The sequence below is a fragment of the Flavobacterium ginsengisoli genome (assembly GCF_029625315.1).
GTDB lineage: Bacteria > Bacteroidota > Bacteroidia > Flavobacteriales > Flavobacteriaceae > Flavobacterium > Flavobacterium ginsengisoli.
Genome location: NZ_CP121110.1, coordinates 57,672 through 115,342 on the forward strand (window position 1 = coordinate 57,672; position 57,671 = coordinate 115,342).

Consider the following 57,671-nt stretch of genomic DNA (forward strand, 5'->3'; position numbering starts at 1 on the left):
AAAGCTACTCTATATTTCTATAGAGTAGCTTTTTCCCAAAAATAAACTAACATAACCAATGTTCTCTTTATAGACTAAACTTTTTACAGTTTGCTTTGTAAATTTTAATAAGAAGAAAGCCTTTCCATTTCGTTTTTCAAATCTTCAATATGGCTTATTTTTCTTTGATGTAAAATTAGATCGAGAGCGTTTAAATTTTGTTATACTTTAAAAGGAAAAAGTTACATGATTTCAATATTCGTATTTAAATTGTATAAAAAAGAATCTTTATAATAAGGTTTTAATGACGCTCCATTCCTTTAATTTATCTTGAAAAGTCTTGCCGGCATTGGCGGGACTTGTTGATGGAAGTGTAAACGTTTTATATTCCTTTGTCAAGTGAACATATTTTTTAAAAAATGCTTGCGCCTTTTGTCCGTTAAAAAGAATACTGTCTATTTTAGAGTGAGTTGCTAAAAAATGTTCGAAATCATTTGCGATTTCGTTTTTTATGGCACTGTCCAAGCTTCCAATACGATCGCAAAATTGTAAGACATCCCATAATGCGATATCATTTTTAATTAATAAGCTTTTTCGTATTTCGTAATCATTAGAAAATTCTTCTCCCAAAATCTGAAACATTAATTTCCAAAAGTTATTCTGATTATGACCATAATATTGATTGAGTTCCAAAGATTTTGTTCCAGGCATAGTGCCTAAAATCAGAATTTTAGAATTTGGAGAACTAATAGGAGCAAAGGAAAAACTTTTCATGTTTTAATAAATAATGGCTTATGTTAAAATAAACATTTATAAGGAATTATAAAACAAAACTGAAAAATTATATAACATTTTTGGCCTGTCTTTAAGCGAACTTTGATTCTCAGATTTTTAGCAAATAATCTGTTTAAGGAATTATAGAATTTTAAAATCCGGCGAACCATGAAAATTGTTACTATAAATACAGAAAAAACTCAAAATATATTTGATGAACTTCAGACTAGTTTTGGCGGAAAGGTGACTTTTGATTTAGACGAATATGCACTTAAAGTAGAAAACGACTTTGCAGAAGGTTCTATTATTGGAGCTTCCTTTAATGATAATATCTCATACGTTCAGTTTGATATGACATTTTCTGGAGATGTCAGACTAGATTTTCTAAATGTAAAATCGTCACCTATTTATTTTGCATATTGTTCTAAAGGTAATCTTTCGCATAGTTTTGGGTTAAATGGAGAAGAGCGAAAATTGAAAACCTTTCAGACTGCAATAGTAACATCAAAAGAAAATCAAGATAATGTATTATTTTTTGAGAAAGGAAAAAAAACAAAACTCACCTTAATTATTGTCGGAACTGAGATTGATGATGCCAATAAAGCCCATTCTTTAAGTCAGCAAGTAAAAGATACTTTTTTTGAGAATAATCAAGTAACAGATTTCTTTTATATAGGATCGTATAATTTGCAGATTGCAGAAAAAATAGAACAGCTTAATTCTATTACACAAAAAGGAATTGTTAGAAATTTGTTGAAAGAAGGAATAATGAGAATTATTCTTGCAATGGAAATACAACAGCACTCTGATGATTTGTATGCTTTTGCAAATGAATCAAACGGATTGACTTTGCGAGAAATGGAAGAAATAAAAGAGCTTTCAGAATTCATAAAAACAAGTCCAGAAGAAGCCTTTTCAATCAAATCTTTGAGTAAAAAATCTGGATTATCGCCAAACAAACTTCAAGAAGGTTTTAAAATGATTCACAATCGTACTGTCAACGATTATATTACACACATGCGTGTTCTTAAAGCCGAAATCCTAATCAGAACATCCGATCTAAATATTTCAGAAATAGTGTATTGCATTGGTTTCACCAGCAGAAGTTATTTCTCTAAAATATTTAAACAAAAATTTAACTGCAGCCCAAAAGAGTATAAGTTTAATTTGAATTCTTTGGCTATTACGGCCTAGCGGCTGGAGTTGCTAAGATTCTGAGGTTCTAAGTTTTTTTGAGAGAACTTGATGGTTTATCATAAAAAAACTGTCGCTAGCTCAAAAGCATAATTATATTTTAAGTCGCTAAGATTCTAAGGTTTTTGGAAAAGCTCAGAATCTTAGCAACTTAGTATCTCAAAAAAAGTACTGTCGCTAGCTCTAAAGCACATTATATACACAATAAGGTTCTAAGATTCTATAGTTTTCAAAAAAAACTTAGAATCTTAGAACCTTAGTTTCTTAGTATCTAAAAAATTCATACATTTGTATAACTAGTTATATAATTAATTATTTGTTTATGGAATTTTTTGATAAAGTTGGAAAAGCGGCGTTAGGAAGCCGTTTACGTTTAATGACTGCTATTGTTACCGATGATGTTGCCAAAATATATGAATTGTATGGAGTTGATTTTGTGCCGAAGTGGTTTCCTGTATTTTATACATTGGCAGAAGAACGTGAAATAACCATTACTGAAATTGCCAATGAAATTGGTCATTCTCAGCCTTCTGTCAGCAAAATCATTCAGGAAATGATTGGTGCAGGATTAATTCAAGAAAGCGCAAAAACAGATGATAAACGTAAGAATAATGTAGCACTTACTGAAAAAGGAATTTTAATTTCGAAGAAAATCAAGCAAGCAGCTAGAAGATATTGATGTTGCAATTGAAGGGATAATTACTGAAAGCAAGCATAATTTGTGGGCAGCATTGGAAGAATGGGAGTTTTTACTAGAGCAAAAATCTTTAATAAAAAGAGTTAGCGAACAAAAGAAAAAAGAGAAAGCAAAGATGTAAAAATTGTAGAATATAAACCAGAATATCAGCAAGCTTTTAGAGAATTGAATGTAGAGTGGATCTCGAAATATTTTGAAATGGAAGAAGCCGATTATAAAGCGTTGGATAATCCTGAAGATTATATCTTGAAAAAAGGAGGAAAAATTCTTGTGGCTTTATATGAAAATGAACCTGTAGGAGTTTGTGCTTTGATTAAAATGAACAATTCCGAATATGATTTTGAAATGGCAAAAATGGCCGTTTCTCCAAAAGCACAAGGAAAAAGTATTGGTTGGCTTTTAGGAAAAGCAATTGCCGAAAAAGCAAAAGAACTAGGAGCAAAAAAAATATATTTAGAGAGTAATACAATCTTAAAACCTGCAATAAACCTATATTATAAATTAGGCTTCGAAAAAGTTTTCGGTCTTGAAACTCCGTACAAAAGATGTAATATTCAGATGGAATTAATAATTAAATAAAGAACAATGAAAAATGTTGTAAAAAAAGAAAATGCTGTTTCAAGACAATTTTTAGGAGTTGATTTTGTAGTACTTTCAATAGGGAAAGATTCTATGGTGACAAAAATGTTATATAAATCAACTGATTCCGTGCCATTCCATAAACATTCAAATGAACAAAGTGGTTATGTTATTTCAGGAGCCTACAAACTAAGATTTGAAGGAAAAGAATTTTTATTAAATGTGGGAGATACTTATTCAATTCCTGCAAATATTGAACATTCTATAGAAATTATAGAACCAGGAGAAGTTGTAGATGTATTTACACCTATAAGACAAGATTATTTGTAATTAAGTTGCTAAGGTTCTAAGATACTAAGACTCTAAGAAAAAAACTTAGAACCTTAGTATCTCAGTATCTTAGAATCTTTTCTATCTTCCAAATCGATAATAATCTAAATCTGTATTTTTTTTGTTATTGAGAGAATCCAGGATTGAATTCATTCCGATTACACTGAAAGTAATTCCGTTTCCTCCGAAGCCTAGAATATAATGTTCATTTTTTCTCGGATTAGGTTTTCCAAAGTAAGGAAGACCATCTTTGGTTTCTCCAAAAGTGCCTGCCCAAGAATAGTCAATTTTAAAATCTAAATCTGGAAACCTTTTAAAAAATTGCTTTAAAAGATACGCTTCTTTTTTAGGAAGCAATTTATCTCGTTTTGTTGTATCCTTAAAATCCTCATCGCCGCCGCCCATTATGATACGATTATCTTCTGTAGTTCGAATGTAATGATATGGAGAAGCGGTATCCCAAAAAATAGTGTTTTTAAAATGCTCTGGAAGATCAGACTGACTTTCAGAAGTGATAACATAAGTACTTTTTAAATCGACTACTTTTTCTTTTAAAGTTTCTGTGCTTTCATAACCGGTGCAATGTATGATGTGATCGGCAGTAATAGTATGTTTGGAATCTGTAGTGGCAAGAATTCTGCCTTTTTGATGCTGAATGGAAGCAATGTTAGTTCGGTCAAAAATTTGCATTCCCTTTTCATGGCAATGAAATAAAAGATCGGTTGCCAGTTTAAAAGGATCCATAACAGCGGCTGTTTTAGATTCTACCCCAGCAATTGCATTCAATCCCATTTTTTGCAATTCAGATCTGCTCAACCAGCTTATTTCAAAACCATGCTGTTTTCTGGCTTTGAATTCATTTTTTAAATAGGGAACATCTTTTTTTAAAGTAGTGAAATAAACACTTTTTTTAAACTCGAAACCACAATCGCAACCAACAGTATCAATTATGTTTCGAAGATCAAAAATGGCTTTTTTTCCGTTTTGATAACTATCTATAGCACATCTAGCACCACGAAGTTTTATTAGTTGATGCAACGGAACATCAATTTCGTACTGTAATAAGGCCGTACTGCCTGAAGTGCTTCCACCGCAGACATCGCGACGGTCTACAAGAACAATTTTTTTTCCTTCATTTAATAATTTATATGCTGTTAAAGCTCCTGTTATGCCACCACCGATGATTAAAATGTCGGTATGGATATCAGAATCTATTGAAGGGTAACTTTGTTTTATGGCATTTTTTAAAGGCCAATAGGTTTCAGTAGAGCTCAGTTTCATTTTTTGGTTATTTTTTTAGTGGTGCTTTTGGCAGGTTTTTTAGTATTATTTGGTTTATTATTTTTTTCTTTTTTACGGCTATGAACTTCTTCTGCTTCCGCAATAGAGTGAGATGTTCTTATAGTGATGTCTTTTTTTGCCAATTTGCTAAGGTGATGGTAATATTTCTGAATAATGATCATTTCTTCTTCAGTCATGTTTTCTATATCAACAAGACTATTGCTCGATAAATCGTTGGATGCCACTAATTCGTTTAGTTTTAATTGAATAGCAAGCGAATCTTTATTTTGCGCTTTTTGAATTAAGAAAACCATCAAAAAAGTAATGATTGTTGTACCTGTATTAATAACCAATTGCCAAGTTTCGGAATAATCGAAAATTGGTCCCGAAGCAGCCCATGCGATAACAAGAAAAAGAGCTCCAATAAAGGCTGGTGTGCTTCCGGCAGCTTTTGAAACTTTAGAAGCAAACTTTTCGAAAGCGCCGCTTTTATGTTGAGATATAGAATTCATTATTATTTTGTTTTGGGTTTGCTGACTTTTTCTTTTCGAATTACTTTATTGTTTTTTTCATCATAAACGGCAGGATTAATTTCCTGCCCAGTTTTACTGAATATTTTAATTTTGGGAGCTTCATGCGTTCCAGTAATTACAATTGGAAAACCTATGATTCCGAAAAGCGGAAGTCCTAAGCGCATTCTAAGATCCAAAAGTCCGTCAAAGCTTGTAGTTCCTTTAATGGTTGGCCTAAAGCTGGCTACATTAAAAGTAAATGGCTCAATTTTTATAAGGTTTTTGTCGATAGTCGATTTAATTTCAATTCCTTTCATATCGGGATTGTCCAAACCGCTTTGTCCTGTTTTAGAGCTAATTCCGTCAAAAAGTTTGAGACCTTTAATTTTTACATCACGCAAATTTATTGTTCCTCCGCCTTGCATCGATTCATAAATTGGTCCCATATTTCCGTTCAAATCTCCTTTTACACTGTAGTCAACAGAAACTATTCCGTGCGCTTTTTCAGCAGCAGTAACCATGTCATGAAACATCGGAATTTCTTTGTATGCTCTTTGAACATCAAAATCTTTTGCTGTAAAATGAGCATCAAAATGTGCCGAAGTTGGAGATTCGTCTTTGTATAATGCATTAATTCCTAAAACACAATCGATGATATTAAAGGTAATGTTTTCTAAGTAAAATCCTTCTTTTTTTATCCCTATTTTTCCGTTTAATTTGTTAAAAACCAATTTGTTATACTCTATTTTGTCTGCGCTGGCATCTAAATTTACATTTAGGTTTTTTGGAATAATGACAACACCGCTCATTTTTGGGTGATCTTCTTTGGCATATTCTACTTCTAGGTTTCGATCCTTGTTTTCGCCGTCTTCAAGCGCCATAAATTCATCAACATTAATTAGTTTTGATTTTAGGTTGAAGTTTCCGCTCAAAGTCCCTTTCGATTCTAAAAAGTAATTGATCGTATTTAAGAGATAACCATTAATATCAAAATCTGATTTTCCGTACGAAGCATTAAATTTCTCAAACCACATTTTCTCATTCTGAAAACGGAAATGTCCTTCTTTGATAAAGAAAGCTTTAGGAAACAATTCAGATGTTGCTTTTATATTTTTTAGCAATAAAGTCCCTTTGTTATCGAGTTTATCATATTGGCCAGTTGTGGCATAACTTTGTTTTCCTTTTAATGAAAGATCAGCTTTGGCGTAACCAGTCAAATCAAGACCTTTTTGAGAGAATACCTGATAGATTCTGCCCACATTCAGTTCGCCTTTAATTTTGGCATTATAAGCTAAATCGCTAAAATCAGACAATGTAGCATTTACATAAACAGGGTTTCCTTCAAAAACAAAAGAAGCAGGCGCTACGGCAACAATCAAATCCTGATAAGTTCCCGCTTTATTTAGCATATTGGCTATAAAAGTAATATTGGTAATAGGATTTGGATAATATTTCGTTTTCAGCCATCCGTTTCTTAAAGAAATACCGCCAATCGTTTTAGGAAATAATTTTTTTGAAGTGCTAAAAACTCCTCGAGCCTGAATATCGGTTTTTAAAATTCCTTTTAAATCAATATTTTCCAATCCTAATGCGGCGTCAACAACAGCAAGATCCAATGCACCTTTTATACTTGCATTAATCGACATTTCGCTTAAACCTTTACTGTGCAGATAAGCATTAAAATAATCTTTTTCGCCTACTTTAAATTTCAAGGTTCTCAAATTAACGAGCAATTGTTCGGTGTCCAAAGACGGAAGCATCGCATTCAAATCCATTTGAAAATCGGTTAAAGGAACCGGCGCATTTTTATAATTTACCGAACCTTCATTAATTTTTAAATTGAAAGCTAAGTTTGGTTTTTGTTTTTTCGAGACATTATAATCTCCTTTGAAAGTAAGCAGTAAATCGCTTCTTCCTGAAATTTCTGTTTTTTCTAACCAAGTCAAATATTCAGGAGGCATTACAGAAAGTAAATCTTTTACAGTGGTATTTTCTGAAGCTGCCTTGATATTGATTTTATAGCCATCTCTTAAAATGCTAAATATTCCCGTAAATTTTAAGGGCAATTTATTAATGTGAAGTTCGTTTTTCTGCAGAATAAAAGTAAGCGCATGCGTATTGATTCGGGTAATTAAATCGGCACTCACTTTTTTTCGTCTTAAATAACCAGTTCGGTCATAATAGAAATCAAGATTATCGATTTTAGCATCGGTTGCAAGATCAAAAATATCATCGCTCAAATTTCCTTTTCCAATATAATTAAAGCCTTTTGCATCGACCAGAATCTTTGCGGAACGATCATTATATTTTACATGACAGTTTTGTAAATCAATGCGTTCTAATCGAATTGCTGTTCCTTCTTCTGGAGCATTTGGATCTTCTTTCTCATTTTTTCTATCTTCTGGAGCAACATAAATATTATAATTAGCCTGACCTTTTTCGTTAACCATTACATTGATTAAAGCATCAGAAACATAAAGTTTATTGATTTTAACTTCATTATCAAAAAGCAGTCTTTTAATATCAATTCCAAAAGCAACTTGATCTGCTTTTAATAAAGTATCATTGCTGAATGGCTTAGATCCCGTTAAAGACAAATCGTCTAACGAAACGGTCAATGAAGGAAAATGTGTAAAAAACGAAAGTTTAGATTTAGTAAATTCCAATTTGGTATCCAGACGTTCATTGGCAATTTTCTTCACTTCCGAAGCAATTTTTCCAGGAAATAGCAACGGAATAATAAACAGCAAAAACAAAATTACCGCAATCGTAATTCCAGTAATTTTTAAAACTTTTAAGGCGGTATGTTTGAATGAACTAGGCATATACTTTTTTTAATTGTGAATTGTGAATTGTGAGTTGTGAGTTGTGAATTGTGATATGCTGGATTTTTAATTTGTCCTCCTGAGCGGAGTCGAAGGATCGCATGCTTAATCTATTCTGTGTGTTCTAAAGGGCGTGTCCTTCGATTTCGCTCAAATGACATAAAGTGAGAATTGGAATTTGGAATTTTAGATTTAACACATATTTACTTTTTCTCAGTTTCAGCTTTTTTAGCTTCTTCCTGTTTTTGCTGTTCCTCTTTCTTTTGTTCGTCTTGCTTCTCTTTTTTTGCCTCTTTCTTCTCTTCCTTTTCTTTTTTAGCTTCTTCTTGTTTCTCTTTTCTTTCTTCTTGCTTTTCCTTTTTCTCCTTTTCTTTTTTCTTGAAGTAGCCTCTAAATAGGAAATTGCTTTTTGCGGCTTCCATATTTTCGCTGAAACCTTTTGTTCCTGTTTCTAGATTAGAAAGTGTGTTGGAAACGCTGTTTGCCATTTTATCATCTTTAACCAGTCTTGCCAAAGCTCCGTTTCCGTTGTTCATGCTGTGGCTGAAAATGGCTATTTCGTCTGAAATCACGCCAATATTGTCTACGCTTTTCTTTACGCTTTTCATGATGTCCTGCATTTCAATTCCGTCAATAGAAGCGATCTGTCCGTTGTCTTCAATCATTTTTTGAGATTTGTTGCCAGGAGAAATAGTTAGCACTTTGTCGCCCATTAAACCATCAGAACCGATACTGGCTGTGGCATCTGTTTTAATAAATTTTCGAACCTCTTCTTTCATTACCAAAACTACCCTAACAATAGAGTCATTTTTTAACTGAATTTGCTCTACTGTGCCAACATTAATTCCAGAAAAACGAACATTGTTTCCGACTTCTAAACCGCTCACCGTTTTAAATTGAGAGCTAATGTGAAAAGTAGAGCCAAAAAGATTCTGCTGTTTTCCTATGAAATATACAGCCATTATAAAAAGCAGTAAACCTATCGTTACAAACATTCCTAGCTTCCAAGTATATCCAGATTCCTTTTTCATGATTTCTATTATTTATTTTGCTTATTCAAAAAATGAGCGTACCCATTCGTCTTCGTCTTTTTCTAATTCTTCGTATGTTCCTTCGGCATGAATAACTCCGTCTTTTAAAACTACAATTCGATCGGCAGTCATTTTTGCGCAGGCCATATCGTGAGTGATAATGATCGAAGAGGTTTTTTGTTTGTGTTTAATGTCCAATATCAATTCGCTAATTTCTCGAGAGGTTATGGTGTCTAGTCCAGTTGTAGGTTCGTCGTATAAAATGATTTCTGGTTTTAAGATTAAAGTTCTTGCCAGACCAATTCTTTTTTCATTCCGCCCGAAAGCTCAGAAGGCATTTTGTCAACTGCTTCGGCAAGACCTACATTTTCTAATGCTTCCATTACTTCGTTTTCAACTTCATCACTGCTTAGATCGCGTTTGTGTTTAGTCAATGTAAAAGCGAGATTTTCTCTAACGGACATCGAATCGTAAAGTGCTCCGCTTTGGAACAAAAATCCGATTCGGACTCTAATTTCATTCAGCTCGCTTTTTGAGATATTAAGAACGTTTTCATTAAAAACTTTGATTTCGCCTTTGTCTGGTTCAATTAATCCAACAATGCATTTTATCGTGACGGATTTCCCAGAGCCTGAACGTCCTAAAACCACCAAATCTTCACCTTTATTCAAAGTGAGATTTACGCCTTTTAAAACGGCATTATCTTTTCCAAAAGTTTTGTGCAGATCTTTAATCTCAATAATCGGAGTCAGATCTTTTTCTTTCGTTTTAGGTTCTTTATGTAATTTTTCCTTCATCATTTTAAAAGAATAAATCGGTTATTTGAACAGCAACCATATCAATTATAAAAATGCTTAATGATGCTGTAACTACTGCAGAATTTGTTGCTCGTCCTACACTTTCTGTTCCGTTAGAAGCATTAAAACCTTTAAAACAGCCAATAATTCCAATAATAAATCCAAAGAAGAAAGTCTTTATTGTTGCTGGAAAGAGATCTAGAAATTCTAAGGATTGAATGATCTGAGTTAGAAAACGGTAAAAATTGACATCTCCGTGAATGTTTATTCCAACATATCCGCCAATGATTCCAATCGCATCAGCAAAAAATACTAGGATAGGAACCATCAGAGTACAGGCTAAAACTCTAGTTACCACTAAATAGTTATATGGATTTACAGCTGAAACTTCCATAGCATCAATTTGTTCAGTTACTTTCATAGATCCTAATTCGGCACCAATTCCTGACGAAATTTTTCCTGCACAAATCAATGCTGTAATTACAGGAGCAATTTCTCTAATCAGCGAAAGCGCCACCATTCCCGGAAGCCAAGATTCTGCTCCAAATTTTACCAAAGTCGGACGAGATTGAAGCGTAAGCACCAAGCCCATAATAAAACCGGTGATAGCAACCAATGGCAGAGATTTGTATCCTATAACATAACATTGTTTTAGGAACTCTCGAGTTTCATAAGGCGGAATAAAAACCTCCTTAAAAAACCTTTTGGCGAATATTGTGGTTTCTCCAATTTCGGCGAATGTATTTTTAATAGCAAGGATCAAAATGTTCTGTTTTTAAGGTGAATGATGTGAATTGAAAATCAATTATTTAACATTTTTTTCAAATCATTAAATTATATAGGAAAGTTAGCTCAATACTTGTTAAAATATATTACACAACTTTTTAGCGACCTTATATAATTTTCATAAACTCACAATAATTAAAACAGTTTGACGTTACTGACCGCAAACAAAAAATCCCTTTCCAATAGAAAGGGATTTTTATAATCGTCAAGTATTAGACTATGACATTTATTCGGTAAACTTCTTAAATATTGAACTTGCTACATGTCCGCCAAAACCAAATGTATTGCTCATAGCGTAGTTAACTATTCTCGATTGTGCTTTTCCGAGAGTGAGATTAAATTTATCTGCAAAATTCTGTTCAACATTTTGAGTGTTTATGGTTGGCGGTACAATATTTTCTTGAACAGCTTTTATACAGACAATCGCTTCTATAGCTCCTGCACCGCCAAGTAAATGTCCTGTCATTGACTTTGTTGCGCTTATATTTGCATTCGGATTTATTCCAAATACTTTCTCTACAGCTTTAAGCTCGCTTAAATCGCCAGTTGGAGTAGAAGTAGCATGAGCATTAATGTAGTCAATTTTATCTGGAGTGATTCCAGCTTCTTCAAGAGCAAGTTCCATTCCTAAAACAGCTCCTTCTCCTTCAGGATGAGTTCCTGTTAAATGATAGGCATCTGCAGCTAATCCGCCTCCAACAATTTCGGCTAGAATTACTGCATTTCGTTTTATAGCATGTTCATAGCTTTCCAGAATAACAACACCAGCTCCTTCGCCTAAAACAAATCCGTCTCTTGTTGAATCAAAAGGACGTGAAGCCTTTGTACAATCATCATTTAATGTCGATAATGCTTTTGATGCATTAAAACCGCCAATTGAAGATTCTGAAACTGAAGCCTCAGAACCACCGCTGATAATCATATCTGCTTTGCCCCAGCGAATGTAATTGAATGCATCTATAATGGAAGTATTACTCGCAGAACAAGCAGCAGCTGTGGTATAGTTGACTCCTCGAAGTCCATATTTAATAGAAATAACTCCAGAAGCTATGTTGACAATTCTTTTTGGTATGAAAAACGGACTAAATCTTGGCGTGCCATTTCCTTTGATATATTCTCCGATTTGTTCTTCAAAAGTAGAAATACCGCCATCGCCGCATCCCCATATTACACCAATTCGATTTTTATTTAAGGTGTCAAAATCAATATTAGCATTTTTTACAGCTTCGTCTGCTGCATGTAAAGCGTATTGAGTAAAAAGATCGTATTTTCTAATTTCATTTTTTTCAAATAAATGCTGCGAATCAAAGTTTTTAACTTCGCAGGCAAATTTGGTTTTAAAATGTGTGGTGTCAAATCTTGTTATTGGAGCGGCACCGCTGATTCCGTTAATTAATGAATTCCAATATTCCTCAACGCTATTTCCAATAGGAGTTACTGCTCCTAATCCTGTTATTACAACTCTTTTCATTGTTATTTAGGTCTTAATTCTGTTAATATTGTTTCTTTTACCAACTCAAAATCGTCATCGTTTGTAAGTCTTGAAAGTTGGACTATTGCTACCATATTCGTAATTATCATTAATGCTTTTGTTCGTGCCGAAGTTTGAAAATCAAATATTTTCTGTTCTTTTCCTTCCGTTAGCACTTCAGTCAGCCAGTCAATTACCAATTTGGCAAATATCTTTAGTTCTTCTTTTATTGATTGGTCTAGTGTATTTAAGTCTGTTGCCAGTGAGCCAACAATGCATACTTTATTGTCATGCTTAATTTTTGTATGTATAGCAAGAAAGGATTCAAGTTGTATCAATGGTGATTCGTTAGCAACCTTTTCCTTTAAAGTTTCATATCGGGCAATATGTTCTTTAATAGTTGCTACCCCAAGATCTGATTTTGTAGGGAAATGATAGTGAATAGAAGCGGTCTTTATGCCTATATCATTTGAAATATCTTTAAAACTAAACGCATTATAGCCCTTGTCTCGAATAAGTTGATCTGCTTTATCAATAATATTTTCTTTTGTTGTCATAGCAGTAATTTTTTTGACAAAGATACTACCTATTAGTAGGTAGGCAAATTTATTTTGTTATTTTTTTTATAAACAAAAAATCCCTTTCATTAAGAAAGGGATTTTCAGGGTTTAAAAAAGTGAAGTATTTGGTTAGCTTCAATATCTTTTCTTATAAATTTATGGCGATACCGCTTCGAGATTTTAGTAACGGAATAACGCGTGATTGTGACATGGCTAGTTTTTCCATTAATAATCTTGCAGTCAGATAACAAACAGTAGATTCTGCACCTTGATTTAAGTTTACATTGTGTTTCTCAAGTCCGTCGTAACCGCCGCCGCTTACAGGATTATACATAATTTGGTTCAAATGATTTTTACCTAAGAACCAATTAAATGCGACTTTCATTTTCTTTTTATATTCTGGAGTTTTAAAGGCATTATAAAAAGCATTTAAACTCTGAATGGTGTATGTAACATCAATTGGCTGTTCTCCATATTCATGTGGCTCAGAACCTTTATGATGCCAGCTTTGGTTCGAAATGGCTTTGAAAGTTCCTTCTTTGAAAGTTTTAGAAATTAGGAAATCTAAAGAATCTAATGCTACTTTTTTGTAAACCGGTTTATTGGTAATTAAATAAGCGTAAAGCATAGATTCTGGCAGAATGCTGTTTCCGTAAGTCAGATAATTTTCAAACCATTGCCAGTCTTCTGTTGCGGTATCTTCGTAGTTGGCCAGCAATTTTGCATTTAGTTTATTGATAATCGCGGCAACGTACAAATTCGGAATGGTTGAATGGTATAAATACAAACCTTTTGTCGCAAAACCAATTGAACGTGGCGACTGAATATTTTCTGCCCATTTTAAAGAATTCAATAAACATCTTGTAGCTTTTTTGGTAATTGCTTCAGGCAGAATGTCTGACATTGAAACGACAGTTCCTAAAGCCCAAATAGCTCTGGCATTTGAATCTTCTAAATTTACTTCGGCATTTTGCTCAATATGCTCGCGGTTTTCCTGATCGACATAATTGATAAAATCTCCTTTTGGTTTTTGGCAACGTTGAATAAAATCTAAATAGATTAAAATATATGCTAGATCATCTTTGTCCTGAGTCAGTTTATAATGCATGCAAAACGCAATTAAAGCTCTTGCATTATCATCTAAAGTATATCCTGAATCTAGATCTGGAATAGAAATTTTACTGAACTGAATAATTCCTAATTCGGTAGTTAGTTTTTTGATATGTTTTAACTGGATAGGAGGATAGCTGTATTTAATTTCGGATGGATTTTTAATCAGTTTTTGATAAGTATTCATTTGAGTAATTCCAACATTTTCCCATGAAGAAGCTCTCATTTTTGTAAATGAACTAATACCCATTTCATGTCTTAAATTTTCATCTTCGATTAATTTAATGGCTGCTTCCGCAAATTGATCAGAATTTCCAATATCACACAAAATTCCAGAATCTGAAGTTAATACTTCTCTTGTATGCGGAATTTTAGAAGCCACAATTGGACACGCACAACTCATAGCATAAGCAAAAGTGCCGCTCACTGCCTGATTGGGATCTTTTGAGGTAAACATATAAATATCTGTCGCTTTTAAATATTCTAAAAGTTCATCGGTATCTAAATATTGATTGATAAATCGAACATTGTCCTGCAGGTTTAATTCTTTAACGATACCTTCTAATTTGTCACGATAAGCATCAACACCATCTTTGATTAAGTTTGGATGCGTTTTGCCAATGATTAGATATAAAGCATTTGGCGCCTTTTCGATAATTTTTGGTAAAGCCTGTAAGCCTGTTTCTATATTTTTACCTTCGCCCAAAAGTCCGAAAGTAGAAAGCACTAATCGATCTTCAATGTTTAATTTTTCTTTTGCCTGTTTTGGAGTTTCATATATTACAATGTGGGTTCCATGAGGTACGCAAGTAATTATTTCTTCATTGATGTCGTAGTCGTTGATTAGAATTTCTTTTGATTTATTGGTCATTACAAAAACCGAATTGCTGTAGCTTAACAGCAGTCTCACAAAGGTTCTCAATTCGTCATTCGGATTTGGAATTACGCTGTGAAAAGTAAAAGTGACAGGGGCTTTAATAACATTTAAAAAATCTAAAAGATGATCTCCATAATTTCCTGAAAACAAACCAAATTCATGCTGAATATGAACTAATTTCACAGTTTCATCGTTATTGATTTCTTCTGCTACTTTAGCATATTCTGCTCTATTTTTTGTGTTTAAGGTAAAAGCTTGCGTTGGTTCTTCAATAGGCTCTGTAACCAGTTCGCATATTTCGCATTTTATAGATTTACCATAAACATCTGTAATTCCTTTGATGGTATCTTGAGTATAAGTTGCTATGCCGCATTGCGTTGGCGGAAAAGTAGATAAAAAAACGATTTTTGATTTATTTGATATTGTCTTCATGAGGATTCTTTTTTAGCTCGGTTAATAACTCGCTCAGGTTCAAAGATGCCACCGCAATCTCATCATCGGCAGCGCCATAATAAATATATAGTTGGCCGTCAAAAATGGCAGTTCCTGTGGGGAAAACTACGTAATTGACATAACCATGTCTTTCATAATATTCGGATGGAGTAATAATGGGTTTTGGTAATCTTCCAATTACTTTTTTTGGATCTTCTAAATCCAGCAAAACTGCAGCTGCATGATAAACCAAACCTTTTACTCTTTTTTCGGCGACATGATAAATTAAAAGCCATCCGTCTGCCGTTTCGATCGGAGGAGCTCCTGGACCAATATGACTAGTTTCATGATCATATTTTGGTTCCATTACAATGTGATCTGGAAGATTCTTTAAATACTCTTTCCAAAAATCTTCTGTTAATTCTGATTTCTTTTCAAACGTAAGAATTTGAATAGATGGAAATAAGCGGTGTAGAGCAACAAATTTTCCATTTATCTTCTTCGGAAAAAGAACTACATTTTTATCCCAGACATACAAATGTTCTTTCATTGTTTCCGTTAACGGATAATTCCTCTCTGTATTAAACGCCAATATTCTTGCAATGCTGGGGTTTTGTAAATGCTTTCTAATAAGATTGGTAAATTCGTTTAGAATGAATCTTGGTGTAATAATTCCTTTCTTTTTAAATTTCACCAAATCCTTAGAAACAGCCAAAGCGCCACAGGCATTTAGACCATCATAAGTAACATAAGTCATATAATACAGATCATCTATTTTAGTAATTCTGGGATCTTCGACACCATGAATTTCATAAATATATTCTGGAAGAAAAATCGGATTTGAACGTCTTTCTACCAAAGTTGTCGGTCCTTCAAAACGACAGTAACCAATAGTAGAGAAGTTTCCTTTTTTGGCCGCTCTGTAAAACATGTGCACATTATTTCCGTCTTGATATATGGCAGGATTTAAAACGCCTAATTCCTCAAAAGTTCGATCTGTTTTTTGTAAAATGACGCCATGTTTTTTAGCTTCTTCCATTATGCGTATAAATTTTATTTAAAATTACTTTGAGTTAGAAGCGATGATTAATGCAATCCATTAAAAAATTAACTCAAAAGCATAAACATGGTAATTCTGTAAGGCTGGTAAATAATCGTGAAAGTGGCGTGTTGTCTAGCTTTGGTTTGGTTTTATTGGGATAATATTTAAGTGTATAGAGTTAACAGGATTTGTAGGAATAAAAGAACTTTGAAATAGACAAAAAAGGCTTATAAAACAGTCGTATTAAGAACTTAAAAAATCAATATTATGTTACGTTGGACAGTTATATTTATAATTCTTGCTATTATAGCTGGGATTTTTGGTTTTGGCGGAATTGCTGCGGAGCTGCAAGCATCGCAAAAATTTTATTCTTCATCTTTTTAGTCCTGTTTATTATTTCATTGATTACTGGCAGAAGAAAAGTTTAATTTTTAAGATTCAAAGGCTCAAAGTTTTTAACCTTTACAACTCTGAGCCTTTGTAACTTTGTACCTTATTTAATACCATTTTGCATAATATTTTCTTGTTATAAAAGCAATCGGAATTCCGACACAGCAAATTACAATGAGAATAGAAAGCAAAAGCGGAAAATCTAAATTCTTCTCTGGTAAAACCGGAAATACTATTGGAAGAACCAAGAGATTCATTACAACCCAAATAAAGAAACCATAAGAAATGCCAGATAATAAGGTATTTATTTTGAAAAAAGGGATGTATGGGAAAATCTTAAAATAAAACCAGGCAAAAATAAAAGCAATTAGAAAATGAAGTCCCAACCCAACGAGAGTCATTTCTGATCCTCCTGTATAAGCTTCTTTCTTAAAAATGCCACTTGCAATAGATTGTAAAATTTTTTCGGCTGTTGTTTTATGTAGTATTCCTGCATAAATCAAAATAGCGACAGTAATATCTAATGTGCCTGCAACTAAACCAGATGAAATAATGGTTCTAACTTTTGATCTCATAAAAGTAATTTTGAGTTAAATACTAATCTATTGTTTTTTAATATGCTCATAAATCGATTTTAACTGATGAGTGTGTCTCTTCGTATGCACAATTGCAAAATGAAGCCATTCATAAATCGTGAAAAAGTCAAATCCAGGCACTTTAGAATCTAAACAAGTCAATGTTAAATCGTAAGTTTCTGCTGCTTCAAATAAATCATTTTGTATTTTTTTGATGGAAGCCAGCAGTGTGCCTTTTTCATATTCAATATCAGGAGGCTTTATGTTTTCGGGCGATTGGTATTTGGTAGTGAAGTCTAAAAATATATTATCAAGAGTTTTTACGTTTTCATCGGGTTCTCTGGTTGTTTTTTCTGTTTTTCCTGCAAAAAGCATGGTCAAGCCAGAGCAGGCCAGAATAATGTGCTGAGTGGTTTGCCCAGCAGTCCAGCTCCCTTCAAACGGAACAATATTGATTTCTTCTTTTGAAAAGGAAGAAACTAAATCGTGCAATTTACTGTAGGTTTCAAGTATGGTATTTTGAATAGCGCTCTTCATTTTTTTTAATTTTAGAAATAGAAAATTCGACAGTTCGTGTTTACCGATTGGTTTGCTAAAAACCTCAGTGCATTATCTGTGAAATTAAATTTATAGAAATTAGGGGAAATGATACTCTTTCAAATATACAATAAAAAATATTAAAATATTGTAAATCAAGTATTTGATAAGTGTTAATTTTTTAAGGAAGTGCTTCGCAGAAGTAACCGTGCGAATTAACAATGTCTATAATTTTTGTATTAGAAAAGGTAGGTGCATGAATGCGCAGTATTTTGTCGCAATCTTCTAAATCGAAGTTGATCGAGCTGTTTGGATAATGTTCAAGAAGTTTCTCAATGATTATCGAGCATTGAGATTCTTCTTGAACATTTGTTTTAAAAACTTCAATCATAAAGTTTTGGTTTTTAGAGCGCTATGTTTTTATAACGGTGTATTCTATGATATGTTACATAAGATGCTATTAAAATTGCAAAAACGATTAGAGGAAAGAAACCTTGAAAACCTATTCCGTCAACAGCAAAGTGACTTATAGATGCAAAAATAAAGTCAAAAGCAAATCCTGCATAAGCCCATTCTTTTATGCGTCCTGGCACTTGCGGAATAATTAAAGCTAAAACTCCAAGAATTTTAAACACAACTAAAGCATTTCCAAAATATTCAGGATAACCTAAGTGTCTGATTCCTTCCTTAGCCATTTCTGATTGAGAAGTTAAAGCTGGCATCACGCCCTCAAATAAAAAAATAAGAATTGTAGTAGTCCAAAAAATAATTTTTGTTGTTTTCATTGGGTATTTGTTTAAAAGGTTATTAGTTAATGTATTACAAATCTAATAATGTTTTTCTTTTAAAGAAATACACATTTGCGACTATTTTAGGGGCATTTTGGACAGAATTAATTATGAGTTATGAGTTATGAGTTATGAATTATGAATTACTAACACTAAGTGCAGAAATACTTAATGGATTCAGCATGTGTCCTTCGACTTCGCTCAGGAAGACATAAATGAGAGTAAGGTAATCTGCGAAATCTTTGAGAAAAATTAAAAGAAAATAACCGTAAAGCAAGCAAATTGGAATTTTGATTTTTAAATATTGGGTTTTAAAAAGTAGTTCGTTATCAAAAACAAATCTTCGAAGCCTAATCTTGTATAAATGCCTTTTCCTAAAGGAGAAGCTTGTAAATGTGCATATTTAGTACCAGCGTCAATGGCTTCGTTGATGGCAAACTTCATTATTTCTTCGGCTAAACCTTTTTTGCGCATTTCTGGAATTACTCCAACACCATGAATTCCCATAACATTTCCTGTTTGAAAAAGAGTAAGCGTTCCTATTGGTCTCTCATCTACATGAACCAAATAGAATTGGACATTTTCATAATTATGAACCAGCGTTTCTTTACTAATTACATAACTAAAAGATAACGGATAAATATCTGACCATGTTTTAGCATCATTTTCATTTAAAACTCTCTTAAAAGTCAGATTCTTTTCAAGAGGAAATTTTTTTCCCAGTTTTAAAGCCATTGCCATTAGCTGAATTCGTATTTGAAATTGGTTTTTATCGAAAACTTCTTTTGAATTGCTTCCGAAAATATCCCAATACGGAATGATCAACCCTGGATTTTGGTCTATAATTTCAAGAATCTGTGGCAGATTTTCTTCTGTAATATCTTCTCTGAACCACAGTCGATTTGGCCAACCTGAGTTTTTTATCTGACTGAATTGAAACGGATCGTTTTTATGATAAGAAAGGAGAGGAGTAGCAACGGTTCTCCAAAGTGTTGTAAGATTGTCAATATTATCTTTTACAAGGTCTGTATTTTTCATTTTTTCGAATATCGAATTTAAATCTATAGCAAAGATAAAACTAGCTTTCTTGAAAAACCTTTACATATGTTGATTTAAATATCTTTTTCCAGACTTTTTCTGATTCGGCTTAACTGTGTTGGAGTAATTCCCAAATGCGAAGCAATATGCAATAAAGGAACACGATCAGCGATTGTTGGATGCGTCTCAAGAAGATTAAGATATCTTTCGGTTGCATTTTGCATTACTAGCGCCACTTCTCGTTGTTCTTTTTCGATAATCCAGTTTTTTTCCAAGTATGCAATGTAGAAGTTTTTAAGATCATCATTTTCGGTAATCAACTGAATGTATTTTTTGTAATTAAGTTGGATTAAAATACAGTCTTCTAAAGCTTCGATCGTAAAGTCTGAGGGAGTTTGCAGCATTGATGAAACTTTAGAGCATGCAAGCCTGTTTTCGAAAAAAAGGTTTTTGTTATAAAAATTTCCTTGCTCATCGGTAATAAAAGTTCGTAAAATTCCTTTAGCAATAAAATACATATTTTTGCAGATTTCCCCATTTTCTAGTAGGATTTCTCCTTTTTTGATTGTCTGAAAATCTGTCAAGCCTTCAATCAATTTCCATGACTGTTCAGAGATAGGAGCGTAACTTTCGAAATATAATTTTAGATTGTTGAGGTATGTTTCTTTGTTGAAAGTCATAGATTGGTTTGGTTTTGCCACAAAGGCGCTAAGGCACAAAGTTTTTTTTATTTTAAGGCACTAGATTTACTATTCAAAAATAAAGAAATAAGCGCAATTTTGTCATTTCGACGAAGGAGAAATCTTCGCGAGAAACTCTACAAAGATTGATTCTCGTTGCGGAGCTGCTTGTGGAGATTTCTCCTTCGTCGAAATGACAAAAATGAGAATAAATCTGCATAATCTGCGAGAGACTTAAAAATAGATCATTTCGAGCCTTAGCGACAAAAAATTTAAAACCGCTAAAAACTCAGAGCTTTTAGCGGTTTAATCAAAAGTTATTCAAATCATTTTAGAGCTTAATCTGCATAATGAAAAATGCTTCTTTTAACTGTATTGTTTATTTTTTCAAGTGTTACTTCTGTCACACCACCTTCGTAATTCATCGAAATAGCTACTTTGTCTTTAAAAATTTCATAATCAATAGAGATTAATCCTTCTTTGTTTACTTCAATAGATTTTTTTTCAGTTGGAAGAGTAGTTAAATAATACTCTGATTCATCTACTTCTTTGTTTTTAATGATGTTTTGATAAACCTCATTAATATCTGTATCTTTTAGAATGCATTCTCTTCCAGATCCCATTTCTACTTCTATGTCTTTACAATCTCCTTCTTCTGGATTCTCCTCTTTTATTTCTTCTTTGACTACGGTAACAGTATCAGCCGGAGTTTTAGCTGATTCTAATTCTTTCTCTGAATTGTTTTGTTTGCAATTTGTAAAAAGTAAAGCTAAAAGAGTGAAGCATGCTATTTTTTTCATTAGTTTAATTTTTTTAATTCGTTATTGTGGCGTAAAGGTTAGAAAACATAGGGTTTTGTTTGGCAAAAGTAAGAAAAATAAGTTTTGTTTTATTATTTAAACGAAAGAGAAATCGCACTAGAAATTCTACAAAGATTTGTCTTCCTGAGCGAAGTCGAGGGACACATGCTTAATCTATCTAGTGTGTCTAACTAAGCGCATCCTCCGACTTCGCTCAGGAAGACATAAAATGAGAAAAAATCCGAAAAATCTGCGAGAGACTTTAAAAAAATCTTCGTGTCTTAGTGCCTTCGTGGCAAATTTAAAAAAGCAAAAAACGCCATGAAACCCAAAGGTCTCACAGCGTTTTCATCTCAAAAAATAAATAATTAACGGGTAACGGGTATTATTTCCAGCCTCCGCCTAGAGCGCGGTACAAATCTGTATTGGCTGTGAGTTGCTGTCTTTTAAGATCAGCTAATTCTAATTCGCTTTGTAAAAGATTTGCTTGCGCAGTTAAAACTTCAAGATATTCTGCTAATCCGTTTTGGAATAACAAGTTTGAATTTTTAATTGCCTCGCTGCAACGTTTTTACTTTTTCTTTTAAGAACTTTTCTTGTTGCTGTAATTTTTCCACTTTTACCAAAGCATCCGAAACTTCGCTAACAGCTACCAAAACTGCTTGTCTAAAACTTAAGACTGCTTTTTCTCTTTCTGCTACAGCGATATTATATTGTGTTCTAACTCTTTTATTGTTTAGAATAGGTTGAGTTATGCCACCTGCAACAGTTCCGAATAGAGAAGCTGGAATATTGAACCAGCTGCTCGTTTCGAAAGAGTTCAAACCGCCTTGCGCCGTAATTCTAAGAGCTGGGTATAAATCCGCTTTTGTGATACCGACATTTGCGTTTGCAACTTTAAGGGCTAATTCAGCACTTTTTACGTCTGGTCTTCTGCTTACTAATGAAGACGGAATTCCAATTGCTGGATTGCTTTTAATTTCAATTGAATTTAAAAGAATGGTTCTTTGTTTTGAATTTGGGAATGAACCGGTTAAAACACTTAAAGCATTTTCTTGAATAGCAATATTTTGTTCCAATAACGGAATCAATTGTTCTGAGTTTAATTTCTGTGCTTCAGACTGTTGAATTGCTAAAGTGGTTACTTGACCAGCATCATATTTTAACTTAATAATATTGGTCGTACTGTCGTTTAATCTTAGGTTTTGTTGCGCAATTTTTAGTTGAGCATCTAGCATCAATAGATTGTAATAGCCTCTTGAAACATTAGCAACAATATTAGTCTGCAATGCTTTTTTTACTTCTGCAGATTGAAGATATCCTGCGTAAGCTCCTTTCTTTTGGTTTCTGATCTTTCCCCAAATATCAGTTTCCCAAGAAAGTGAAGCTCCAGCAGAATAATCATCAATATGTTTAGCGCCTAAAGCCTGATTCAAGTTCATTCCTGTAAAACTATTGTCAGAAGGATTGCTTGTATTGGCATTTACAAATAAATTGACTTGAGGAACATTTCCCCATTTAGATTGTGTAAATCTGTATTGCGCAATTTCGATGTTTTTCTCTGCAATAAGCAGGTCGTTATTTCTAGCAACCGCGCTGTCAATCAATTCAACAATATCTTTTTCTGCAAAGAAGTTTTTCCACTCAATATCGGCAATACTTGTTGTATCACTCGAAACCGATGCATTCCTGAAATTTTCAGGAAATGCATCTTTAGGAGTTTCAATATCCTTTGAGACTTTACAGGATATTATTGTCGTGATCAGAATGGCGAAGGTCACGATTTTGGTTATATAATTTTTCATTGTCTTTTTATTAGATTTCTGTACAAGTATCTTTTCTAGTTTCAAGATCTTTCGAGATTCTGTATGATATGTATCCGATGCCAAATATGATGGCAACAAGGATTGTCGTTATATAGTTTTCCATATTTTATTTTTCTTCGTTGTGAACTACAGCGATTGGTTTTCCGCTGAATTTTTCTTGTAAATGCTGGAACACAATGAATAATACTGGGATAATAAATAATCCTAGAATTACTCCAGAAAGCATTCCGCCCGCTGCTCCAATACTAATCGAATGATTTCCTTGAGCCGATGGGCCTTTTGCGCTCATCATTGGCACAAGACCTACCACAAAGGCAAGAGACGTCATAATAATTGGTCGCAGACGTAATTTTGTCGCACTAATTGAAGCCGCAATTAAACCTTGTCCAGATCTTCTTCTTTGTGCTCGCAAATTCCACAATCAAAATGGCATTTTTAGCGAGAAGTCCAATCAGCATGACAAGTGCAACTTGTACGTAAATGTTGTTTTCGATTCCTGTTAAACCGATAGCCACAAATACTCCAAAAATACCTGCAGGAATTGATAAAATAACTGCTAGAGGAAGGATATAACTCTCATACTGTGCAGCAAGTAAGAAATAAATGAATATCAAACACAGTAAGAAAATTGTAGCCGATTGACCTCCCGAAGAAATCTCTTCACGCGTTTGGCCCGAGAATTCAAACCCGTAACCTGCAGGCAATTGTTGTTTTGCTACCTCTTCAATTGCTTTAATGGCATCTCCAGAACTAAATCCAGGTTTTGGAATAGCATTAATAGAAATTGAGTTAAACAAATTATATCTAGAAGCGGTTTCAGAACCATAAATACGAGTCAGTTTTACTAAAGTATTTATTGGCACCATTTCGCCGGTTTTATTTTTTACGAATACACGATCAATTGCAGTTGGATCTGCTCTATCGGCAATATCAGCTTGAACGACCACACGGTAATATTTACCAAATCGGTTGAAATCTGATGCCTGCGCGCTACCGAAATAAGCTTGCATAGTCTGTAAAATGTCTTTTACGTTTACACCTAATTGATTCGCTTTTTCGTCGTTGATATCCAATTGTAATTGTGGATAATCAGCTTTAAAACTTGTAAAGGCAACCGCAATTTCAGGACGTTTCATTAATTCGCCGATGAAATTTTGAGAAATACCACTGAATTTATCCAGTTTTCCTCCAGTTTTATCTTGAAGAACCAAATCTAAAGCTTCAACGTTACTAAATCCTGGAACGGTTGGGAAACTGAATACGAAGAAACTTCCTCCAGAAATCTCACCCAATTTACCGCGAACCTGATTCATGATTTCGTCAATGTTTTTAAGAGAACCACGATCTTCATTTGGTTTTAGCAATACGAAAACTACAGCAGCAGATGGACTTGTTGAATTTGTTAATAAGTTGAAACCAGAAACCGCTGTTACAAATCGTGAAGATTCTAAACCTCTTAAAGTATTTTCAGCTTCAGTCATTACTTTTTGAGTTCCGTCAAGAGATGTTCCAGAAGGCGTATTTACTGAGATTGCGATAAATCCTTGGTCTTCTGTTGGAATAAATCCAGATGGAGTTGTTTTAACCATTAGCACAGTTGCTAATGTGATTAAAGCCAAACCTCCTAAACTCAACCATTTTCTTCTAATTAAGAATTTAAGTCCGCCAACATAACGATTCGTAAGCGAGTCAAAACTGCTATTGAAAGCGCTAAAGAACTTTTCTTTAAATCCTTTTTTCTCATACGGTGCATCGTGATCGTGAGATCCGTGATTGTCTTTTAAGAACAATGCCGCAAGAGCAGGACTCAATGTTAAGGCATTAACAGCCGAAATTACAATTGCAATTGCCATCGTAAAGGCAAACTGACGATAGAAAACTCCTGTAGAGCCTTCCATAAAACCAACCGGCAGGAATACAGCGACCATTACCAGCGTAATCGAGATAATAGCACCCGTTATTTCGTGCATTGCTTCATGGGTTGCGATTTTTGGAGACAAACGTTTATGCTCCATTTTCGCATGCACCGCTTCGACTACCACAATGGCATCATCGACCACAATACCAATCGCCAGAATTAATGCGAAAAGCGTTAAAAGGTTGATCGAAAATCCGAATAACTGCATGAAGAAGAACGTTCCTAAAATTGCTACAGGTACAGCAATAGCCGGAATTAATGTTGATCTAAAATCTTGCAGGAAGATAAATACCACGATGAAAACTAAGATGAAAGCTTCAACTAAGGTATGTTCAACCTGTTCGATTGATTGGTCTAGAGATACTTTTGTACTATAGAAAATATTGTGTTTAATGCCTGTTGGAAAATCTTTAGAAGCTTTTTCCATCATTTTATTAATGGCAATCTGAATATCATTAGAATTTGATCCAGCTAACTGAATAACCCCAATTACGATTCCTTTTTTACCATTTAAACGTGTTAAACTGGTGTAAGAGTAGGCACCTAACTCTACTCTGGCAACGTCTTTTAAACGAAGAACAGAACCATCAGGATTAGAACGAATGGCAATATTTTGGTAATCCTCAGGTTTGGTTAGTTTTCCTTTGTATTTAATTACGTATTCAAAAACTTCCGTACTTCTTTCTCCAAATTTTCCTGGTGCAGCTTCCAAACTTTTGTCCTGAATCGCAGACCATAACTTCGCTTGGCGTTACTTTGTAAGTAGACATCTGTGTTGGATTTAACCAGACACGCATAGAATAGTCTTTTACACCACCAAAAATACTTGCAGAACCTACACCCGGAATACGTTTCAACTCGGGAATAATATTAATCTGAGCGTAATTAGCAATAAAAGTTTGATCATATTTAGCTTCATCTTCGGTATACATACCAATTGCCATGATGAAACTGTTTTGCTGTTTAGCTGTAATAATACCCTGCTGAACAACCTCTGCAGGAAGCTGGCTTGTTGCCTGCGCGACACGGTTTTGTACGTTTACTGCGACTTGATCGGCGTTTGTTCCTAATTTAAAGAAAACAGTAATAGCCAAAGTACCATCGTTACTGGCAGTAGAACTCATATAAGTCATGTTTTCTACACCATTTATAGACTCTTCTAGAGAAGGTGCCACAGAACGTAAAACCGTTTCTGCGTTAGCTCCAGGATATACCGCCGTTACCAAAACTGATGGAGGCGCAATATCAGGAAACTGTTGTAAAGGCAGTTTAGTTAAACCAAGTACACCCAGAATCACCAATAAAATGGAGATAACAGTTGCAAGTACTGGTCTTTGTATAAATATTTTGAACATTTGATTTTATAATTATTTTTTGTTAGTTACTTCGGCAACTTTAGTTGATTTTTCAGGCTGAATCGCTTGTCCGTCCTGAAGTTTGTCAATACCGCTCAACACGATTTGGTCACCAGATTTTACACCGTCTTTAATTAAGTAATTTGCACCACTTTTCCCTACAACGGTAATTGGCATTTTGGTTACTTTGTTATCTTTTCCAACTGTGAAAACAAATACTTTGTCTTGCATTTCAACAGTAGCCGCTTGCGGAACCAAAATCGCATCATTGTGGTTCAATCCTAAACGGATTCTTCCTGTGTTTCCAGAACGTAAAATTCCGTTAGCATTTGGGAAAGTCGCTCTAATCGTGATGGCGCCTGTAGTTTTATCAAACTGACCGTCAACCATATCGATTTTTCCTGTTTTTGGATAAGCACTATTATCAGCCAAAATCAAAGTAACAGGAGGTAATTTTTTAATTTTATCACCTAATGAACTTCCAGCATATTGCTCTTTAAAGTTGATGAAGTCAGTTTCACCTAAAGAGAAATAAGCAAATACTTCATGAACATCAGATAAAGTAGTAAGGGCTTCAACATCAGTTGCAGAAACTAAACTTCCTTGTTTTTTAGGCAATCTTCCAATGTAACCACTAACAGGAGCTGTAACATTTGTGTATCCTAAATTAATTTTAGCAGAACCTACCATTGCTTTTGCTTGCTCGATATTAGCAGCGACAATTTTTTGAGAGGCTTTGGCTGTTTTTAACTGATAATCAGAAACTACTTTGTTCTGAACAAGTGGAGTCAATTTATCAACTTCTAAGTTGGCGTTGATTAAAGCCGCTTCAGCTGCATGAAGACTTGCCAAAGCGTTGTTTAACTGCTCACGAAACGGACGCTCATTGATTTTAAATAACGTTTGGCCTTTATTTACGTAAGCACCTTCATCAACAAAAATTCTGTCAAGGTTTCCGCTTACTTGTGGGCGTATTTCAACATCAACAGTTCCTTGTATAGAAGCAGGATATTCAGAGTCAGTGATTGTGTTTGCACTAGTTATAGCCAACACTGGTAAAACCGGCGGAGGTGGAGCAGTAGGAGCCTGATTTTTATCGGCACTAGTCGCTTAAAACTAATGCCAAAATAAAACTGGTTATAATTACATTTTTCATTTTCATTGTGGTTTTAATTGGTTGAACATTTTCTCGGGTAAAAAATTTTGGAATTCTGGAATTCTCGGGATTCATATTTAATTGAATTAAATTATCTAACATTGTTAAGTAAATGAGCGCAAATTTCCATACTTTAATGATTTTCAACTGTGTTCTTAAATCGGCATTAAATTATCTAACGTTGTTAAGTAAAAGTCTAAAAAAAGAGTTTTATTACCTTGATTAAATTTTCTAACAGTGTTAAGTGAAGGTTATAAAAAAAAGGATTTTATATTATCCGATTAAATCATTTTACACCGTTAAGTAAAAATTGAAAAAAATATTATTGTATTGATTTGATGATACCACCAATGGCATCTTTCAAAATTTGGGCATTAATTGTTTCTAAAATATCACTTTTGTTAATGATGTTAATGGCGATTAAGCCATGAATAACAGAAAAGAAAGTGAAGTACTTTTGTTTTATGATATCTTGACTCGGATTGCTGTCTTTCATTACTTCAGCAATCACTTGAGTAAATAATTTGTAAGGTCCTTCTTGAGCCGAACATCGCTGTGCACAGCACGTCATTTGAACACCAAACATTAACTGATACATTTCAGTATTAGTAAAAGCGAAGTCCCAGTAAGTCATCCACATGGCTTCTAATTGATCTTCGGGTTTTTCAAACTTATCTATTGCAACTTGCAATTCTTTAGTCAATTTGACAAAACCTTTGCCGGTTAGTTCTTCTAAAATTGCTTCTTTATTCGAGAAATATTCATAAATAATAGGAGCAGTATATTCGATTCTGTCGGCAATTTTACGCATACTCAAACCATTCCAGCCTTCTTCTTTTACGATATCATAAGCAGCGCCAAGGATATTGTTCCTTGTCTCTTCTTTTTGTCTTAAAATTCGATCTTTGCTAGCCATTGTATTCAAGTATTAAATCGTTTAACACTGTTAGGCAAATGTATGGCAGATTTTCGAATTTCAAAATATTTTTGTCATAATATTTTCTTATTGTTCCATAGATGGATTTGGAAGCCTTGAATTTATTGAGGTTTTCGCTTTTAGTATTTTTTAGAAGCAGGACATTTTTCGTTTTGAAGAACGTTTTGTCCCGCTCTACATTATATTTTTTGTGGTGAACCCCACCACAAAAAGATGCCATTTCGATCGGGGCTAGGAGAGAACATAAATTTTTTCATTAGAACTTTGTCAAAGTTTACCACAAAGTTTGTCATTTCGAGGAACGAGACCCGAGCGATAGCGAATAGGCGAAGCAAATCTTCACAAGAAACTCCACAATCTAAATCGATAATCTTTGTCGAGCTACTTGTGAAGATTTGCTTCGCCTATTCGCTATCGCTCGGGTCTCGTTCCTCGAAATGATAAGATTGTGAAAAATCGATAATAAAATCGATAATAAAATCGATGATTTATCGATTATTTCATTCCGCGAACGTTCATTTCTATCGTATAAACACTTTTACCAGCAGTAATAAATAATGTTTTAAATTTTTTTCCTCCAAAACAAACATTAGCTGTCCAAGATTCAGGAACATCAATATGAGCTATTTTTTCTCCTTTCGGATTGAATATGGTAACTCCTTTTCCGCATAAGTAAATATTTCCCGACTCGTCTATTGTCATTCCATCTGAACCTGATTCAGTAAACAGCGTTTTTTTATCTAAACTACCATTATTTTCGATTGTATAAGAGTATGTTTTATTACCTGCTATATCCGCAACGAATACGGTTTTTCCATCCGAAGTTCCAATAATGCCATTTGGCTTTACAAGATCATTCTCAACGTTGATAATTTTGGATTTATCTGGAGATAAATAGTAAACGCATTCTTTCTCTATTTCTTTGGAGGTATGTGTCCAGTAATCTCTTTGGTAAAAAGGGTCTGTAAAATAGATGCCGCCTTTTGGATCAACCCAAAGATCATTAGGACCATTCAGCCTTCTTCCTTCAAAGTTGTTTAGTAATACAGTATGATTTTTGTTTTTGTCTATTTTCCAAAGTTCATTTTTTTCATCGGCGCAAGCCAAAAGATTGCCTGCGTGATCAAAATACAAGCCGTTAGCTCTTCCAGCATTTTCCATAAAAACAGAAAGCTTGCCCTTAACCGACCATTTCATAATTCTATTATTAGGCTGATCTGTAAAATAAATATTTCCTTTTTTATCAGCTGCAGGTCCTTCTGTAAAACTGAATTGACTTGATAGTTTTGTGAGAACTGCACCTTTTGCTATTATGGATTGGCTTTTTTCTTTTGATGTCTGAGCGGATATGAAATTTGTAAAAGTTAAAGTAATAAGAAATAAAAAGTATGATTTTATTTTAAGTTGGAATAGGTTCATCATAAATAGGTATAAAAGTTGCTTTTGAAGCGTTTTTAAAAGTAATTTTTATTTTTGATATTAAATGCAATGAAATTAGAATTTTATTTTAATCTCAATTTATCAAAAGCATTTTTTCGTAACATTACAACAAAAAAAATGAAAACGCTAACTATCTTAAAAACTACAATTGCAGTTTTATTTTTCCAGCAAACCTTTTCTCAGGAAGCCAAAAAAGAAACAGCATCGCCACAATACACAATAGAAAATTGTGTCAATCACTTTGAGTTAGAAAAAGCTACCAAAACAAAAGTCGGATACCAATATTGGTTTGCCAATAAAGATTTCACTCAAGAAAACACTTTAAAAATGAGCATTGTCGAACCTGGAAAATCGACACACGCGCCACATCATCATCCTGAAGAAGAATTTTTCTATATTTTAGAAGGAACCGCCGAATTCTTCCTTGACGGAAAAACCGTTACAGCCGGTCCAAATACAAGTTTCTATTGTCCGCCAAATGCTGAGCACGGAATTAGTAATGCAGGGAAAACAGATTTGAAATATTTGGTCATTAAAAAGGATTTGAGGTAAAAATGTTTTGTAAGAGCTGTGTAAAGTCAGAGACATTTGTGTAGCTCTTACAAGAGACTGCCGAATATTTTATTTATTTCAATACAACAACTTCTTCAGGAATCATAAACAAAAGCGTACAGCCAGTTCTAGAAAATACAGAATGCGTGCTTCCTGGAGGCATGTATAAATAATCGCCTGCTTTTAGTTCGTCTTTTCCAGAGCGTACTTCGCCTTCCAGAACATAAATTTCTTCACCCGCTGGATGTACATGATTTGGGTACGACGCGCCGGGCTCAAATTTTAAAAGAAAAGTAGGTGGACGGTTAGTAGCAGCATCAAAGCGTAATACTTTAACATAAATTCCGTCTGTTTTTACACCTTCTTCTTGAAGAGGTTTCCACTCTAATTCATTGCTTTTTGTGATTTTAGTTTCCATATGTATTCCAATTTATATTAGTTAATTTTTCAAAAGATATTCATCCAAACTCCATCGGTATTTGTCGGCAGTTGCTAAGAGAAAAGCACCCATAGAAAAGACAAATACAGAATAATCAAGAGGATCTTTTATTCCGAAAGAATAAGTCATTGCCATCGCAAATAGAAAAGTTAAGATAGAAGCGCCGAGAGCAGCTTTTCTGGTCTGATATCCAATAAGTAATAAAGTAGCAAATAAAGTTTCCAGAAAAGTGCTTGCAATTGCAATTGACGGAATGAAACTTTGAGGTAAAAAAGAATTTACTTGTTCGGCGTAAGCCAGAAAATTTCCCCAGCCTGAAGATTGTTTCCCAAGCAAACCCAACCGACTCGAAACGGTAGATAAAAATCCAATTGCCATTGCGATTCGTAAAAGCAAAATGGCATAATTCTGATATCTTTTCATAAACTATTTTATTAGTAATTAATCAGATACAAAGATCAAGCAGTGGTGCTTTTTAAAGAATAGAGAATCTTGGAAAAAACATGTAATTATGCTTGAAGCTAAAAAATCTTTTGACTAATATAACGTACTATTTGTCATTTCGACGAAGATTTCTCCTTCGTCGAAATGGCATAAAATGAGAAAAAATTTTGCGACTTTGCGAGCAATTTTCTGCGTTCAACAAAATAATCGTTACAGCTGAACAACTTTCTCCTTATAAGATTTCGGAGAAATATTGGTGTGTTTTTTAAAGAAGTTTGAAAAATAGAAAGGATCATTAAAACCTAAAGCATAAGCGGTTTCTTTTACCGATAATTTCTCATAAGTAAACAAACGTTTTGCTTCAGAAATAACTAATCCAAAAATGATATTTTGAGCTGTTTTATTGCAATGTAGTTTAGAGAGTTCGTTTAATTTGGCTTCGGTGGTGCCGATTAAATTGGCAATTTCATTTACCGAAAGATTTTTATCAAAATTCCCTCGAATAGCTTCTAAAAAATGAAGAAACAAAGCGTCTGGTTTGTAGATTTCTTCTCCCAATTTTATTTTAGAACGATTGATTTCGATTAAAATCAATTGAATTCTAGAGTGAATAGAGATGAGGTATTGATACGGTTTTTGGGCAATTTCCTGTTGAATAAGCTGTAAAGCATCGACCACCAATTTGTCGTCATCTACTTTTATCACTTCATTCATTGCAAAATGACAGAACAAACTATTATGAAAAATGAGTTCGATATCATTATCATTTTTACAGAAAAAATCATAGGTAAATTCGAGAACAAATCCGGTTGCGTTGTTGCTGTTTTTTATAAAATGAATTTGACCAGACGTTATCGTTAAGACCGAATTTTTGGTGATTACATATTCGTTTTCATCTACCGAAAGCGTTATTTCGCCAGATGTACAAAAAAGAAGGACATATTTTAATACACGTCTAGGATGCTTTAAATCTTCTGCTTGTTCAAACGTCTTTATTTCAATCATTTGCTTTTGATTTTTAGCGCTAAGTTCGATAAGATTTTGCAAAGTTGTTATGTATTTAAAGAAATTGTTTTCTTACTGAATAGCATCAATCAGCATGTTTTGCAAAATAATTAGAAGCCATTTCCACAATTGCCTCTTTTGTTGCAAAGCTATATTGTACTCCATGATTGAGTGTATAGGAATCTCCAAGTTGAGGATAATACTGTTTTCCATCTATGTGAAAGGGATCTAGAACGGAGAGCCAGAGATTACGATGCAGATCTTTGAAATAAAACTGGTCACGATTTGAGACAACTAAGATTGTCCCATTGTCATTGTCAAGAATTGAAGTATTGTTGCTTTTTTCATAATCGCCCAAAATAGTAATATTGGTATTGAATTTTTTGGACAGTAATTCGATAATTTTTTTTGTTAGTGGCATAAGATGTGGTATTTGATTTGTCTTTGAAGCAGTAAATTTAAAATCGTGTGTTTTATTAATATTACCCCTAAAAGTTTTTTTTATATTAAAATAAGCTTTTTTCTAAGTACAAAAGCCTTGAATAAAAAAAAAGTTTTTTAAAAGCTAAATAAAAAAGGACAGCGACTAAAGAAGTGCTGTCTTAAAGTAAATTGTAATTCCGCATTTTAAAACCAAATCAAAATTTTTAAATGCGACATTCTAAGAATGTGTGTAGTGGCAACGATTAAACATAAAGTCAAACGAAAGTTATTTTGTTTTTAATCGCTTTCTTTGGTTTCTTTATCACAGTAGTTGATAAAAAAAAATTATATATCGTTATAAGGTATTTTTCCAATTTGATATATTAGAAAAAGCACCTTTATACTTATTGTTTAAAGGTGCTTTTCGTAAATTTATAAATAAGCAAGATTACGATTCTGTATTTGTATCTTTTTTACGATAAACCAGATAAAAAACTTGTGGTAAAACCGTTAAAGAAAGAATCATACAGGTTATTAATCCGCCCACAATCATAATGGCAAGAGGTTTTTGAACTTCAGACCCCATTCCTGTTGATAAAGCTGCTGGTAACAATCCTAGAGATCCCATTAAGGCAATCATGACAATTGGACGTATACGACTGTAAATTCCATGAGAAATGGCGTCTTTTAAATGCATTCCAGCGCGCATGTTTTCTCGAATCATTCCAATGAGGACAATACTGTCAATCGCGCTGACTCCAAATAAAATGATAAATCCAATTCCAGCCGAGATTCCAAAAACGGTTCCTGTTACCCAAAGGGATAAGAATCCGCCAATAAAAGCATAAGGCATCGCTGTTACGGCAATCATAGTGTCCTTGAAATTACCAAAGTTGAAATACAATAGACATAAAATCAAAACCAAAACAACAGGAACAATCATAGCCAATTGTTTAGAGGCTCTTTCTTTGCTTTCAAATTCTCCAGCCCATTTTATTACATTTTCTTTCGGCAGTTTTACTTCGGCGACTACTTTTTTCTGTGCTTCTTCAATGGTACTTCCTAGGTCACGTCCTTGTATATTAAATCCTACGGCAATGTAACGGCTATTTCCTTCACGATAAATAAAGGTTGGACCCGTTTTATATTCTACGGTTGCAATTTCTTTTAACGGCACTTTTTTGCCATTCATAGTAGGAATTAGAATGCCTTCAATTTTTTCTTTAGAGTCACGATATTCTTTCTCAAAACGTAGTGTAATGTCAAAGATTTTTTCGTCATCATAAAATTTGGTTGCGGCTTGACCTCCAATTGTCATTCGAATTACAGCTTGAGCATCGGCAGTTGTAACAGCATAACGCGCCATTTTTTCATCGTCTAACTGAATTCTTAATTCTGGTAAACCAATGTTTTTATACACATTAATATCATCAATTCCTTTTACGTCTTTGATGGAATTTGCAACTTTAGCGACCATTTCTTCCAATTCAAAAAGGTCATTACCAAAAATCTTTATCGCAAGCGGACTTTTTACACCAGCGACATATTCTTCGACATTATCCTGAATGGGCTGGCTAAAACCAAATGCAATTCCAGGATATACATCGAGTATTTTTTTAATTTCGGCAATTAATTCATCTTTACTGATATCGTGTTTCCATTCGTCCTTATGTTTTAATTCGATATGAAATTCAATATTGAAAAACCCAGTTGGATCTGTTCCGTCATTTGGTCTTCCAGTTTGCGAAAGGACAAATTTAACCTCTTCAAATTTCCTTATTTTGGCTTTCATTTCCTGAGTTAATCGAACCGATTCGTCAAGATTAATGCTATTTGGCAAAGTGGCTCTCACATAAATTGCACCTTCATTTAGCTTCGGAATAAATTCTGAACCATAAAATGCAAATCGTACTGCACAAATAGTTAATAAAGCTAAGAACGAATAAATAGTAACTTTACGATGTCTTGTACTCCATTTAAAGAGTTTGTAAAGATTCTCTCTAAAGAATCGCGAAATCATATTTTCTTTCTCTACAATATTTTTTGTCAGCATGACTTTACACATTGCAGGCACATAGGTTAGGGACAAAATTAGCGAACCTAACAGCGCATAACCTAGTGTAAAGGCTAGGGGAGAGAACATTTTTCCTTCTACTTTTGTAAAAGAGAAAATTGGCATTAGAGCAATAATTAAAATGATTAAAGCGAAGAAAATATAAGTAGCAACACTACCCACGCTTTTCTTGATTAGTCCCATTTTACTCATATTGTTAAAGCGTTCCATGCCTACTTGATGGGCTTTCTTTTCGAGCGAAACAAAAACTTGTTCTACAATAACGAGTGTTCCTTCGAGCAAAAGCCCGAAATCTAAAGCTCCCATCGAAATTAAATTGGCAGGCAATCCCTGAATTCGAAGCATTATAATAGCAAACAAGAACGAAAGCGGAATTACCGAGGCTACAATCAAAGAAGTTCTCCAGTTGTAAAGGAAAATAAACACAATTAAGGAAACTAATAATATCCCTTCGGTAAGGTTTTTTGTAACGGTTTTTACCGTAGTATTTACCAATTCAGTACGATCAATAAACGGAACTATTTTTACATTTTTAGGTAAAACTCTTTCATTAAGTTCGTCCAAACGTACTTTAAGTTTCTTGATTACTTCACCCGGATTTTCTCCACGTAACATTACCACAATTCCTTCTACAACATCATCATTGCCATCTAAACCTACTTGTCCTAATCTTGGTTTTGCTGAGACAGAAACTTCGGCTACGTTTTTTACCAATATTGGCGCTGAACCTTTAGTTTCAATTAAAATATTGCCTATATCTTCAATCTTATTGATTAAGCCAACGCCTCGTACAACGTAAGCCTGATCGCCTCGTTTGATTACATCTCCACCAACATTGATGTTGCTTTTTGAAACAGCTTCATAAACATCTAAAGCCGATAAATTGTAATTTTCTAATTGTGTTGGATTGATTTTGATTTCGAACATTTTTTCTTCTCCACCAAAACTTACCACATCGGCAACGCCAGGAACAGAGATTAATTCTCTTTCGATAATCCAATCTTGAATGGCTTTGATTTCCTTAATAGGCAAGTCACTTTTAATGACATATCTAAAAATCTCCCCTGTCGCTCCAGATGGCGGATCGATTTCGACATCGGCACCTTCTGGAAGATCTAATCCGTTAAGACGGTTTGAGGCATATTGTTGTGCGTAAAAATCTTCGACTCCATCATCAAATAAAACAGTTACCACTGATAATCCGAAAAGCGAAATAGAACGTACTTCCGATTTTTTTGGAATCGTGTTCATTTGTTTCGATATCGGAAGTGTGATGAATTTCTCTACTTCTTCGGCACTTCTTCCCGGCCATTGCGTAATGATTCTGGCTCTCGTATTGGTTACATCGGGAAATGCTTCTATGGGTGTGTGAATATAACTTACTATTCCGGCGGCTAATAATATGACTGTCAGAAAAAAAACTATAAGGGAGTTTTTTAATGAAAAAGCCACTAAACCTTGTACAAATTTTTTCATGTTTTGTAGGGTGTTTGTCCTTTTTTAGAAATACTTAGTTTTTTAATCTTTCATGAATTAAAAGCTGATTTTTGGTAATTACCATTTCGCCTTCTTTTACATCTTTGTCAAAATAAAGCCAATTGTTATTTTTAATAACTGGATTGATTTCTCTGGTTTCTATTGTACAATCGTTTTTGTAGATTAGGATGTAATCGCGATTGTTGTCAAAAATGGCCGCTTTTGCAGGAACGGCAACTAAGGCTTCTCCGCCTGTACTTTTATCGATAAGAATATCTGCTGTCATACCTGGTTTTAATTTTAGGTTTGCATTTTCAAGTACCACTCTGGCTTTTAAAACATGTTCATCTTCATCAAAAACTTTAGACATCATTTTTATTTTTCCTTTAAAAACTTCTCCAGGATAAGCCGTAGTTGTAACATCGACTGGCATGTTTTCAGTTACGTTTTTTAAATTACTGGTATATACATTTACCAAGACCCAGATTTCTTTTAAATCTGATATTGTAAAAAGCGAATTGCTGCCATCTGTTACTTGCATTCCTGGACTAATGTTTTTGTCTACAATATATCCTTCAGTTGGCGCTTTGATTTGAAAAACAGATCTTTCGCTGCTGGCACTAAACATGGCAAGGTTTGCTTTTACATTTTCTAAAGACGATTTTAAAACATCCAATTCGCTTTGTGCTTGCATCAAATCTTTTTGAGAAGAGATTCCGTCATCGTACATCGATTTAACCGATTGCAAATTGCGTTGCGCTACTGCGATCTGAGATTGCAACGATCGGCTTTCAGATTGCATGCTGTTTAGTTCTGTACTTTTTATCTCGGCTAAAACCTGTCCTTTTTTGACATAATCGCCCAATGAGAAATTGGTTTTAGTTATAATTCCTTCCACAAGACTGTTAAACTGAACCACATGATCGCCGTTATAAGTAATATTTCCGGTAAGATTAATAGATTCACTTACAGCACGTTTTTGAATTGGTTCTATAGTAATTTTTTCTTTTAATTCTTTATCAATACAAAATTTGTCTGCAGTTGTCTCTTTAACTTCTTCTTTTTTGCCGCATCCGTAAACGAGCAATAACCCAAGCATCGGGAGTAAAATATATTTCTTCATTATGTTATTATTTTTTAGATAATTCGGTTTAATTGATTTCTTCACCCGCGATATAGCGTAATTCTTCAAGATTGTTGTTGAGATCTTTTTTAGAGTTTAGTAAAATGGTTTTGTTGTCTAGATACGCATCAACAAAATCAAGATATTCGAGCATGCTGGTATTTTTTTGCATGAAATTTTTTCGATAAGCTTCTAATAGTTTGTCCAAATCACCTTCGTAACTGGCATCAACATTATCGTACAGTTTTTTAGTAACTAACAAATCCTGATAAGCTTGTAAAACTTCTGATTGTACGGTTAATGTCTTTTCTTCAGTAGCCAATTTGCCTTGCTCAACAGTCAGTTTTGCGACTTTTATGTTTCCTTTATTTCTATTAAAAAAAGGAAGATCAACAGAGAAGCCAAGACCAACAAAATCGTTCATTAAACTCGCACCACGGTCATAACTCACGCCAAGTGTAACATCGGGAGTTCGCATGGCTTTTTCATATTTATATTTAATGTCGTTATAGTCATTTCCGAGTTTAAGAACTTTCATATCGGGACGATTTTCTACTGCCGAGGTCATTAGATTTCCTATATTGATATCGTCTATATTTTTATTTGCAGGAACAAAACCTTCGTCAGTCAATTTGATGAAACTTGCAGGAGGAAGATTCATTAAAACTTTAAGTTCTTTTTGTAATGAATTGTTGTCTTTCTGTAAATCGCTTATTTCCTTTAGAAATTGAAGTTCAGATGCTTTTAACCTAATGTATTCGGCCTTGCCAATATTACCTTGTGCGACCTGATTGCCATATGCTTTAATCAAGGTTTGCATTGACGAAAGCTGTTTTTTATAAATAGCTTCCTGAGCTTGCGTGTATTGCAGTTCGGTAAGATTGCTTCTAAACTCGATTTTGAGATTTCGTAAAAAAGTTTTGAAATATTCTTTGGCAATATCTACACCCACTTTTTCCATGGCGATCATTTTTTTTCGTTTTCCCGCAGTCTGAACCAATTGCTCAAGTTCGGCATTGACTTGTCGCGTTTTTCCGTAGTTTCCCCATAGAACGGGCAATTGTTGAGCAGTAGCATTGCTCCAAAGATTAATTTCTCCAACGGTCAATGTCGGATTTGGCCACAATTTTGCCTGAATAACTTGCGCCTCAGCAATGTCGATATTCAGTTTTTCGGAAATAAGAGAAATGTTCTTTTCCAGAAATATGGCTTCGGCCTGATTTCTAGAAAGAACAATTGTATCGCTGATGGCTCCAATTTGTGCCATACTTTTGAGTGATACAATTAAAAACAAGGTTAAAAATATACGTTTCAAATTGAGTAGATTTAATAAGATGCAAAGCTATTTGCTACGTATTAAGCCCTAATTTGATGTCTGTTAGAAACCAGTAAGAGTTAGATTAGAAAACGATTAGAGTTTCGGGAAAATCAGTGTTACGGTGGTTCCAAACGTTTTTTTAGAAGTAATTGTAAACTCAATATTATTTTGTTTGAAGATTACATTGGCTAATGTCAAACCAATTCCGCTTCCTTTTATATCGCTTACATTTTTACCTCTGTAGAAGGTTTGTTTGATAAATTGAAGATCTTCTTCGCTAATGCCTTTTCCTTGATCTTCAATGATAATTTTTAGTCGCTGATTTTGTTCTAACAAACTGATTTTTATCGGATTTCCTTCGGAATATTTAACAGCATTTTCGATGATATTAAACAATGCAATTTTAATTTCGTTAGAATTTCCTTGTATAGAAAGCAGTTTATCATTCAATACTTCTAATGCAATTTGAATTTGCCCTTTTAAATGATAAGTGGCAGACAATTGATCGTTGATGTCCCAAACCAATTCGTCGACTCTGAAAATTTCGTTAAGTTCCATATTATCACGAAGACCCGAAAGCATCATCAAAGTATTCATTGTGTCTTCTATTTGATAGACGTTTTCTAATACTTTCTGAGACATTTCTTTGTATTCGGCACTGGTTCTGTCTTTTTGGGCAAAAACTTCAAGGTTTCCAGAAATGGCGGTTAAAGGCGTTTTGAATTCGTGTGAAACATAATTAATGAAGTTTTTCTGAATGATAAAAGTATCCGAAAGACGTTTCAGCAGATTGTTGTACGTTTCTATCAATTCCTGAATATCATCTTTGGTATTAGACGAAACAATTTGTTTGTCTAAAGAAGAAGCCTGAATCTCATTAACTTGATTGATAATGTTTTTGATTGGAGTATAAGCCAAATTAGAAAGCAATCGGCTGACCAAATAAATGCTGACTAATCCCGAAATTAAAACCAAAATCATAATGATTAATAATCTATCTGTCATGGTTTTGAAATCGGTATCGTTTTTTTTGACGAAAACTACAAAATCTCCTTGATTGTCATGATAGTAAGTTCCGAAGTAAAAATGATGTTTGGACTTAAAACTTAGTTTCCTGTTTTTTCTAATGTAATCTAATCGTTTTGAATTTATATTGTGATCCGAAGTTTTATCGCCGTATACAATTTGGTTTTTCTCGTTGTAAACGCGTGAAACTATTTCTAGTGAATTTTCTTTAAACTGCTGTCCAATAATTAAATGCTGATTTTTTGGAAGTTCGTCTTTCTCTAAATAGAAAATTCCTGTAAGAAGACAGGTTTTTTGCAATTCGTTATAAACTATTTTTTCAGAATAACTGTAAAAAGAAAAATAGGTGATCATCGAAGCAATGACAAACACAACGCTGAATGTCAAAGAAGAAATTAAAGTAAAGCGATTACGGATTTTCATAAATTATTCTTTTAGCATATAACCAATTCCTTTTATGGTGTGAATGAACTTATGATTGTGTTCTATTTTGTTTCTTAAATACGAAATATACACATCGACCACATTGGTATTATTGTCGTAATTAATTCCCCAAACCGCAGTTAGAATCTGAGTTCGCGACATGACTTTATTTCTGTTTTCTAATAAATACAAAAGCAGTTTATATTCTCTTGGCGAAAGATCGATCAATTCGTTATTTTCTGTGACTTTATGTTCGTCTGGATTGATGGTTAAAGTTCCGCAAGTGTATAAAGTTTCGGGTTCGTTGTAATTAAATTTTGTTCTTCGAGTAAGTGCATTCACTCTCGAAATCAGTTCTTTAAAATGAAAAGGTTTTACAAGATAATCATCGGCACCAGAATCTAGTGCGGTAACTTTATCATCGGTATTGCTCAATGCGCTGAGCATTAAAATAGGCGTATGAATCTTTTTAAAACGCATTAATTTTGTCAGCTGAATACCGTCAATTCCCGGAAGCATGATATCCATCAAAATAATATCCCAAGTATTTTCTTGTACGAGGTCGCGCGCCATTTCGCCTGTTTCGGCCAAATGCACAGTAAAATTGTTTTCTTCTAAACCTTTTATAATAAATTCGCTGATGCGTTTATCATCTTCAATGAGTAAAACATTCATAGATGCTATGTTAAGTGTTGCTGTTTGGGTAAAAGCCGAAATGCTTAAATCCAATAATCTGATAAAGTGCTTTTGAAAAGATTATCAAAAATAACATTTATTTTTTGAACCCTACAGTAACATGTAACTGATTGAAGATTTTTAAGGTATTTTTAAAGTAGTTTGTCATTTCGACCGAAGGGAGACCCGAGCGATAGCGAATAGGCAAAGCAAATCTCCACAAGTAGCTCGACAAAGATTGTCGATTTAGATTGTGGAGTTTCTCGCGAAGATTTCTCCCTTCGGTCGAAATGACAAGATTGTGTCAATCCGTACAGTTTGTCATTTCGACGTAAGGAGACCCGAGCGATAGCGAATAGGCGAAGCAAATCTCCGCAAGTAGCTCGACAAAGATTAGCGATTTAGATTACGGGGCTTCGACTTTGCTCAGCCTGACAAATGTTTACATGCAGTTTGTCATCCTGAGGAACGAAGGATCACACGCGTATTTCGACAAAGATTGTCGATTTAGATTGCGGGGCTTCGACTTCGCTCTGCCAGACAAATGTTTACATGCAGTTTGTCATCCTGAGGAACGAAGGATCGCACGCTAATAGCGACAAAGATTGACGATTTAGATTGTGCGGCTTCGACTTCGCTAAACCTGACAAATGTTTCGTTTTTTTTACGTTCTGTTTGTCATTTCGAGGAACGAGAAATCTCCACAAGTAGCTCGACAAAGATTGGTGATTTAGATTGTGGAGTTTCTCGCGAAGATTTCTCGTTCCTCGAAATGACAAAAATGCGGTTGAAATATAGATTTCTTATATTTGATTAAAGTAATATATTAATTGAAAGAAAAATCTTTCTTTTAAAATAGTTTTCTTACATTTGAAGTTCTTAAATCTTCACATTAAGACAACATAAAATTTGCCCTCGTGCTATGTAGTAAAGCTCCGAAAGGACTTTGACGCCGTGAAGAAGCGTAAGACTGCTAAGGTATGAGGGTTTTTTCTTAAATTCTTCACTTTATGAAAAACAACACCCTTTCCAAAGAAGCCGAAACAAGGCTGATTGATTTTTTTAACCATATTATAGATCCCGAAGATATGGCTAAAATCTTAAGACAAGTAAATTGCATTTTAGCTCTCGGCGTAATGCGACAACACGAAACCCTCCAAATAGGACTAACCAATTTTGAAGACAATTATTATTGGCTCAATGAATTGGCAGAGATTTTAAATCCTTATTTGAGTGAGGAGTAGAAGTTTATAAAATGTAGAAACCTCGATTTTTTTAAGATCGAGGTTTTTTCTTAAGATTGTTTTTGACTCTTTGCGTTCACCAGCGATACGCTTATACTAGCGAAAAGTTATTTTATTTTCGTTCCTTTCAAAATAAGACCATTATTATTTCTGCAGTCAGCACATTCGGTGTAAATTGCCCCAAAACTAATTGTTCCTGTACCATTAAAACAATTTTCACATAGTTTTTTAGAACAACTAGGGCAAGTTTTTAAAGTGTTTAAAACTATTGAATTGGTAAGAGAAGTATTTGTTTTGCATTTATCGCAAACTTTTGGTATTGTGTATGAAGGGTTTAGTCCTAAAGATGATAAATAAATTCCATTAGTAATCCCAGTAATAGTATCTGTGGGAGTTTTTAATAATTCAAGAGAAGAGGAATAAGGAGTTGTTGTGCCTGTAATTAAATAATTAGCATTATTTATTTCATGGCTTATAATTCTTGTACCAATATTTCCAAGTTCCTTCGTTAGATTTTTAACTTTTTCCTGTAATCCAATTGTTTGCTTATCTTTATTATTTTGTGCTTTTTCAAGATCTTCAGACGTTTTTGTTAGTTGAATTTGTAGTTTGTCTTTTTCTTTTTTAAGATCTGATATTAACTTTGTTTGAGTTTCTATTTCAACAATAAGCTCTTTTGTTGTACCAATTTTTTCTAAAGTTTCTTTTCTTTTGTTTTCTGGTAGATCATAAAGTATCGTAGAAAAAATTCTTATAACAGATTCTAGATGTTTATTCTTAAATAAGAATAATTCAGCTAGTTCGTTAAGCATTTTCTTCTGAATTTCTCGTTTGATTTCTGTAACGTTTTCAAATTGTTTAATCCAAGGAATAGGAGAAGAAGTTTTCACTTCCTGAATGAACTCTAATGTTTCAAAAGCAATATGCTTCGGCAATGATAAGGATAAATTTTCTTTCACTTTTTCTTTATCTCCTTTTAAATTTTTTAAAGTAGTCCGATAAATTTGATAATAAGTCATCAATTCCTTTCGAATAAAAACTAACATTCTCATTTTAGTTTTGTGAGCAAATAAGTACTCTGCATGAGTTGGCGAAACATTTCTTTCTCCAATTATTGAAGCAAAATTTTTCCATTCAAATTTTTCTCCGTATTTACCATCAATGACTAAAACCATTACGTATGTTGATTGAAGAACTTGAAGACAGGATTCCCAAGGTTCTAGTTCTGGAGAATTATCATGAAAACCATCAGATGAGCTTAAAATGGGTTTATAGCCTAGATCAGTAAGATATTGGGCTAATTCTGCTCTAAGGTCTATCAAATTGTAATCAGTCGAGCTTATAAAAATTGGAAAGCCATATTCACTAGAGGTTATTGTCATAATTTTTATTTTTAATTAAAAAGAAAGCTTTCTTTTGGCATTGTTTGATTTATTAGTATTGTTGAGATCTTTTTATCAAAAGTATCAATTTACTAATTCCTTTAACCAAGTACTTTTACCTAAAATTATTAGATCAAAAAAAGGACAGTCCCTCCAATAAAAGAAGAACTGCCCTTTTAGGCAAATTTTTAAATTTGCATTCCTAAGAATGCGTACAGTTTTTGGTAATCACTAAATTGAAGACTAAACGCAGGTTATTCGTTTATGACATCGCCTTCCTTAGTTTCTTCGCTGGCAATTTTTACCAGTTTATCGTTTGGAGTCAAATCGCCGAAAATTTCAATTTTATCTTCGATTTCTCTTCCTTTTTTAATGTCAACTCTTGTTGCTTTGTGGTTTACTACTTTTACCACATATATTCCTTCTGCAGAACTTACTACGGCAGATTTTGGTACTACAAATGTGCTGTCTTTCGCGTTAAGCGGTAATAAAACTTCGGCAACCATTCCAGGTAATAAATTTCCTTTGGTGTTATGAACGTCCATTTCGACTCTTTCAGAACGCAGTTTTAAATCTAAAGCGCCAGACATTCTGGTAATTTTTGCTGTAAAAGTATCTGGCGGCGATTTTACATTAAAACTCATTTCGTCGCCTGGGTGTAAATATCCTGTGTACAATTCTGGAACAGAAACCGCCAAACGTAATTTGCTTTGCTCTTGAATCGTCAATAAAGGCAGATCTGAACCTTTTCCTGCTGGGCCAACAAATGTTCCTAAATTGACATTTCTAGCCGCTACAACACCATCAAAAGGCGCACGGATTTCTAAGTAACCTCTCATGATCGAGATTTCTTTGTGAGTCGCAATTGCCGCTTGATATTGTGCGTAATCAGAATTCTTTTTACCGCTTGCCATTTCTAAATCGTTTTTAGAAATCGTTCCTTCTACTTTGCTTGTTTCATACAAACGGTTGTAAGTGCTTTTGCTCGTTGCGTAAATGGCTTCCATAGATTTTAATCTAGATTCGGCCGCTGCTACTTGCGAGCTTATTTCTGGCGCTTCTAAAACAATTAAAAGCTGTCCTTTTTTTACTTTCGTTCCAATATCAACTTTTAAAGTTTTTACGAAACTGCTCACTTTTGCATACAAATCAACTTGTTGAAAACCGGTTAATTCAGCTGGCAAACGCAATTCTGTTGTTAGTTTTTCTTTCGATAAAAGGAAAGTTTCAACTTTAGGTTCTATTTCTGCTTTAACTGTTTCTTCTTTTTTAGAATTACAGCTGTTCAGGAAAAATACTGCTGCTAGAAACAGCGGGCTATATTTTATAATTTTAGTGTTCATTTTTTGGTTTTAAAGATGAAATATAATGGATGCTTTCTTCGTCCTCAGGATCTAAAGAAACAGATTGTGTTGATGTTTTTTCTTGTGCCCATGCAAATATCTGCGGAAGGATTAATAATACGGCAAAAGTAGAAAATAATAATCCACCGATAACCGCTCTTCCTAACGGAGAAACTTGATCGCCTCCTTCGCCATGTCCAATTGCCATTGGCAACATACCCATAATCATCGCAACAGATGTCATGATAATTGGACGAAGACGCAACGCAGCAGCTTCACGAGCAGATTCTAAGGCATTGCCGTTTATTTTTCGAAGCTGTTCGGCATTCGTGACCAAAAGTACGGCGTTGGCAATAGAAACTCCAACCGACATGATGATTCCCATGTAAGATTGTAAGTTTAATGTTGAGCCAGTTAAAGTAAGCATTAATAACGATCCTAAAACTACCGCAGGAACCGTTGTTAAGATTACTAAAGAAACTTTGAACGATTGGAAATTAGCGGCCAACATTAAGAAGATTACGAATACGGCAACCAATAATCCTGTTTGTAAACTACTTAATGTTTCGGTCAATACAGTACTTAGTCCAATTGGCGTAACAAATAAACCACGAGGTAATTCGCCTAATGAACTGATTGTTTTGCTCACATCTTTAGAAGCCGTCCCCAAATCGGTTTTATAGATGTTTGCTGTAACGGTAATGTATGGCATAGCCCCTAAGTTATCATTTTCACCGCTTACAAAGCCTGGTGTAATTTTAGCAACGTCACTTAAAACAGGACGAAGCGAGTTTTTCAATACCGAATTTCTCCAATATCGGTTTTGCTTTTCATTTTATTTAAAGGAACCTGAACCTGAACAGAATATGATAATCCTGCTTTTTCGTCGACCCAGTTATTTTTTTCGGTATAACGAGAAGATGAGGTTGAAGCCACCAATGAACGCGAAATATCATTCATATCAACTCCTAATTCGGCAGCACGAGTTCTGTCAATATCAATATTCATTGCTGGATAATGAATTGGCTGTCCGATTTGTACGTCTCTGAAATACGAAATCGCTTTTAACTTGTCTACAATTTGAGTCGCGTATAATTCGTTTTTCTTTTTGTCTTTTCCGGCAACTCGAATCTCAATTGGAGTAGGAGAACCTTGGCTTAAAACTTTATCTGTCAATTCGATTGGCTCAAAAGAGAGTTTAGTATCCGGAAGCACTTTTTTAAGTCTTGCTCTAAACTCATCTTTAAAATCGTCCATGTCTTCATGATAGTCTTTCAAACTCACTTGGAAAACCGCTTCGTGAGAACCAGCCATGAATAAATAAATCGGGTTGATCGAGAATAGAGAAGGGTGCTGACCAACATATACAGATGTGATTCCGATATGATCTTTGCCGACCATTTTCTCCAATTCCTTTAAAACAATTCTGGCTTGTTCTTCGGTTCTTTCCAAACGCGTTCCGTCAATGGCACGCATTCTCAACTGAAACTGACTAGAATTGGTTCTCGGGAAAACATCTTTTCCGATGAAATTAATGAACAGAATTGCTAAAAGTGTTGCTCCAACCAAATAGGTGACAGTCGTTATTTTTTTGTGAACAAACAGACGGTCTAAAGTTCGCATGAAACGAATCTTGAAACGTTCGAAAGCACTAATTTTTCCGTTGTTATTAGTATCTGCTCTTTCTACATAATCCTTTTTCTGAGTGATTAGATTTTGCTCCGATTCTGGCGTTATACCGCTGTCATTAAATTCAGCTTCATCATCTGTAATTTCTGGTCCGTGTGCATGTTTTTCATGTCCTTTCATCATCCAGTTGGCCATTACAGGTACAAAAGTTTGAGATAATAAGAATGAAATAACCATTGAGAAACCAATCGCTAAAGCCAAAGGCAAGAACAACGCTCCCGGAATACCAACCATTGTAAATGCTGGTGCAAATACGGCTAGAATACAAAGTAAGATCAATAATTTAGGCAACGCAATTTCCTGACAGGCATCCCAAATGGCGAGTGCTTTTGGTTTTCCCATGTCGAGATGCTGGTGAATATTTTCGATGGTTACGGTACTTTCATCCACCAAAATACCAATCGCCAATGCCAATCCTGATAGAGACATTAAGTTAATTGTCTGTCCGAATAATTTCAGAAATAAAACTCCAGAAATAATCGAAATCGGAATCGTCATAATTACGATTAATGCTTGCACGACGGTCACCCAAGAATAATAAAACCATTAATCCCGTTAGAACCGCACCAATAATTCCCTCAGTAATCAAACTTTTAACCGAGTTAATTACATAAACCGATTGGTCAAATTCGTACGTAATGTTTACATCTTCAGGAAGTGTGCTTTGAATTTTTGGAAGTTCTTTTTTCAATTTCTGAACCACATCCCAAGTCGAAGCGTCTCCCGCTTTTGCGATACTAATGTAAACCGAACGTTTTCCGTTTACTAAAGCGTAACCTGCTGTAATATCGGCACCGTCTTTTACAGAGGCAACATCGCCTAATTTTAAGTTCTGAACACCGCCTTTAAATAACGGAATCTGTTCAAAATCTTTAACTTCTTTAATCGTATTATTTGTTGGCGTAATATAGTTTTTGTCGCCCATACGTACGTTTCCAGAAGGAGCCGTTTGGTTGTTCAAACGAATCGCGTCAACAATCTGGTCTGGCGTCATATTATGAGAACGCAATAAATCTGGATCAACGTTTACCTCAATAGTTCTTGGGCTTCCTCCAAAAGGTGCTGGAGATAATAAACCTGGAATTGCAGTAAATGAAGCACGAACATAAACGTTGGCTAAATCCTGTAATTCGTTGTTTGAACGTATTTTACTGCTCAAAACCAATTGTCCAATTGGAAGTGAAGAAGCATCAAAACGAATGATAAACGGAGGCTGTGTTCCCGGAGGAAAAGCCGCTTGGATTCTGTTCGAAAGCGCACTTAACTCGGCAGCCGCCTGAGCCATATTGGTTCCTTCATAATAGGTTAATTTCATAATCATTAACCCCTGAATATTTTTGGTTTCTACCGATTTGATACCATTCGAGAAAGGTAAAACGTTTACGTAGTTTTTGGCAAAATAAGCCTCCATTTGGTCTGGCGTATAACCTCCAAACGGATGCGCAATATAGATAACAGGCAAATTCATTTTTGGCAGAATGTCTACCTTAATGTCTTTGATGGCACCAATTCCGAAGAAAAATAGACCCGCAACCAATACTAAAATGGAAATGGGTTTGCGGAGTGCAAAACGTATTAAATTCATTAGGATTTATAATTAAAATTCATTTATAAATAAGTCAAAATTTCCTGTTGCGACGACTTTTAGTAAGTACGATTGCCACACATTATTATTGACAATATCTCGATCGATTTCAGCACGATTTAAAACATACATTGTTTGTGTTAAATCTGTCAAATCAGTTAAACCGTTTTTGTATAAAGTCGATTTTTGGACATAAGCTCTTTTTGCGAGCATCAACCTGAATCGGAGCTTCAGCATAGTTTTCCAAAGTAATTTTGATTTTATCTTCGGCAAAATTCAGCTGTGATTTTAATTCTCTATCTGCTTGATTGTATTCTTCCTGCATGGCTTGAGAAACAAATTTCTGAGCACTTACTTGTTTGCTTGATCGGAATGGAGTGGTTAAATTCCACGTGATTCCAACTCCAATTAAATAATTGGTACGATCTGGATTTACGCCATCCCAATAATTTCTTGTAAAAGCATTTTGATTGGTCGCGTAAGAGTTATCAAATCCTGAAGCTCTGGTTTGTAAAACTCCAAAAGCACTCATTGTCGGATAATAAAATCTCTTATACAATTTAACCTGCTGGTTGCTGTAATCGATTTTTGTTTTGTAGAATTGTAATAAAGGGTGAAGACTGTCTGTAGTAACTTCTTTTGTTACTAATTCCTTTGGGATCTGAGTTACAAATAAAGTGTCTGTAACGAAATCCTGAGGTGCAACGCCCATTAAATCGACCAATTTGTTGTTTTGTTCTTTAACGAAGTTTCTAGCAAGATTTAAAGCGATTTTAGCTTTAGAAACTTCTGCAGTAGCCAAAGTAGAATCTACTCCTGCCAATAATCCGTTTTTAACTCTCGCTGCAGCAGTCTTTTTGAAAACTTCTGCACGATCTAAGTTTTTTGTCGCGAAATCACTAATCTTTGGCTTGCCAATAGATTTAGATAAGCAACCGAAATTTTGATTTCCTGCTGGAATTTTTCCTGCTGTAAATCTTTTTCTTTAGCCTGAACATCAATTTTAGATAAATTGATTTTTTCCTGTGTTTTTCCGAAAGTGAAAAAATCCCAGTTCATGTTGACTAAATAAAGCGCGCCAAAAGCCGAGTTCCAGTTTTGCTCTGGTAACGGAAGTCCTGATGAAGCAACTCCTAAACCTCCAAAACCATACAACGGTCCATTTTGTCCGTTTACGGTTCCGTAATCCTGCTGTGCCGATAAGTTAAGGTTTGGCAGGTAATCACGACGAGATTGTTTTAGAGTCTCTTTTGATGCATTGGTGTAATTGTTTTTTGCTCGGATAGAACCGTAGTTTTCAAGACCTACCTTTATTGCTTCTTTTAAAGACAGGGTTTGAGCATAACCGATTGAGGCAAAAATCAATAAAAATAATAAGGTAATTTTTTTGAAATACATAAACTCAAGGTGTGAATAGAAATGTTTTTTGATGCAACAAATTTATTTCTCTTGTACTGATAAAAGTCAGGTTAAGTGATGTACTGCACTAGTAAATGACGAATTGAATTGGTCATTTTTTGAAAAAAATAATTAAATAATTGTTCGTACTTTGTAAACTATTTCAAAATTAAGAATGAACAAAAGAATTGATAACATACTGGATAACAAATGGTGGCAGGAGGTTGCCGTTGTCCTTTTTTCATTTACAATATATACCCTAAAAAATGATTGGATGTTATTTAGTTCTTTCATTTCGATTGCAATGGGTGTGTTTTTTTATTGCATTTTGTACATGCATGCCCAATTTAATCGTTTTTTTCTCCTTCCGATTTTATTTAAAGCAAATAAACCTTTTACGTATATCATTTTAACGCTATTTGGAGTTTTTGTATTTTCTGTCATTTTGTATGAAATTACAAAAATGGATATGTTTGCCAATTGCCATTTATACCAAAACTCGCATCAGAGAAGTTATGCGTACCAATTGGCTAGTGTTTTGGGAACTTTGGTCTGCATTCTGAGTCCGATTATTGTTTTTAAGTTTTATCGTATTCACAGAAAACAAACCGATGCGGCTTTATTGTTCAATCAAATGCAATTAAATTCATTGAAAGGGCAATTAAATCCGCATTTTTTGTTTAATACATTTAATACGCTGTACGGAATCAGTCTTCAGTTTCCAGACAGAACGCCAGATTTGATTATGAAGGTTTCGCAGTTAATGCGTTATCAGTTAGAAAGTAATAGCAAACAATGCGTATCTTTAGAAGACGAATTGGAGTTTATAAACAGTTATGTTCAGCTTGAAAAAGAACGTGTTGGTTATAGATGTGACATACATTTTGAAAGCAAAGTAGATATTGAATACACTTATAAAATTTCTCCGATGCTGTTAATTGCATTTATCGAAAATGCTTTTAAACACGGAACTTGTGCTATTGAAAATTGCTTTGTAAAAATCACGATTTCTGTTGAAAACGGATTATTACATCTTCATGTTGCCAATTCAATTCCGAAGAAAAATGATGTGGTTTCAACTAAAATAGGTTTAAAAAATACCATTGAACGTTTAAATTTAATTTATGGAAAAGACTATAAATTAGATGTTAAGGACGATAAACAGACTTATATTGTAGATTTAGAAATACAGCTTAAAAAGTTTGTAGGATGAGAGAAACAAAAAGATGCATTATTGTAGATGATGAGCCCGCTGCGCATTATGTTTTAGCGAATTATATCAAACAGAATCCGCAATTGGAATTGGTTTTTCAGGGATATAACGGCATTGAAGCGATGAATTATCTCAGAGAAAATCCAGTCGATTTAATGTTTCTGGATATCAATATGCCTGAAATTTCGGGAATGGAATTGCTTAAAATTCTTCCAACGCATCCTAAAACTATTTTAACTACAGCATATTCTGAATTTGCGCTTGAAAGTTACGATTACGGTGTAATTGATTATTTGCTGAAGCCCATTTATTTTCCAAGATTTCTAAAAGCAATTGACCGTTTTTTTGCGACCGAAAGTGTAAAACAAAAGGCAGAAGAAACCGTAAATTCGGTAAGTGTAAAAGTAGATGGTTATTTGATGGATATTGAATTAGATCAGCTTTTATACGCGCAGAGTTTTGGTAATTATGTAAAACTTCACACAACCAAAAGAACTTATCTGGCTTCTATTACCACAACAGAGTTCGAAAAATGCCTGCCAGAAAAGAGTTTTATGCGTATTCATAAATCTTACATTGTTGCTTTAGATAAAATTGATGCGACAGAAAAAGATTTTGTTGTTATTAAAAACGAAAGAATTCCAATCGGAATTACTTATAAAAGAGAACTAACAGATCGATTAAAAAAGCTTGAATTGTAGACACGATTTAAGCTCAACTTTAAAGGAGTTTATTTTTTTGTAAAATGATATTTTCTTCTTGTTATTGTAATAAAAAAAGTGTTAATTTTAATACGTTGTTTAAGTTTAATTAAAAAATTGAAACTATGAAAAACGTGCTTTTACTTTTTACTTTTTTATGCAGTAGTTTTTTAATTGCACAAGAAGGAACCAATATGAAAAAAGCAATCACTCCTCCAGAAGAAGTTAGATTAGCTTTTGAGAAAGAATATCCAGGAAAAGTACCAGTTTGGTCTGAAGAATATGTTGGAGATGATGCAGATGAAATTAGATTTGAAGCACGATATAATGTAAATAATACAACAAAAGCGGTTGCGATTTATGATAATTTAGGTAACATGAAAGCTTTTGAATTGCAGATTGCATTTAGAGATCTTCCTGTACAAGCACAGTCTTATTTGAAAAAGAATTACAAAGCGAAAGCAATTTTAGAAATTGCTAAAGTAGTAGATGATAAAAACAAAACAACTTACGAAGTTGGCGTAACAAAAGATGCTAAATTTTATGATGTTGTTTTTGATAAAGATGGAGGTTTTGATGTCTCCATAGAGAAGAATTAAGAAGACCTTACTAATTCAAATATTATTGAAATGGCAAACCCGATAAGTTTTTTAAGCTTGTCGGGTTTTGTTTTGTGTTTTTTTGTTTCAGGTTTCAAGTTTGAAGTTTCAAGTTGATATTCTTTGTGTGTTTTAACCGCAAAGTGCGCAAGGTTTTTCCAAGATTTATGTTATATAAACGCAAAGTTCGCAAAGCTTTACGTAAAAACCTTGCGAACCTTGCGTAATCCCTAGCGTTCTTTGCGGTTAAACTTGAAACCTGAAACTTGAAACCTCCTTACAACATCATCCCTCCAGAAACCTCGATTCTTTGAGCATTTACCCAGCGAGCTTCTTCGGTACATAAAAAGGCAACAACGCCACCGATATCATCAGGAAGACCAACTCTTCCTAAAGCGGTTACCGAAGCAATTTGCTGATTCATTTGTTCATTGTCGCGAACTACTCCGCCGCCAAAATCAGTTTCAATGGCGCCAGGCGCAACTATATTGGCTCTAATTTTTCTAGCTCCTAATTCTTTTGCCTGATATTTAGTTAAAGTTTCCATTGCGCCTTTCATAGAAGCGTATGCCGCATAACCAGGGAATGAAAATCTTGCTAAACCAGTTGAAATATTTACAATTCCGCCGCCGTCGTTCATTACGTTAAGTCCTTTTTGAGTTAAGAAAAATGGACCTTTAAATTGAATGTTAGTCAATTGATCAAATTCTGCCTCAGTTGTTCCAATGAAAGAATTGTGAATTCCGATTCCGGCGTTGTTTACTAAAAAGTCAAATTTATCTGTTTTAAAAGTGTTTTTTAGTGTTGCTTCTACTTCTTTAAAGAAAGCATCAAAAGTGCTTGATTCAGCAACATTTAATTGCAATGAAGCGACTTTTTGCCCCAGACTTTCAATTTCTTTTACAACTAAATCTGCTTCTTCTTTTTTGCTATTGTAAGTGATAATTACGTCAAGTCCTTTTTTTGCAATCGCAATTGCCATATTTTTTCCTAAACCTCTGCTACCGCCTGTAACTAGAGCTATTTTTGTATTTACTGCCATATTTTTGTAATTATGAGTTATGAGTTTTGAATTATGAGTTATGAAATGTTTCTTGTATTTGTGATATACAATTCATAACTCATAATTCATAATTATTTATGCATTGCATTAAAATGATTTCTCAACTCTTCTGCGCTTGCGTTTAATCTTGTTTCACTTGTTCCGAAAGTAAGTTCTTGTTTTCCTTCTTTCAATTGCTCGAAAATCGATTCAATAAAACTGCTTACACTTGGATGTGAGTCGTGAAGTCCGATTCCGCCTAAATCTGTGTTTAAGGCTGGTGGAATAATTTCGATTACTTCAATATTTTTCTCTTTTAATAAATGACGAAGAGAAAGCGTAAACGAACGGAAAAATGCTTTTGTAGCCGAATAAACAGGAACTTTTGCAAAAGGAGAAAATGCCAGTCCAGAAGTTGTATTCATTACGGTTTTTAGCGATGGCAACTGAATGAATAATGAAGTTAAATGTAAAGGCGCTTCAATATTAGTAGTAAGCTCATTTTTCATGTTTTCATAAAAATCAGCATCAGTTATCGACATCCAGTTTTGGATTCCTGCATTGTTAACTAAAACATTTAAATCAGGATGATTTTCTTTGATCCAATCGTAAAGTGCAATGCGTTCTTCTTCTAAAGATAAATCGCATACCTTGGTAATAACAGTTGGAAATTTTTCTTTTACTTCTGCTAAGAGAGAAGCTCTTCTTCCACAAATAATTACAGTATTGTTTTCTTGAATGAATCGTTCTGCAAGTCCAAGTCCGATACCGCTTGCACCGCCAGTTATTAAGATTTTGTTGTTTGATAAATTCATTTTTTCGATCTTTTAATTTGATGAGACAAAGGTAGGAGCGAAGTAGATCTGGGGAGTTGTAAATATCAAACCGATGTTTGCGAAATTCAAATCACGAGTAGTAAAATCCAATTTTTAGAAAATCCAAATTCCAAAACTTTGTGGAGTTTCTTGCGGAGATCCCTCGTTCCTCGGGATGACAAACAGTATGGTTGCGACTCGTAAAACCTGAAACCTGAAACCTGAAACTTGAAACTTGAAACAAAAAAACTAACTCCTAAAAGCAATCGGCGTATAAGTAGTTTGTTTTTTAAAGAAATTTGAGAAATGCGCTAATTCTTCAAAACCAAGTGAATAAGCAATTTCAGAAATATTCCAATCGGTTTGTTTTAAGAGTATTTTGGCTTCGTTTGTTAGTCGGTTACTAATTAATTCGGTAGTGGTTTTTCCGGTGTTTTCCTTTAAAACCTTATTTAAATGATTCACATGAACAGATAACCGCTCCGCAAAATCTTTCGCTGTCCTCAATTCTAATCGCTGATTTGGCGATTCAATTGGGAATTGTCTTTCCAACAATTCTGCAAATAAAGAAGAAACTCTAGTTGCTGAATTGTGCTTAGAATATAATGCTGTAATAGGTTGTAATTTTTGTCCGAAATGAATTAATTCTGCAACATAATTTCGAATTAAATCGTATTTGTAAATATAATCAGAATTAATTTCTTTTTGTATTTTATTGAAAATCAAACTAACTTCTTCAACTTCGTCGTCAGAAAGCTGAAAAATTGGATATCCGTCTGAAGCGAAAATTGGAAGTTCATCCAGATCGATTCCGCTTTTGTTTTTAGATAAAAATTCACTTGTGAAAACACAAAACTGTCCGCCTTGATTGGTGTCTTGCGGTAAATAATTGTACGGAATTTTTGGAGTTGCAAATAACAATCCTTGTTTTTCGATTTCGATTACTTTATCGGCATATTCTGCTTTATTGTGTCCTCTAATTAAACTTATTTTGTAATAAGCTCTTCTGTCATAAGGCATTCCAGGTTTTCCTTTCATGCGTTCCAAAAGTTCCTTTATATCAAAGACATTAAAGTGGCCTATTTCTTTTTGAATGTCGTTTGGTAATAATGAAGTGGGATCAACAGTTGAACCTTCGGTAATATCTTGGTAAAAGGAATCTAAGGATTTCATATCGTGATGAATTGCGAAATTCAAATATACGAAAAATATAAAGATTGGTTTTAGTTTGTTTTAGGTTTAAAGTTTCAAGTTTCGTTAGAACTTTGTCAAAGTTTGAAACTTTGACAAAGTTTAGCGTATAATTTTGTCATTTCGACGAAGGAGAAATCTTCGTAAGAAACTCCGTAATCTAAATCGACAATCTTTGTAGAGCTACTCGCGAAGATTTCTCCTTCGTCGAAATGACAAACATAGTGTTTAGAAGTTTTAAATTCTTTGCGTTCTTTGCGGTTAAAACAAACTTCCTTGTACAAATTCAGGTTCTGGATTGCTTCCAAAAGGAATAGCATCAATCACAAAAAACTGTTTTACTTTGGGATCAAATTCCCTTAGAACAATTTCGTTGCATTCAAATTGAAGAGCAATTGTGGTAAAAAGTTCAAAAGCAATTTTAAGATTTTCGGGTGTTAATCTTCGTCCGATTGACATATGCGGATCATCACTTTTTTTGAGCTGTAAAGATTTCAGTGTTTCGTGAATCTTTTTCATTATGGGCTTTAAATTGTTTTTAGATTCTTCGTTTGGAGCAATAAAAAAAGCTCCAGCATTTTCATAAGAACCAAAATGATCTAAATATACTTGAGAAGGCGTAAAAGTATCACAGATTTTAATTAGCTTTTGCCTTATAGAATCGAGTTGAGATTCCTCAATTTTAAATTCACAAATCGTAATATGCGCTTCAGAATTACAGCTGTTGTACCATTCGATTTTACTTTTCAGTAAATCTTTCATTTTTTTGACACTATCAACAACTGGTTTTGAGTAGAATACTACAGAATATGTTTTTTCCATTTTTTAAGGGCTTTGTAACACAAATTTAAAGCTTTCCTTTCAAATGCAATCGATGCAGAATTTCAGATTTTAATAAACCGCTTCCGCCTCCAAAATGCTCGATTACTTCTACATCTGGCTGGTTTTTTAGGCAGAAAGAAGTAAATTCTTTTTCAACATGATCTTCAATTGCCGAACTCAAAAGCACGATATCTATTTTATGATTCTGAAAGTATTCTTGTGCTTCTTTTTCGTCATTAAAAGCAATTGCATTCCAGTTTTCATCTGCATTAACAAGACGAAGTAAAATGGCTAAAATAGCTTCATTTTTTCCGAGTAATAAAAATTGTAGCATTTTCATTTTTGTAGCTTCTAAGTTTCTAAGATACTAAGTTTTTTGGCTCCAAAATATCTTATTAACCAATTTGGTCACTATTTAATTGGAGTTACTTGCAAATGTAGGCAGGGTTTTATAAAAAGAGACTTAATCTAGGACAAGAAATATGTTTTTTAGATCTTTTTTGCGGTGAATTTGAGCAAGAATCTAGTATTTTCTTTTACAAATTTTCGTTAAAGTGTATTTTGGCAATGTTTTGCAGAACAATTACTTAAGGTTTTTGGCTTCTGTTAATGTTGTTAATTTTTTCATACAATGTGGAAAACCGTAAGGTTATCTGTTTTTATGCCTGTAATTTTGGGTTGTTGAAATTTAAGAACAATGTTGTTTTTTACCTTTTTTAGAATGCCATTATTTAAGTTTTAACAATTCATGTTTTTTGGAGAAACATTTTTTTTGAATTAAATTTTGACATATTCATTTGATCGTGGGTAATTGTATAAGAGTTTGCACTATACATTAATGTCTAATTTTTAGGGTTTTAAGAGGAAGTCGACGGACTGAATTTTAAAACCCTTTTTTTATACTATAAATGAAAAAGCAAGCGACCAAAATTGAATAATATCAGTATTGATTTTAAATTTTTGAGGCGAAAATCCGTAGTAGCTTTTGAAGGCCGCAGAAAAATGAGAAACGTCTTTGTAACCGCATTTGTATGCTGCTTCGCTTACTGTAGCGGTCTTGCTTTGAAACAATTTTTTGGCATGTTCCATTCTCAGTTTAATAATATAGCTTTTTACAGTGGTTCCAAAACAAGCTTTAAAGCCTTTTTTTAATTTGAATTCGTTTAACGAAATAAGTCTGGAAAGTTCAGGTAGAGTAGGAGTGTTTCGATAATCGTTTTCTAATATTTTTTTTGCTTCTAATAATTTGTTGTAATCTTCTTCGTTTATTTTTTCTGTTGGTAAGGGTTTGGTAATTAATGTTTCAAGTTGATGAATAAGAAGTTCTTTAATCTTACTTTCAATGTAAATTCTTTTTAAAACACCTTCTCTAGTACAATTTTTTATTTCTGATGTTACCCACTTAATTGGCGATGTAAACGGAAGATATTTAGAAGTTAAATAGCAAGATTGTTTTTGAAGGATTTTTTTTGAAAATTTTTCATGCAATTGCCAATCTTCGTTTATGATATTGTAGTAAAACTCTTTGGATAATATAATAGACATATAATTTACATCTTTATGAGCTGGAATTTTAAAAGAACCCTTAAAGTTATTGGTGTAAAAGATATTATGGGTGTTTTCTTTAGAATATTTTTCACTTTCCAATTGATCAATATGAGTCTCAACATTGCTACTGTAAATAAAATTCATAACGATCGATTCTTCATCAATTTCAAAAATAAGAGTTTTAGAATTTGAGAAATACAATTGTGTATCAAGGAGAACCAATCCTTCTGTGATAAGATGACGACTGATTATTTTTTCTGAATCACCATTTTGTATGTTGACATTTTCCTCCGTTAAAACACTTTTCGGATAATATTTATCTCCAATTTGAATTTTAATTATAGGCGTTTCAGAGGTTAGAAGTGTGGCTTTGATTTTCAAAATATAATCCGTTTTTACAAAAT

The 57,671-nt window shown here is 33.8% G+C and carries 49 protein-coding genes and 5 pseudogenes; 9 read left to right on the forward strand and 45 right to left on the reverse strand.

The window, feature by feature from the left end:
• Positions 1-267: 267 nt before the first annotated feature.
• A complete protein-coding gene (locus P5P87_RS00275; protein ID WP_278021101.1) occupies positions 268-753 on the reverse strand; it encodes a DNA-deoxyinosine glycosylase in 486 nt (161 codons plus the stop codon).
• Positions 754-921: 168 nt separating this feature from the next.
• On the opposite strand from P5P87_RS00275, the gene P5P87_RS00280 reads away from it, so the two are divergent.
• The 3 genes and pseudogenes from P5P87_RS00280 to P5P87_RS00290 all read left to right on the forward strand — a co-directional run bounded on the left by P5P87_RS00280 (position 922) and on the right by P5P87_RS00290 (position 3,553).
• On the forward strand, positions 922-1,947 hold the full coding sequence (locus P5P87_RS00280; RefSeq protein ID WP_278021102.1) for a helix-turn-helix domain-containing protein: 1,026 nt from the start codon (positions 922-924) through the stop codon (positions 1,945-1,947).
• A 322-nt stretch (positions 1,948-2,269) separates the two neighbouring features.
• Positions 2,270-3,223 (forward strand): annotated as a pseudogene (locus P5P87_RS00285) (bifunctional helix-turn-helix transcriptional regulator/GNAT family N-acetyltransferase).
• Positions 3,224-3,229: 6 nt separating this feature from the next.
• Positions 3,230-3,553: a cupin domain-containing protein gene (locus P5P87_RS00290; protein ID WP_278021103.1), complete on the forward strand. Its 324-nt coding sequence runs from the start codon at positions 3,230-3,232 to the stop codon at positions 3,551-3,553.
• An 81-nt stretch (positions 3,554-3,634) separates the two neighbouring features.
• On the opposite strand, the gene P5P87_RS00295 is transcribed toward P5P87_RS00290, so the two are convergent.
• The 10 genes and pseudogenes from P5P87_RS00295 to P5P87_RS00340 all read right to left on the reverse strand — a co-directional run bounded on the left by P5P87_RS00295 (position 3,635) and on the right by P5P87_RS00340 (position 16,274).
• On the reverse strand, positions 3,635-4,834 hold the full coding sequence (locus P5P87_RS00295; protein WP_198857929.1) for an NAD(P)/FAD-dependent oxidoreductase: 1,200 nt from the start codon (positions 4,832-4,834) through the stop codon (positions 3,635-3,637).
• Positions 4,831-5,346 (reverse strand): low affinity iron permease family protein, encoded by a 516-nt coding sequence (locus P5P87_RS00300; protein ID WP_278021104.1) that lies wholly within the window; start codon positions 5,344-5,346, stop codon positions 4,831-4,833. The genes P5P87_RS00295 and P5P87_RS00300 overlap by 4 nt, the downstream gene beginning before the upstream one ends.
• Positions 5,347-5,348: 2 nt before the next feature.
• On the reverse strand, positions 5,349-8,171 hold the full coding sequence (locus P5P87_RS00305; RefSeq protein ID WP_278021105.1) for an AsmA family protein: 2,823 nt from the start codon (positions 8,169-8,171) through the stop codon (positions 5,349-5,351).
• 203 nt (positions 8,172-8,374) lie between these two features.
• Entirely contained in the window at positions 8,375-9,202 is an 828-nt protein-coding gene (locus tag P5P87_RS00310) for an MlaD family protein (protein ID WP_278021106.1), read from the reverse strand.
• Positions 9,203-9,223: 21 nt separating this feature from the next.
• A pseudogene (locus tag P5P87_RS00315) lies at positions 9,224-9,999 on the reverse strand (ABC transporter ATP-binding protein).
• A gap of 4 nt (positions 10,000-10,003) precedes the next feature.
• Positions 10,004-10,762: an MlaE family ABC transporter permease gene (locus P5P87_RS00320; protein WP_278021107.1), complete on the reverse strand. Its 759-nt coding sequence runs from the start codon at positions 10,760-10,762 to the stop codon at positions 10,004-10,006.
• A gap of 249 nt (positions 10,763-11,011) precedes the next feature.
• Entirely contained in the window at positions 11,012-12,256 is a 1,245-nt protein-coding gene (gene fabF, locus P5P87_RS00325) for a beta-ketoacyl-ACP synthase II (protein WP_278021108.1), read from the reverse strand.
• A gap of 2 nt (positions 12,257-12,258) precedes the next feature.
• The gene (locus P5P87_RS00330) at positions 12,259-12,813 is read right to left on the reverse strand and encodes a TetR/AcrR family transcriptional regulator (RefSeq protein ID WP_278021109.1); all 555 of its coding nucleotides are present in this window, start codon (positions 12,811-12,813) and stop codon (positions 12,259-12,261) included.
• Between the two features lie 151 nt (positions 12,814-12,964).
• Entirely contained in the window at positions 12,965-15,235 is a 2,271-nt protein-coding gene (locus P5P87_RS00335) for a glycosyltransferase (protein WP_278021110.1), read from the reverse strand.
• On the reverse strand, positions 15,216-16,274 hold the full coding sequence (locus P5P87_RS00340) for a glycoside hydrolase family 130 protein (protein WP_278021111.1): 1,059 nt from the start codon (positions 16,272-16,274) through the stop codon (positions 15,216-15,218). The genes P5P87_RS00335 and P5P87_RS00340 overlap by 20 nt, the downstream gene beginning before the upstream one ends.
• 270 nt (positions 16,275-16,544) lie before the next feature.
• On the opposite strand from P5P87_RS00340, the pseudogene P5P87_RS00345 reads away from it, so the two are divergent.
• A pseudogene (locus tag P5P87_RS00345) lies at positions 16,545-16,705 on the forward strand (DUF1328 domain-containing protein).
• A gap of 69 nt (positions 16,706-16,774) precedes the next feature.
• Here P5P87_RS00345 and P5P87_RS00350 read toward each other — a convergent pair.
• The 13 genes and pseudogenes from P5P87_RS00350 to P5P87_RS00410 all read right to left on the reverse strand — a co-directional run bounded on the left by P5P87_RS00350 (position 16,775) and on the right by P5P87_RS00410 (position 29,699).
• The gene (locus tag P5P87_RS00350) at positions 16,775-17,242 is read right to left on the reverse strand and encodes a DUF1440 domain-containing protein (RefSeq protein ID WP_278021112.1); all 468 of its coding nucleotides are present in this window, start codon (positions 17,240-17,242) and stop codon (positions 16,775-16,777) included.
• Positions 17,243-17,269: 27 nt separating this feature from the next.
• Entirely contained in the window at positions 17,270-17,779 is a 510-nt protein-coding gene (locus P5P87_RS00355; RefSeq protein ID WP_278021113.1) for a DinB family protein, read from the reverse strand.
• A 181-nt stretch (positions 17,780-17,960) separates the two neighbouring features.
• Positions 17,961-18,170 carry a hypothetical protein gene (locus tag P5P87_RS00360; RefSeq protein ID WP_198857938.1) on the reverse strand — a complete coding sequence of 70 codons (210 nt, stop codon included), beginning with the start codon at positions 18,168-18,170 and terminating at the stop codon, positions 17,961-17,963.
• A 13-nt stretch (positions 18,171-18,183) separates the two neighbouring features.
• On the reverse strand, positions 18,184-18,564 hold the full coding sequence (locus P5P87_RS00365; protein ID WP_198857939.1) for a DoxX family protein: 381 nt from the start codon (positions 18,562-18,564) through the stop codon (positions 18,184-18,186).
• A gap of 300 nt (positions 18,565-18,864) precedes the next feature.
• Entirely contained in the window at positions 18,865-19,605 is a 741-nt protein-coding gene (locus tag P5P87_RS00370; protein WP_278021114.1) for a GNAT family N-acetyltransferase, read from the reverse strand.
• Positions 19,606-19,679: 74 nt separating this feature from the next.
• Positions 19,680-20,285, reverse strand: a complete 606-nt coding sequence (locus P5P87_RS00375; protein WP_278021115.1) for a Crp/Fnr family transcriptional regulator — start codon at positions 20,283-20,285, stop codon at positions 19,680-19,682.
• Positions 20,286-20,623: 338 nt separating this feature from the next.
• Positions 20,624-21,085, reverse strand: coding sequence for a hypothetical protein (locus P5P87_RS00380; protein ID WP_278021116.1), 462 nt, complete (start codon positions 21,083-21,085; stop codon positions 20,624-20,626).
• Between the two features lie 385 nt (positions 21,086-21,470).
• Positions 21,471-21,623: a TolC family protein gene (locus P5P87_RS00385; protein WP_278021117.1), complete on the reverse strand. Its 153-nt coding sequence runs from the start codon at positions 21,621-21,623 to the stop codon at positions 21,471-21,473.
• A gap of 10 nt (positions 21,624-21,633) precedes the next feature.
• On the reverse strand, positions 21,634-22,890 hold the full coding sequence (locus tag P5P87_RS00390; RefSeq protein WP_278021118.1) for a TolC family protein: 1,257 nt from the start codon (positions 22,888-22,890) through the stop codon (positions 21,634-21,636).
• Positions 22,891-23,017: 127 nt separating this feature from the next.
• Positions 23,018-26,184 (reverse strand): annotated as a pseudogene (locus P5P87_RS00395) (efflux RND transporter permease subunit).
• A 12-nt stretch (positions 26,185-26,196) separates the two neighbouring features.
• Positions 26,197-27,237 carry an efflux RND transporter periplasmic adaptor subunit gene (locus P5P87_RS00400; RefSeq protein ID WP_479724221.1) on the reverse strand — a complete coding sequence of 347 codons (1,041 nt, stop codon included), beginning with the start codon at positions 27,235-27,237 and terminating at the stop codon, positions 26,197-26,199.
• A 425-nt stretch (positions 27,238-27,662) separates the two neighbouring features.
• A complete protein-coding gene (locus P5P87_RS00405; RefSeq protein ID WP_278021119.1) occupies positions 27,663-28,256 on the reverse strand; it encodes a TetR/AcrR family transcriptional regulator in 594 nt (197 codons plus the stop codon).
• A gap of 516 nt (positions 28,257-28,772) precedes the next feature.
• On the reverse strand, positions 28,773-29,699 hold the full coding sequence (locus P5P87_RS00410; RefSeq protein ID WP_278021120.1) for an SMP-30/gluconolactonase/LRE family protein: 927 nt from the start codon (positions 29,697-29,699) through the stop codon (positions 28,773-28,775).
• A gap of 135 nt (positions 29,700-29,834) precedes the next feature.
• Between P5P87_RS00410 and P5P87_RS00415 the strand changes: the two genes are divergently transcribed.
• Positions 29,835-30,269, forward strand: a complete 435-nt coding sequence (locus P5P87_RS00415; protein WP_278021121.1) for a cupin domain-containing protein — start codon at positions 29,835-29,837, stop codon at positions 30,267-30,269.
• Positions 30,270-30,342: 73 nt separating this feature from the next.
• On the opposite strand, the gene P5P87_RS00420 is transcribed toward P5P87_RS00415, so the two are convergent.
• From P5P87_RS00420 to P5P87_RS00460, 9 genes are all read right to left on the reverse strand, one after another.
• Entirely contained in the window at positions 30,343-30,687 is a 345-nt protein-coding gene (locus tag P5P87_RS00420; protein ID WP_278021122.1) for a dimethylsulfonioproprionate lyase family protein, read from the reverse strand.
• A gap of 21 nt (positions 30,688-30,708) precedes the next feature.
• Positions 30,709-31,131, reverse strand: a complete 423-nt coding sequence (locus tag P5P87_RS00425; protein ID WP_278021123.1) for a DoxX family protein — start codon at positions 31,129-31,131, stop codon at positions 30,709-30,711.
• Positions 31,132-31,362: 231 nt separating this feature from the next.
• Complete coding sequence (locus P5P87_RS00430) at positions 31,363-32,157, reverse strand: helix-turn-helix domain-containing protein (RefSeq protein ID WP_278021124.1); 795 nt, start codon at positions 32,155-32,157, stop codon at positions 31,363-31,365.
• 85 nt (positions 32,158-32,242) lie between these two features.
• Positions 32,243-32,578 carry a hypothetical protein gene (locus tag P5P87_RS00435; protein WP_278021125.1) on the reverse strand — a complete coding sequence of 112 codons (336 nt, stop codon included), beginning with the start codon at positions 32,576-32,578 and terminating at the stop codon, positions 32,243-32,245.
• A 450-nt stretch (positions 32,579-33,028) separates the two neighbouring features.
• Positions 33,029-36,130: an efflux RND transporter permease subunit gene (locus tag P5P87_RS00440; RefSeq protein WP_278021126.1), complete on the reverse strand. Its 3,102-nt coding sequence runs from the start codon at positions 36,128-36,130 to the stop codon at positions 33,029-33,031.
• Positions 36,131-36,164: 34 nt separating this feature from the next.
• A complete protein-coding gene (locus tag P5P87_RS00445; protein WP_278021127.1) occupies positions 36,165-37,253 on the reverse strand; it encodes an efflux RND transporter periplasmic adaptor subunit in 1,089 nt (362 codons plus the stop codon).
• Between the two features lie 28 nt (positions 37,254-37,281).
• The gene (locus tag P5P87_RS00450; protein ID WP_278021128.1) at positions 37,282-38,520 is read right to left on the reverse strand and encodes a TolC family protein; all 1,239 of its coding nucleotides are present in this window, start codon (positions 38,518-38,520) and stop codon (positions 37,282-37,284) included.
• 144 nt (positions 38,521-38,664) lie between these two features.
• On the reverse strand, positions 38,665-40,020 hold the full coding sequence (locus P5P87_RS00455; RefSeq protein WP_278021129.1) for a sensor histidine kinase: 1,356 nt from the start codon (positions 40,018-40,020) through the stop codon (positions 38,665-38,667).
• A 3-nt stretch (positions 40,021-40,023) separates the two neighbouring features.
• On the reverse strand, positions 40,024-40,695 hold the full coding sequence (locus tag P5P87_RS00460) for a response regulator transcription factor (RefSeq protein ID WP_207295750.1): 672 nt from the start codon (positions 40,693-40,695) through the stop codon (positions 40,024-40,026).
• Positions 40,696-41,705: 1,010 nt separating this feature from the next.
• Between P5P87_RS00460 and P5P87_RS00465 the strand changes: the two genes are divergently transcribed.
• The gene (locus tag P5P87_RS00465) at positions 41,706-41,939 is read left to right on the forward strand and encodes a hypothetical protein (RefSeq protein ID WP_119791785.1); all 234 of its coding nucleotides are present in this window, start codon (positions 41,706-41,708) and stop codon (positions 41,937-41,939) included.
• A gap of 107 nt (positions 41,940-42,046) precedes the next feature.
• On the opposite strand, the gene P5P87_RS00470 is transcribed toward P5P87_RS00465, so the two are convergent.
• The 6 genes and pseudogenes from P5P87_RS00470 to P5P87_RS00495 all read right to left on the reverse strand — a co-directional run bounded on the left by P5P87_RS00470 (position 42,047) and on the right by P5P87_RS00495 (position 49,336).
• Positions 42,047-43,321, reverse strand: coding sequence for a DUF4062 domain-containing protein (locus P5P87_RS00470; RefSeq protein ID WP_278021130.1), 1,275 nt, complete (start codon positions 43,319-43,321; stop codon positions 42,047-42,049).
• Positions 43,322-43,575: 254 nt separating this feature from the next.
• Positions 43,576-44,664: an efflux RND transporter periplasmic adaptor subunit gene (locus P5P87_RS00475; RefSeq protein WP_278021131.1), complete on the reverse strand. Its 1,089-nt coding sequence runs from the start codon at positions 44,662-44,664 to the stop codon at positions 43,576-43,578.
• A pseudogene (locus tag P5P87_RS00480) lies at positions 44,654-47,938 on the reverse strand (efflux RND transporter permease subunit). Before P5P87_RS00480 ends, P5P87_RS00475 begins: the two are co-directional and overlap by 11 nt.
• A gap of 12 nt (positions 47,939-47,950) precedes the next feature.
• Positions 47,951-48,151 carry a hypothetical protein gene (locus tag P5P87_RS00485; protein WP_278022849.1) on the reverse strand — a complete coding sequence of 67 codons (201 nt, stop codon included), beginning with the start codon at positions 48,149-48,151 and terminating at the stop codon, positions 47,951-47,953.
• On the reverse strand, positions 48,093-48,761 hold the full coding sequence (locus P5P87_RS00490; RefSeq protein WP_278021132.1) for a TolC family protein: 669 nt from the start codon (positions 48,759-48,761) through the stop codon (positions 48,093-48,095). Before P5P87_RS00490 ends, P5P87_RS00485 begins: the two co-directional genes overlap by 59 nt.
• Positions 48,762-48,814: 53 nt before the next feature.
• A complete protein-coding gene (locus P5P87_RS00495; protein WP_278021133.1) occupies positions 48,815-49,336 on the reverse strand; it encodes a TolC family protein in 522 nt (173 codons plus the stop codon).
• A 175-nt stretch (positions 49,337-49,511) separates the two neighbouring features.
• Here P5P87_RS00495 and P5P87_RS00500 point away from each other — a divergent pair, with 175 nt between their 5' ends.
• The 3 genes from P5P87_RS00500 to P5P87_RS00510 all read left to right on the forward strand — a co-directional run bounded on the left by P5P87_RS00500 (position 49,512) and on the right by P5P87_RS00510 (position 51,849).
• On the forward strand, positions 49,512-50,549 hold the full coding sequence (locus tag P5P87_RS00500; RefSeq protein ID WP_278021134.1) for a sensor histidine kinase: 1,038 nt from the start codon (positions 49,512-49,514) through the stop codon (positions 50,547-50,549).
• Positions 50,546-51,250, forward strand: a complete 705-nt coding sequence (locus P5P87_RS00505; RefSeq protein WP_111377136.1) for a LytR/AlgR family response regulator transcription factor — start codon at positions 50,546-50,548, stop codon at positions 51,248-51,250. Before P5P87_RS00500 ends, P5P87_RS00505 begins: the two co-directional genes overlap by 4 nt.
• Positions 51,251-51,375: 125 nt before the next feature.
• Positions 51,376-51,849: a hypothetical protein gene (locus P5P87_RS00510; protein WP_278021135.1), complete on the forward strand. Its 474-nt coding sequence runs from the start codon at positions 51,376-51,378 to the stop codon at positions 51,847-51,849.
• 277 nt (positions 51,850-52,126) lie between these two features.
• Here the strand turns inward: P5P87_RS00510 and P5P87_RS00515 are convergent, their stop codons facing one another.
• The 6 genes from P5P87_RS00515 to P5P87_RS00540 all read right to left on the reverse strand — a co-directional run bounded on the left by P5P87_RS00515 (position 52,127) and on the right by P5P87_RS00540 (position 57,648).
• Entirely contained in the window at positions 52,127-52,891 is a 765-nt protein-coding gene (locus P5P87_RS00515; RefSeq protein WP_278021136.1) for an SDR family NAD(P)-dependent oxidoreductase, read from the reverse strand.
• 92 nt (positions 52,892-52,983) lie between these two features.
• Positions 52,984-53,706 carry an SDR family oxidoreductase gene (locus P5P87_RS00520; RefSeq protein ID WP_278021137.1) on the reverse strand — a complete coding sequence of 241 codons (723 nt, stop codon included), beginning with the start codon at positions 53,704-53,706 and terminating at the stop codon, positions 52,984-52,986.
• A 249-nt stretch (positions 53,707-53,955) separates the two neighbouring features.
• Positions 53,956-54,879 carry a helix-turn-helix domain-containing protein gene (locus P5P87_RS00525; protein ID WP_278021138.1) on the reverse strand — a complete coding sequence of 308 codons (924 nt, stop codon included), beginning with the start codon at positions 54,877-54,879 and terminating at the stop codon, positions 53,956-53,958.
• A gap of 279 nt (positions 54,880-55,158) precedes the next feature.
• The gene (locus tag P5P87_RS00530) at positions 55,159-55,719 is read right to left on the reverse strand and encodes a 2'-5' RNA ligase family protein (RefSeq protein WP_278021139.1); all 561 of its coding nucleotides are present in this window, start codon (positions 55,717-55,719) and stop codon (positions 55,159-55,161) included.
• 25 nt (positions 55,720-55,744) lie between these two features.
• Positions 55,745-56,059 carry a response regulator gene (locus tag P5P87_RS00535; protein ID WP_278021140.1) on the reverse strand — a complete coding sequence of 105 codons (315 nt, stop codon included), beginning with the start codon at positions 56,057-56,059 and terminating at the stop codon, positions 55,745-55,747.
• Between the two features lie 557 nt (positions 56,060-56,616).
• The gene (locus tag P5P87_RS00540) at positions 56,617-57,648 is read right to left on the reverse strand and encodes an AraC family transcriptional regulator (protein WP_278021141.1); all 1,032 of its coding nucleotides are present in this window, start codon (positions 57,646-57,648) and stop codon (positions 56,617-56,619) included.
• Positions 57,649-57,671 lie beyond the last annotated feature (23 nt).

Bases quoted from the DNA above. Each gene is read 5' to 3' on its own strand.
- P5P87_RS00420 (WP_278021122.1), bottom strand. From the start codon at position 30,687: ATGGAAACTAAAATCACAAAAAGCAATGAATTAGAGTGGAAACCTCTT.
- P5P87_RS00275 (WP_278021101.1), bottom strand. From the start codon at position 753: ATGAAAAGTTTTTCCTTTGCTCCTATTAGTTCTCCAAATTCTAAAATT.
- P5P87_RS00460 (WP_207295750.1), bottom strand. From the start codon at position 40,695: ATGAATGTTTTACTCATTGAAGATGATAAACGCATCAGCGAATTTATT.
- P5P87_RS00405 (WP_278021119.1), bottom strand. From the start codon at position 28,256: ATGGCTAGCAAAGATCGAATTTTAAGACAAAAAGAAGAGACAAGGAAC.
- P5P87_RS00300 (WP_278021104.1), bottom strand. From the start codon at position 5,346: ATGAATTCTATATCTCAACATAAAAGCGGCGCTTTCGAAAAGTTTGCT.
- P5P87_RS00415 (WP_278021121.1), top strand. From the start codon at position 29,835: ATGAAAACGCTAACTATCTTAAAAACTACAATTGCAGTTTTATTTTTC.
- P5P87_RS00470 (WP_278021130.1), bottom strand. From the start codon at position 43,321: ATGACAATAACCTCTAGTGAATATGGCTTTCCAATTTTTATAAGCTCG.
- P5P87_RS00370 (WP_278021114.1), bottom strand. From the start codon at position 19,605: ATGAAAAATACAGACCTTGTAAAAGATAATATTGACAATCTTACAACA.
- P5P87_RS00390 (WP_278021118.1), bottom strand. From the start codon at position 22,890: ATGAAAAATTATATAACCAAAATCGTGACCTTCGCCATTCTGATCACG.
- P5P87_RS00500 (WP_278021134.1), top strand. From the start codon at position 49,512: ATGAACAAAAGAATTGATAACATACTGGATAACAAATGGTGGCAGGAG.
- P5P87_RS00425 (WP_278021123.1), bottom strand. From the start codon at position 31,131: ATGAAAAGATATCAGAATTATGCCATTTTGCTTTTACGAATCGCAATG.
- P5P87_RS00495 (WP_278021133.1), bottom strand. From the start codon at position 49,336: ATGTATTTCAAAAAAATTACCTTATTATTTTTATTGATTTTTGCCTCA.
- P5P87_RS00525 (WP_278021138.1), bottom strand. From the start codon at position 54,879: ATGAAATCCTTAGATTCCTTTTACCAAGATATTACCGAAGGTTCAACT.
- P5P87_RS00535 (WP_278021140.1), bottom strand. From the start codon at position 56,059: ATGAAAATGCTACAATTTTTATTACTCGGAAAAAATGAAGCTATTTTA.
- P5P87_RS00365 (WP_198857939.1), bottom strand. From the start codon at position 18,564: ATGAAAACAACAAAAATTATTTTTTGGACTACTACAATTCTTATTTTT.
- P5P87_RS00310 (WP_278021106.1), bottom strand. From the start codon at position 9,202: ATGAAAAAGGAATCTGGATATACTTGGAAGCTAGGAATGTTTGTAACG.
- P5P87_RS00430 (WP_278021124.1), bottom strand. From the start codon at position 32,157: ATGATTGAAATAAAGACGTTTGAACAAGCAGAAGATTTAAAGCATCCT.
- P5P87_RS00435 (WP_278021125.1), bottom strand. From the start codon at position 32,578: ATGCCACTAACAAAAAAAATTATCGAATTACTGTCCAAAAAATTCAAT.
- P5P87_RS00440 (WP_278021126.1), bottom strand. From the start codon at position 36,130: ATGAAAAAATTTGTACAAGGTTTAGTGGCTTTTTCATTAAAAAACTCC.
- P5P87_RS00485 (WP_278022849.1), bottom strand. From the start codon at position 48,151: ATGCTCGCAAAAAGAGCTTATGTCCAAAAATCGACTTTATACAAAAAC.
- P5P87_RS00355 (WP_278021113.1), bottom strand. From the start codon at position 17,779: ATGAAGAGCGCTATTCAAAATACCATACTTGAAACCTACAGTAAATTG.
- P5P87_RS00450 (WP_278021128.1), bottom strand. From the start codon at position 38,520: ATGGCACAAATTGGAGCCATCAGCGATACAATTGTTCTTTCTAGAAAT.
- P5P87_RS00410 (WP_278021120.1), bottom strand. From the start codon at position 29,699: ATGATGAACCTATTCCAACTTAAAATAAAATCATACTTTTTATTTCTT.
- P5P87_RS00465 (WP_119791785.1), top strand. From the start codon at position 41,706: ATGAAAAACAACACCCTTTCCAAAGAAGCCGAAACAAGGCTGATTGAT.
- P5P87_RS00445 (WP_278021127.1), bottom strand. From the start codon at position 37,253: ATGAAGAAATATATTTTACTCCCGATGCTTGGGTTATTGCTCGTTTAC.
- P5P87_RS00290 (WP_278021103.1), top strand. From the start codon at position 3,230: ATGAAAAATGTTGTAAAAAAAGAAAATGCTGTTTCAAGACAATTTTTA.
- P5P87_RS00505 (WP_111377136.1), top strand. From the start codon at position 50,546: ATGAGAGAAACAAAAAGATGCATTATTGTAGATGATGAGCCCGCTGCG.
- P5P87_RS00340 (WP_278021111.1), bottom strand. From the start codon at position 16,274: ATGGAAGAAGCTAAAAAACATGGCGTCATTTTACAAAAAACAGATCGA.
- fabF (WP_278021108.1), bottom strand. From the start codon at position 12,256: ATGAAAAGAGTTGTAATAACAGGATTAGGAGCAGTAACTCCTATTGGA.
- P5P87_RS00280 (WP_278021102.1), top strand. From the start codon at position 922: ATGAAAATTGTTACTATAAATACAGAAAAAACTCAAAATATATTTGAT.
- P5P87_RS00455 (WP_278021129.1), bottom strand. From the start codon at position 40,020: ATGAAAATCCGTAATCGCTTTACTTTAATTTCTTCTTTGACATTCAGC.
- P5P87_RS00335 (WP_278021110.1), bottom strand. From the start codon at position 15,235: ATGAAGACAATATCAAATAAATCAAAAATCGTTTTTTTATCTACTTTT.
- P5P87_RS00530 (WP_278021139.1), bottom strand. From the start codon at position 55,719: ATGGAAAAAACATATTCTGTAGTATTCTACTCAAAACCAGTTGTTGAT.
- P5P87_RS00380 (WP_278021116.1), bottom strand. From the start codon at position 21,085: ATGAAAAAAATAGCATGCTTCACTCTTTTAGCTTTACTTTTTACAAAT.
- P5P87_RS00510 (WP_278021135.1), top strand. From the start codon at position 51,376: ATGAAAAACGTGCTTTTACTTTTTACTTTTTTATGCAGTAGTTTTTTA.
- P5P87_RS00520 (WP_278021137.1), bottom strand. From the start codon at position 53,706: ATGAATTTATCAAACAACAAAATCTTAATAACTGGCGGTGCAAGCGGT.
- P5P87_RS00295 (WP_198857929.1), bottom strand. From the start codon at position 4,834: ATGAAACTGAGCTCTACTGAAACCTATTGGCCTTTAAAAAATGCCATA.
- P5P87_RS00305 (WP_278021105.1), bottom strand. From the start codon at position 8,171: ATGCCTAGTTCATTCAAACATACCGCCTTAAAAGTTTTAAAAATTACT.
- P5P87_RS00475 (WP_278021131.1), bottom strand. From the start codon at position 44,664: ATGAACACTAAAATTATAAAATATAGCCCGCTGTTTCTAGCAGCAGTA.
- P5P87_RS00360 (WP_198857938.1), bottom strand. From the start codon at position 18,170: ATGATTGAAGTTTTTAAAACAAATGTTCAAGAAGAATCTCAATGCTCG.
- P5P87_RS00515 (WP_278021136.1), bottom strand. From the start codon at position 52,891: ATGGCAGTAAATACAAAAATAGCTCTAGTTACAGGCGGTAGCAGAGGT.
- P5P87_RS00350 (WP_278021112.1), bottom strand. From the start codon at position 17,242: ATGAGATCAAAAGTTAGAACCATTATTTCATCTGGTTTAGTTGCAGGC.
- P5P87_RS00330 (WP_278021109.1), bottom strand. From the start codon at position 12,813: ATGACAACAAAAGAAAATATTATTGATAAAGCAGATCAACTTATTCGA.
- P5P87_RS00375 (WP_278021115.1), bottom strand. From the start codon at position 20,285: ATGACTTTCAACAAAGAAACATACCTCAACAATCTAAAATTATATTTC.